General features: G+C 45.9%; 41 protein-coding genes and 1 pseudogene. 18 read left to right on the forward strand and 24 right to left on the reverse strand.

Annotation, left to right across the window (positions count from 1 at the left end):
- The first annotated feature begins 75 nt into the window (after window positions 1–75).
- Window positions 76–2,127 (forward strand): family 20 glycosylhydrolase, encoded by a 2,052-nt coding sequence (locus DXA74_RS12555; RefSeq protein ID WP_118528144.1) that lies wholly within the window; start codon window positions 76–78, stop codon window positions 2,125–2,127.
- A gap of 76 nt (window positions 2,128–2,203) precedes the next feature.
- Complete coding sequence (locus tag DXA74_RS12560) at window positions 2,204–2,716, forward strand: GNAT family N-acetyltransferase (RefSeq protein ID WP_118528146.1); 513 nt, start codon at window positions 2,204–2,206, stop codon at window positions 2,714–2,716.
- A gap of 198 nt (window positions 2,717–2,914) precedes the next feature.
- Here the strand turns inward: DXA74_RS12560 and DXA74_RS12565 are convergent, their stop codons facing one another.
- The 5 genes and pseudogenes from DXA74_RS12565 to DXA74_RS12585 form a co-directional block, all read right to left on the reverse strand.
- Window positions 2,915–5,719: a hypothetical protein gene (locus DXA74_RS12565; RefSeq protein WP_118528148.1), complete on the reverse strand. Its 2,805-nt coding sequence runs from the start codon at window positions 5,717–5,719 to the stop codon at window positions 2,915–2,917.
- Between the two features lie 204 nt (window positions 5,720–5,923).
- Window positions 5,924–7,629 (reverse strand): annotated as a pseudogene (locus DXA74_RS12570) (IS1182 family transposase).
- A 165-nt stretch (window positions 7,630–7,794) separates the two neighbouring features.
- A complete protein-coding gene (locus DXA74_RS12575; protein WP_118528150.1) occupies window positions 7,795–8,196 on the reverse strand; it encodes a pyridoxamine 5'-phosphate oxidase family protein in 402 nt (133 codons plus the stop codon).
- A gap of 16 nt (window positions 8,197–8,212) precedes the next feature.
- Complete coding sequence (gene nhaC / locus DXA74_RS12580) at window positions 8,213–9,667, reverse strand: Na+/H+ antiporter NhaC (protein WP_199666172.1); 1,455 nt, start codon at window positions 9,665–9,667, stop codon at window positions 8,213–8,215.
- Window positions 9,668–9,843: 176 nt separating this feature from the next.
- Window positions 9,844–10,260, reverse strand: a complete 417-nt coding sequence (locus DXA74_RS12585; RefSeq protein ID WP_158576071.1) for a DUF2007 domain-containing protein — start codon at window positions 10,258–10,260, stop codon at window positions 9,844–9,846.
- A 266-nt stretch (window positions 10,261–10,526) separates the two neighbouring features.
- Here DXA74_RS12585 and DXA74_RS12590 point away from each other — a divergent pair, with 266 nt between their 5' ends.
- The 8 genes from DXA74_RS12590 to DXA74_RS12625 all read left to right on the forward strand — a co-directional run bounded on the left by DXA74_RS12590 (window position 10,527) and on the right by DXA74_RS12625 (window position 17,564).
- Complete coding sequence (locus DXA74_RS12590) at window positions 10,527–11,003, forward strand: arginine repressor (RefSeq protein WP_118528154.1); 477 nt, start codon at window positions 10,527–10,529, stop codon at window positions 11,001–11,003.
- Window positions 11,004–11,007: 4 nt separating this feature from the next.
- Entirely contained in the window at window positions 11,008–11,667 is a 660-nt protein-coding gene (locus tag DXA74_RS12595) for a GNAT family N-acetyltransferase (protein ID WP_118528156.1), read from the forward strand.
- 41 nt (window positions 11,668–11,708) lie between these two features.
- Window positions 11,709–12,914, forward strand: a complete 1,206-nt coding sequence (locus DXA74_RS12600) for an argininosuccinate synthase (protein ID WP_118528158.1) — start codon at window positions 11,709–11,711, stop codon at window positions 12,912–12,914.
- 102 nt (window positions 12,915–13,016) lie between these two features.
- Window positions 13,017–13,232: a PspC domain-containing protein gene (locus DXA74_RS12605; protein ID WP_118528160.1), complete on the forward strand. Its 216-nt coding sequence runs from the start codon at window positions 13,017–13,019 to the stop codon at window positions 13,230–13,232.
- Window positions 13,229–14,203, forward strand: a complete 975-nt coding sequence (gene argC / locus DXA74_RS12610) for an N-acetyl-gamma-glutamyl-phosphate reductase (RefSeq protein WP_118528162.1) — start codon at window positions 13,229–13,231, stop codon at window positions 14,201–14,203. The genes DXA74_RS12605 and argC overlap by 4 nt, the downstream gene beginning before the upstream one ends.
- A gap of 98 nt (window positions 14,204–14,301) precedes the next feature.
- Window positions 14,302–15,441 (forward strand): aspartate aminotransferase family protein, encoded by a 1,140-nt coding sequence (locus DXA74_RS12615; protein WP_118528164.1) that lies wholly within the window; start codon window positions 14,302–14,304, stop codon window positions 15,439–15,441.
- A gap of 88 nt (window positions 15,442–15,529) precedes the next feature.
- Window positions 15,530–16,573, forward strand: coding sequence for a pyrroline-5-carboxylate reductase (locus tag DXA74_RS12620; RefSeq protein ID WP_233550539.1), 1,044 nt, complete (start codon window positions 15,530–15,532; stop codon window positions 16,571–16,573).
- A 28-nt stretch (window positions 16,574–16,601) separates the two neighbouring features.
- Window positions 16,602–17,564: an acetylornithine carbamoyltransferase gene (locus tag DXA74_RS12625; RefSeq protein WP_118528166.1), complete on the forward strand. Its 963-nt coding sequence runs from the start codon at window positions 16,602–16,604 to the stop codon at window positions 17,562–17,564.
- A 382-nt stretch (window positions 17,565–17,946) separates the two neighbouring features.
- Here the strand turns inward: DXA74_RS12625 and DXA74_RS12630 are convergent, their stop codons facing one another.
- From DXA74_RS12630 to rpmH, 7 genes are all read right to left on the reverse strand, one after another.
- Window positions 17,947–18,342, reverse strand: coding sequence for a rhodanese-like domain-containing protein (locus DXA74_RS12630; RefSeq protein ID WP_118528168.1), 396 nt, complete (start codon window positions 18,340–18,342; stop codon window positions 17,947–17,949).
- A gap of 146 nt (window positions 18,343–18,488) precedes the next feature.
- Window positions 18,489–19,133 (reverse strand): NigD-like C-terminal domain-containing protein, encoded by a 645-nt coding sequence (locus tag DXA74_RS12635; RefSeq protein ID WP_158576072.1) that lies wholly within the window; start codon window positions 19,131–19,133, stop codon window positions 18,489–18,491.
- Complete coding sequence (locus tag DXA74_RS12640) at window positions 19,130–20,293, reverse strand: 1-acyl-sn-glycerol-3-phosphate acyltransferase (protein WP_118528172.1); 1,164 nt, start codon at window positions 20,291–20,293, stop codon at window positions 19,130–19,132. Before DXA74_RS12640 ends, DXA74_RS12635 begins: the two co-directional genes overlap by 4 nt.
- Window positions 20,294–20,339: 46 nt before the next feature.
- On the reverse strand, window positions 20,340–21,350 hold the full coding sequence (locus tag DXA74_RS12645) for a D-alanine--D-alanine ligase (RefSeq protein ID WP_118528174.1): 1,011 nt from the start codon (window positions 21,348–21,350) through the stop codon (window positions 20,340–20,342).
- A gap of 19 nt (window positions 21,351–21,369) precedes the next feature.
- The gene (locus tag DXA74_RS12650; RefSeq protein WP_118528176.1) at window positions 21,370–22,428 is read right to left on the reverse strand and encodes an RluA family pseudouridine synthase; all 1,059 of its coding nucleotides are present in this window, start codon (window positions 22,426–22,428) and stop codon (window positions 21,370–21,372) included.
- Window positions 22,429–22,465: 37 nt separating this feature from the next.
- Window positions 22,466–23,128, reverse strand: a complete 663-nt coding sequence (locus DXA74_RS12655; RefSeq protein ID WP_118528178.1) for a PASTA domain-containing protein — start codon at window positions 23,126–23,128, stop codon at window positions 22,466–22,468.
- A 101-nt stretch (window positions 23,129–23,229) separates the two neighbouring features.
- Window positions 23,230–23,385: a 50S ribosomal protein L34 gene (gene rpmH, locus DXA74_RS12660; RefSeq protein WP_118528180.1), complete on the reverse strand. Its 156-nt coding sequence runs from the start codon at window positions 23,383–23,385 to the stop codon at window positions 23,230–23,232.
- Between the two features lie 194 nt (window positions 23,386–23,579).
- Here rpmH and efp point away from each other — a divergent pair, with 194 nt between their 5' ends.
- From efp to DXA74_RS12685, 5 genes are all read left to right on the forward strand, one after another.
- Window positions 23,580–24,143: an elongation factor P gene (gene efp, locus DXA74_RS12665; protein WP_118528182.1), complete on the forward strand. Its 564-nt coding sequence runs from the start codon at window positions 23,580–23,582 to the stop codon at window positions 24,141–24,143.
- Window positions 24,144–24,254: 111 nt separating this feature from the next.
- Window positions 24,255–25,295, forward strand: a complete 1,041-nt coding sequence (locus DXA74_RS12670) for a glycosyltransferase (protein WP_118528184.1) — start codon at window positions 24,255–24,257, stop codon at window positions 25,293–25,295.
- 9 nt (window positions 25,296–25,304) lie between these two features.
- Window positions 25,305–26,045, forward strand: a complete 741-nt coding sequence (radC, locus tag DXA74_RS12675) for a DNA repair protein RadC (protein WP_118528186.1) — start codon at window positions 25,305–25,307, stop codon at window positions 26,043–26,045.
- A 21-nt stretch (window positions 26,046–26,066) separates the two neighbouring features.
- Complete coding sequence (locus DXA74_RS12680; protein WP_118528188.1) at window positions 26,067–26,396, forward strand: metal-sulfur cluster assembly factor; 330 nt, start codon at window positions 26,067–26,069, stop codon at window positions 26,394–26,396.
- Window positions 26,396–27,163 carry a UDP-2,3-diacylglucosamine diphosphatase gene (locus DXA74_RS12685; RefSeq protein WP_118528190.1) on the forward strand — a complete coding sequence of 256 codons (768 nt, stop codon included), beginning with the start codon at window positions 26,396–26,398 and terminating at the stop codon, window positions 27,161–27,163. Before DXA74_RS12680 ends, DXA74_RS12685 begins: the two co-directional genes overlap by 1 nt.
- A gap of 507 nt (window positions 27,164–27,670) precedes the next feature.
- On the opposite strand, the gene DXA74_RS16610 is transcribed toward DXA74_RS12685, so the two are convergent.
- From DXA74_RS16610 to DXA74_RS12720, 8 genes are all read right to left on the reverse strand, one after another.
- Window positions 27,671–28,336, reverse strand: a complete 666-nt coding sequence (locus tag DXA74_RS16610) for a transposase (RefSeq protein WP_233550540.1) — start codon at window positions 28,334–28,336, stop codon at window positions 27,671–27,673.
- A gap of 15 nt (window positions 28,337–28,351) precedes the next feature.
- Window positions 28,352–28,522 carry a DUF4372 domain-containing protein gene (locus DXA74_RS16615; protein ID WP_233550541.1) on the reverse strand — a complete coding sequence of 57 codons (171 nt, stop codon included), beginning with the start codon at window positions 28,520–28,522 and terminating at the stop codon, window positions 28,352–28,354.
- 235 nt (window positions 28,523–28,757) lie between these two features.
- Window positions 28,758–30,977, reverse strand: coding sequence for a hypothetical protein (locus DXA74_RS12695; protein ID WP_118528192.1), 2,220 nt, complete (start codon window positions 30,975–30,977; stop codon window positions 28,758–28,760).
- 135 nt (window positions 30,978–31,112) lie between these two features.
- Window positions 31,113–31,403: a winged helix-turn-helix transcriptional regulator gene (locus DXA74_RS16875; RefSeq protein WP_370448510.1), complete on the reverse strand. Its 291-nt coding sequence runs from the start codon at window positions 31,401–31,403 to the stop codon at window positions 31,113–31,115.
- Between the two features lie 131 nt (window positions 31,404–31,534).
- Window positions 31,535–33,073, reverse strand: a complete 1,539-nt coding sequence (locus tag DXA74_RS12705; RefSeq protein ID WP_118528194.1) for an Eco57I restriction-modification methylase domain-containing protein — start codon at window positions 33,071–33,073, stop codon at window positions 31,535–31,537.
- A gap of 29 nt (window positions 33,074–33,102) precedes the next feature.
- Window positions 33,103–35,487, reverse strand: a complete 2,385-nt coding sequence (locus DXA74_RS12710; protein ID WP_118528196.1) for a DEAD/DEAH box helicase — start codon at window positions 35,485–35,487, stop codon at window positions 33,103–33,105.
- Between the two features lies 1 nt (window position 35,488).
- Window positions 35,489–36,493, reverse strand: coding sequence for a restriction endonuclease subunit M (locus tag DXA74_RS12715; protein WP_118528198.1), 1,005 nt, complete (start codon window positions 36,491–36,493; stop codon window positions 35,489–35,491).
- 58 nt (window positions 36,494–36,551) lie between these two features.
- Window positions 36,552–36,776: a helix-turn-helix transcriptional regulator gene (locus tag DXA74_RS12720; protein WP_027291200.1), complete on the reverse strand. Its 225-nt coding sequence runs from the start codon at window positions 36,774–36,776 to the stop codon at window positions 36,552–36,554.
- Window positions 36,777–37,020: 244 nt separating this feature from the next.
- Here DXA74_RS12720 and DXA74_RS12725 point away from each other — a divergent pair, with 244 nt between their 5' ends.
- Window positions 37,021–38,772, forward strand: a complete 1,752-nt coding sequence (locus DXA74_RS12725) for an SGNH/GDSL hydrolase family protein (protein ID WP_118528214.1) — start codon at window positions 37,021–37,023, stop codon at window positions 38,770–38,772.
- Window positions 38,773–38,832: 60 nt separating this feature from the next.
- Here DXA74_RS12725 and DXA74_RS12730 read toward each other — a convergent pair whose 3' ends face one another.
- Window positions 38,833–40,029 (reverse strand): acetate kinase, encoded by a 1,197-nt coding sequence (locus DXA74_RS12730; protein ID WP_118528200.1) that lies wholly within the window; start codon window positions 40,027–40,029, stop codon window positions 38,833–38,835.
- Between the two features lie 32 nt (window positions 40,030–40,061).
- On the reverse strand, window positions 40,062–41,075 hold the full coding sequence (gene pta, locus DXA74_RS12735) for a phosphate acetyltransferase (protein ID WP_118528202.1): 1,014 nt from the start codon (window positions 41,073–41,075) through the stop codon (window positions 40,062–40,064).
- A gap of 162 nt (window positions 41,076–41,237) precedes the next feature.
- On the opposite strand from pta, the gene DXA74_RS12740 reads away from it, so the two are divergent.
- The gene (locus DXA74_RS12740) at window positions 41,238–43,187 is read left to right on the forward strand and encodes a GNAT family N-acetyltransferase (protein WP_118528204.1); all 1,950 of its coding nucleotides are present in this window, start codon (window positions 41,238–41,240) and stop codon (window positions 43,185–43,187) included.
- A gap of 18 nt (window positions 43,188–43,205) precedes the next feature.
- On the opposite strand, the gene cdaA is transcribed toward DXA74_RS12740, so the two are convergent.
- Window positions 43,206–43,979, reverse strand: a complete 774-nt coding sequence (gene cdaA, locus DXA74_RS12745; RefSeq protein WP_118528206.1) for a diadenylate cyclase CdaA — start codon at window positions 43,977–43,979, stop codon at window positions 43,206–43,208.
- Window positions 43,958–44,821 (reverse strand): dihydropteroate synthase, encoded by an 864-nt coding sequence (gene folP, locus DXA74_RS12750; protein ID WP_118528216.1) that lies wholly within the window; start codon window positions 44,819–44,821, stop codon window positions 43,958–43,960. The genes cdaA and folP overlap by 22 nt, the downstream gene beginning before the upstream one ends.
- Window positions 44,822–44,973: 152 nt before the next feature.
- Between folP and murF the strand changes: the two genes are divergently transcribed.
- The gene (murF, locus tag DXA74_RS12755; RefSeq protein WP_118528208.1) at window positions 44,974–46,269 is read left to right on the forward strand and encodes a UDP-N-acetylmuramoyl-tripeptide--D-alanyl-D-alanine ligase; all 1,296 of its coding nucleotides are present in this window, start codon (window positions 44,974–44,976) and stop codon (window positions 46,267–46,269) included.
- The last annotated feature ends 439 nt before the right edge of the window (window positions 46,270–46,708 follow it).

A 46,708-nucleotide genomic window follows, 5' to 3' on the forward strand; every position in this document is an offset into this window, starting at 1 on the left:
GGGTTAAGTATGCGCTAAATTAATTCCGCCAACGGGTTTATGAAATATTCCGGTTAACATTAAAACATCAATAATATGAAAAAAATATTCTTGCTTCTTGCTTGGTGCCTGTGTTCTTTTTCTATTCAGGCCAGGACTTTAGAGTTCCAGATCATTCCCCAGTCGCAACATATAGAAATGCACAAAGGCAGGGGGATAAACTATGATGAAATCCGTTTTATACTCAATAAATCACAAACTCAATATCCCGTTTTAGGTTCCTTTCTGGATGCCTTGCCACGAACGGAAAAACCGGGCAAGGGTGTCTTTCTTCATATCCATACGGAAAATGTGCCCGACTCTCCCGAAGGATATGTTTTAACCGTACAGAGAGACGGAATACATATTTCGTCCAAAAGTTCAGCAGGACTTTTTTATGGATGCCAGACTTTGGAACAGCTGATGGAAGACAGCAGGGATTTTCAGACTCCGATACCATATATGAAAATAACCGATTATCCGGCCGTTTCCTATCGGGCTGTTCATTTGGACACCAAGCATCATTTAGACAGAATGGAATATTATTATCGGATGATGGATAAACTGTCCAGATACAAGATCAACGCAGTGATCTGGGAGCTCGAAGACAAGTTCCGATACTCCAGCCATCCCGAGTTGGCCGCATCAAATGCGATCAGCAAACAGGAAATGCAGGCTCTGTGTCGTTACGCCAAGGAACGGAATATCGAAATCTCTCCTCTGGTTCAAGGTTTGGGGCATGCAAGCTATATTCTGAAGCATCACCGGGACTTGCGCGAGAATCCGAAAAGCGACTGGGAACTCTGTCCTTCAAATCCCAAAACCTATGAATTATTGTTCGATTTATATGGAGAAGCCATTAAAGCCATGCCCTATGGAAAATATCTGCATATAGGTGGAGATGAAATTACAGCAATAGGCATTGATGAGCGGTGTCGTGCTACCGGAAAATCGGCGTTTGAACTGCAGATGGATTGGCTCGACAAGGTTTGTCAGTATGCCCGCGAGAACGGACGTATTCCTATCTTCTGGGACGACATGCCCTTGAAATATGCGGGCTTGTGGACTACGATTTTAAGTGATAAAACCGAAGAAGAATTGGACAAGGTCTGGAATACCGAGAAACTGGATCGTGCTATAGATCTGTTTCCGAAGAACTGTATCTATATGAGATGGAACTATGGCGATCCCACTAAACCGGCTCACAAAAGGCTGTTAAACTGGTATCAGGAGAAAGGACTTCCGGTAATGGCGGCCACTGCGGCCAGTTCCGGCGACTCCCCATTTATGCCCCGTGAGCATACCAAAAGCGGTTATATTAAAAGCTTCTGTCAGCTTACCACTGAAAACAAGCTTCAGGGCGTTCTTGCTACAGCCTGGGATGACGGTTCGCCCCATTTGGAAACAGTCTGGCGGGGATTGATTGCACTGGGTGAATTTTCATGGAATCCTGACGGGCGCGAGATATCAGACTTTATTGAGGCGCATGGACAAAGAGAGTTCGGCTTTGAGGCAGGAAAGGGGAAAATGAATTTCTTGCAGGAGCTGGAAAAATCCTTTTTCTTTTTTGACGGGGCTCTCGTCAAGTCAGGCAGAAGAAATCCGGCCTGGGGCGTTACAGCTTTCACGCTGATTGATCTGCCTGATAAGAATCATCGTGGTTTGTGGAGTGAAAAATACAGCGACAAGATCAAGCGTGCCCAGGAAGAGGACATACGCTATGAGGAGATAAAGAAAGGACTGGCGGAAGCAAAGGCAGAAGCCTTGCGCAACCGTTATACCTTGAATGTCTATGAGCAAAACAATAATCTGCAAAACTTTCCGGTTAAACTGTTATTGGCATTGTATCATTACGACCAGGCGAAAGACGATCAGCAGCTCAAGCAGGCTGCCATGCAACTGAAAGATATCTGCCATAGTCTTCCTCATTTGCAAAAGTCTTTGGAAGAGGTCTACTCAGAAACCCGGTTTATGGAGCAACCTGAGGGGTATGTGGAAGATATGAATCATCACAACCATTTGTCTGTCAAATCCCTGAATAGCGACTGGATTTTCCTTTATGAATTGCCTATGGTAACCAAAATATTGAATTGGCTCGATGCTGATTAATTTTTTATATCATCGTGTTTTTCATGAATATTTCTAATGATGTATCTTTGTTGCATAGCGTAGTTTAATTCAGATTATGAGAATAAGCAAAATTGATACGGATAAGAAAAGATGTCAGGAACTTCCGTTGCTTGGGGTATACCCGAATGTGGTACACAGAGATAAGAGAACATATATTCTTATTTTATCATTGACCGAGGTATGGGAAAGGTCTGTGAGAGCAAGCCATGATTTTCTTGCGGAAGAGGATATTCAGAAGCTGATTCCGGCAGTACGTGAGGCTTTGGAAATGATCGCTAATCTTGTAGTATTATATCACGGTGATGATCCTGTCGGATTTATCGGAATGGAAGACCGTAAGGTAGAAATGTTGTTTCTTGCCCCCGAATATTGGGGATATGGTTTTGGAGCGCTTCTTATAGATATGGCAATCAAGGATTATGGATGCGTGTTTGTGGATGTAAATGAGCAGAATCCTAAGGCCAGACATTTCTATATGCACATGGGGTTCCGGGAATACGAAAGAACAGAAACTGACGATCAGGGAAATCCTTTTCCGATAATCAGGATGAGGCTGGCGGATATATAGGTCGAAATGTTTGCAATGCTCTGAAATATCAAGAATGGAAACAAACGGATGATAATAGGCTTTGAAAGTAAGTTCGCAAAGAACAGAGAAAAGAGATAAACCAGTACTGACCATAAGCAGAAAAGGGGAGCGCCCACTTGTTGGGCGCTCCCCTTTCCATTTTTGGATATAAGAATGTTTTGGGCTATTTCGTTTTTCCTATTTTTTTCCTGGATTCTTGTTGAAATGATAAACGAGATGCGCCATGAAATAATGCGGAAGCGAACGATACCATGTTTCGATGCGTCCCTGGGCATTTACCTGATATTGTGTAGACGAGAGTTGATGCAGAACATCAAATGCTTCAATGCGGGCCACCAGTTTCCCTTTCAGGAAAGGCTGGGAGATGGAAGCATTCAGCACAAAGTCATCCGTATTCAGTTCCGCACTGCCATAGCCACGGCGGGAATACATGTTTCCGTCGGCAGAAATTGTCGTTTTCAGCTTCGGAATCGTGTAACGGGCAGACAACCCATACTTGAAGTCCGTGACATTCAGGGTCTCGAAATCGCGCATCTTGCCCTCGCTGTGCCGCCAGGTTATGTCGCCTGTGGCACGGATGTTAAACGCGCCCTTGTCATATTGCACATATACACCTTCATACAAAGTCAGGGTGTTGACCGCATTCACATGACTTTCGGTCTCGCCGGCGAGCAGGGTGTGATCAAGACTGTGGAAGAATAAGCCGTTAGAGCTACTCTCCATGCTCCAATGTCTGTCTTTATCAAGAGTATGAAAGACTTTTGCCATTGCCGAGGCCCGATAAGAGCCTTTTATATTCTCCGGCCGATACGTATAAACACCCGAGGTAGGATTGAAACTTACGGACTGGGAGATACTGTTCAGATCATAGGAGAATTGGGCGTACGTAAAGAGTGAGTATCCGGAAGTACTTCTGTCTTGGTGTCCTATTTCAAAATAAGCCATGGAGTTATAGGACTTCAAGTCCGGATTTCCGAGACGGACCACAAGAGGGGTGGCATCATCCCGAAAACCAATCTGGTTCAGCAGCGGTGAGTTGTATTCTCTGTAGCCAAAAACTAAATGCACAGGACGATTCACGTGCTTCTTTACATAGAAATGCATTTTCATGGATCCGTCCAGGAGCATGGAATTACGTGTTGCCACCGTATCAAGCATTCCACGCTGATAGCACAACCGCTCATGTTCGGACGACAATTTCAGGTCAAACTCCAGAAGTTCACGTGTCCAATCATAATCTTTACTGGAGAGAATTTGCTTACGGTCAAAATGAAGCGTAACGTCTCCTTTGAAATTTTGCAATTCGCTGTCGTAAGAGTTCGAACGGTCGGTTATGGCTTGAAGCATGTCCAGCTGGGATGGAAGCAAAAGCGTGTCCGGATGATACAACCAGTCTTTCGTTTTGTTCCGGCTGTATGATGGATCTACTGTTATATTCATGTAATATCTGTTTCTCTTCAAACCATAGAAAATGGGGGTATGCACAGTCAAATTGCGGTTCGAGTAATCATTGCTGTTGTACGACTTGCTATTGGAAGGCTTGACCAGATCGTTTATATGGAAACGTTGGGCCTGTTGGTTCTCATCGGACGCATGGTCTAACTCCGTTATGAATACGAAATATTGATTCCAATTCCCGAGATTCTTCAAATAGGGTTGTGTGCGTGCGTAGAAATGAGTCTTCCATGATTTGCCGTCATTGAAGCCGTCATTACGTTGACGTACGATGAGTGTGTCGGCATATTGCTCAGACAGCATGGAAGAGTTACCGCTGTATGATCTGTGGTTTATTGCCAGGTCTGTGGTGAGCATGAAGCGTTCGGGCTTGATGTATGTGAATTTATTGCCTAAACTCAACCGATTCTCCTTGTTCAACGAATTCTGGCGGGTTGTCTGCAATGGATTGTCTGGAAGGAACAACTCGTTGCGTTGGGCCATTTCCACCTCGTTGCGGCTGGACGTGAAATCCACGTTCAGGTTTTCCTTTACATTCTTGTCGGTTGACTGATAATCTATTTCGCCCTTAACGCTATGGGTTGTCAATAAGGAGTTCGGCATGGATTGGGGAGTCCACTGATCCGAGCTGCCTATGTGGCGGCTCTCATTCACGTTGTTTGAGTTGGCCGCCAGGGTGTAACGGGTATTTTTAGTAAAACTGAGCAGGAACGCACGTCCCAACCAACGTTCTTCCGTACCTCCGGCAGCCTCTACATTGGCTATATATCCTCTTTGGTACTCAGGCTTCAGATTCACGTCCATAACGAACTTTTTCTTTTCAATCTGCTCATTAAAGGCACGGTTTAAGTCTGTGTCCTGCTCATATACCTTTATGTCCTTTACCGTATAGTAAGGTAGGTTTTCCAGCAGAACCTTTGAGTTGCCGCGCATAAACGAGCGCGAACCGAGTTGCAATTCGTCTATCTTGCGGCCGTTTACGAAGATTTCGCCGTTGTTGTTCATCGTCACACCCGGCATCTGGCGTATGAGGTCATCCAGCATCGAACCGTCGGGCAGCTTGAATGCTGTGGCATCATAGACGATGGTATCGCCTTTATAGTACATCTTCACTTTGGTTGCTGTCACTGTTACTCCATCCAAGCTCATTTGCTTGATCTTGCGCAATTCGAGCGGATCGTCAAGCTTTATGGCACTTTTGTCGTTTTCGTAAATAGACAATAACTGGTATGCGTCTTCATAGCCGGCAAGCCTGGCCCGAAGCAGGTATTTGCAGGTCTTGCGCTCCGGCCGGAATACAAACTCCGCCGCCTGAAGAGTCCCGTCACTTCGGTGGCTTTTTGAAATAGGAATGGAATCTATAACTACAGTGCTATCTGCGGCAAGAAGTACCGACACCTTTGCTTCCGGCAACGGGTATTTCAGGAAGGCGTCCTGTACACATCCTAAAATGAAACTTTGTGAGAACGCATTCAAGGCGAAAACAAGTGTCAAAAGTGATGTGATGATTCTTTTGAGTTTTCTCATGGCATTTATTTTTTATATTGTATTTAATCTGTCTATACTCTGAAAGACAAAAACCATGCCAAAATGTTATTTAATTAAATATCAGTAGTTTAGTGAAAAAATGTAGTGTCCGGAAATGGACACACTGTCCATTTCCGGACACAAAAGTGGACATAATTTTTTATGTTTATATAAGGATATCGAGGGTGTGTCAAAATACCCTCTTTATAACAGAAGATCGCTATATAGCCGAACTTTCTTATGAAGTGGCCATATAGCGATCTTCATTTGTTTATGGCCTAAAAAGGCAATAGAATTGAGTTTGAGTCGTAAAACCCATTCAAAAAAGCGTTTTATTAGTGCCTGTAAGTTGTTATAGTCTCCATTCAGAAGTGTTTTGCATAATTTTTTGATGTTAAATGCGATTGCGAAGAAGGAAAAGTCCATAGTAATCTTGTCCTTTCCAAAATGACGGAAACGACGGTATGCCATATTGTTTTTGATTTGTCCGAAGACTGCCTCCGGCTCAATACATCGTCTGCCCCGATGCCTGATTCCTTCTTCTGAGGTCAATAAGCCTGCGGCTTTCTTTTTATAGGCATTCAGTCTGTGGTTTACTTCTATAACACGATTTCCCTTAGCCTTAAAGCATTGCCCGCGTAGAGGACATCCGGAACAGTTCCTTGCCCGGTAACGGGCGGACTCCGTAATATATCCGCTATCGGTTTTTCCATGCCTTGTTCCTATCCGTTCCATATGCTGCCCCATGGGACAACATAGAAATCCTTTTCTTTATTATAAAACATTCCCTCGGCACTAAAGGGATTGGGAGTATAATGCATCCTATGCTCTATATGGAAACGGTTGTATTTGACGTAAGCTTCCATATCATGTTCTTCCATGTAACGATAGTTCTCTTCAGATCCATAACCTGAATCGGCTATAATTGTAGAGGCAAAATGACCGTATCTCTCCTTGAAGGATGCCAGAAAGGAAGGCATGGTCAACGTATCTGTGGGATTAGGATAAAAAGCAAAGTCCGTGATGAACTGGTTTTCCGTGGAAGTCTGTAGATTATATCCGGGTTTGGTCTGTCCGTTTCTCATCGCATCTTCTTTCATGTGCATAAAGGTGGCGTCCTTGTCGGTCTTGGAATAAGAATTGCGCTTACCTAAGGTTAAAAGCTTTCTGTTGTATTCTTCAAGCTTATCCTTATGTTTCTCCAGCTCCTTTATCTGCTTTTTCTTCTCTCTAAGGACCGCTTTGCTTTCCTTGCCGGCAGGTTCAGGAACAGAGGCAAGTGACCTGTTCAGCATTTCTGATAGAGCAGACAACATTTCCGGGGTAATATCCGCCTCATTTTCCGGAAGAAGACTTTCACCGGCAATGTTCTCGTCTATCTGCTCAAGCAGTGCAGATATCTTTTTCAGCAGCTTTTCACGGTTTTTCTCTGTTGTTTTTCTCCAGACAAACGTATACTTGTTTGCCTTGGATTCTATTTTGCTACCGTCAATATACTCTACGTCAAGACTGATCAGACCATACTCACAAAGCATAAGAACCACTTGAGTAAAGATGTTGGTGATTTCATCTTTCAGACGGTTACGGAAACGGTTGATAGTAATGAAGTCGGGTTTGGAGGAACCTGCAAGCCATATGAAGTGGATGTCACGACGAAGAAGCCTCTCTATCTTACGACAGGAGTAGATGTTGTTCATATAGGCATAAAGAATGACCTTAAGCATCATCTTGGGATGATACGGAGAACGACCCTTTTCTCTATAAAGGTTTTTCACATGGGTAAGATCGAGATGCTCTACTATATGATTCAGAATACGCACAGGATCATTTTCTGCAATATCTTCATCTATTCGTTGCGGAAAAAGAACCGTCTGGTTTTGTATGTAAGAAATATAATGTAATTTTGACATGTAATTTTGACTTTTCCTAAAGTTACGAAAACTTTAGGTAACAACAAAGGCCCGAGCTTGTGAAAGTACGGGCCCTTTTTCATTAAATAAAGAAAGTGCATCAAAATGCATATTAACATACATTTTGACACACCCTCGATTTTTATTGATTCAAAAGGTAATTCCCTATATTAACGAGTAGCTCTCAAAGGTAATCGGTGAGGTTCCTAAGTCATAATAATCTATTTTCTCGGCCACTATGCTGAAGTAGGCGATTGTGCGATAGGTATTGTGAAAACGGTGCAACACCGGGTTGTTGCGATAGATTTCCTGTGCTACGTCGTCTGCTACCTGAAGACTGGCTTCACCAGCCACCCGAACAGAAATATTTCCATCCATGACTAAAAACTCCACATGCCTGTTCTGCTGTAGCTGACTGTAGATTTCCTTTTTCGGGTTGGTTGCGAAATAAAACACCGTGCCTTCCTGTTTCATGATCTGAAAAACACGGATTTTCGGACTGTCGTTTTCCACTGTGGCCAAGGCCACAGTCGTGTGTTCTTTTAAGAATGCAAGTGCTTTTTCCATATATTATTTTTTAGTTTTAAGCGGTTTCTGTTGAGGCTGAGGGCTTCACGCAGCGCTTGATTTTATAACCCAATGCGGCCAGCAGCAGCGTCATCAGCGGACTCAGATAGTTGAAGAAACAGAAGGGGAAATAAACGAAGGTAGACACGCCCAATACCATAGACTGCGTCATACCGCACGTGCTCCACGGAATCAGAGCCGAAGTCACAGTCACCGAGTCTTCAATGGTGCGGCTCAGCAGACGGCTTTCATAGCCCCGCTGTTTATAAATGTCGCGGAACATGTTTCCCGTCAGGATGATGCCCAGATACTGGTCGGCACAGACTACCGTAGAGAAAAAGCCCACTCCGGCTGTCGAAGCCACGATAGAGAAGGTTTTCTGGGTGAAGGACACAAAGATATGCATGATGCTGCGCAGCATGCCGGAGGCCTTCATCGAAGCGCCGAAGGTCATGGCACAGAGAATCAGCCAGATGGTTCCCATCATGCCCGACATGCCTCGTGTGGCTACCAGGCTGTTCAGTTCCGGCACTCCGGTGTCCAGACTGGTACTTCCGTAGAGCAGAATCATCACGCCCCGGAAGCGGTTCATCAGCGAGCCGGCATCCCCTCCGGCAATCTCGTCTACCAGATTGATCTGTACAAAGATGGCTGTGATGCAGGCCATCAGGGTGGCCAGAAAAAGAATGATGATGGCCGGCAGACGACGGATAATCATCAGCAGGGTTACCACCGGCACCAGCAGCAGCCACGGGGTGATGCGGAACACCTGGCTCAGTCCTCTGGAGAAATCCCCGATCTGATTGCTCAGTTCTCCGCCGTGGTTCATACCCATAAAGACAAAGATGATGATGGTCAGAATGAAGGCGGGCACCGTGGTGTAGAGCATATAACGGATGTGCTCAAACAAGGGCGTGTTGGTTGTAGAGGCTGCCAGCACGGTGGTATCGCTCAAGGGCGACATCTTGTCGCCGAAATAAGCTCCGGAGATAATGGCTCCGGCAATCCAGCCTTCGTGAAAGCCTTGAGCCTTGCCGATACCCAGCAGGGCGATTCCGATGGTGGCTACAGTGGTCCACGAGCTTCCGGTCATGACCGATACGATGGCGCAAATCACACAGGTGGACACCAGGAACCATTGCGGACTGATGATCTGCATGCCGTAGTAGATCATGGTGGGCACCACGCCGCTGATCATCCAGGAGCCGGCCACGGCGCCGATGAGCAGAAGAATCAGAATGGCCTGTCCCAAATCTCCGATATGCCGGTTGATCTCATATTCAAAATCGCTCCATTTCATGGTCTTGAACAGCAGACCGAGGGTGATGCAGGAGGCTGAGGCTACCAGAAGAGCAATCTGGCTGGCTCCGGACAGAGAGTCGCTGCCGAATGCCAGCACTACGCTGACCAGCATCACCATTAAAATGACTAGGGGAATGAGGGAAAGCCACAAGGGCGGGTTTTTCTTGATTTCTTGCATATAATTACGTTTTTTGTTTGTGTCAGCAGTATTCCCTGAAAACAGCATGGAGACAGGGACAAAAAATCATCTCAATGATTTTTGAAAACCATTGAGATGAATCTTATCATTCATTGGGATGATTTTCTCAGACTGTCGGCCCGAGATTTTTGAGGAACGGAAATCCTTTATTTTTTCCGGTCGTTTTTTCGGTAAAGGAACTCCCGGTGGCAGTTTTCACACAGATATGTTCCTTCGGGCAGTTCACGCAGCAACTGATATTTCAACTGCTGCATGAAAACTTGTACTTTTCTCCACAGCCGGTTGCGGGCGGCCGATGAAATGCGTACCTGTTCCGAACCGCAGTGCGGGCAGACTATCTTCCGGTCAAACTCTTCCGGATACAGGTCGCGTAACACCTCCAGAGCTCCGTGGACATCCTTTTGGTCAACTTGCAGTTCGATATAGCCCACATTGTAGGGGCGGAACTCATTCTTGACACACGACTCGATGCCCGCATTTTGCAGCTGGTTATGCGCCATGTATATCTTTCCCAAATCCTGACTCTGGAAGATCGTGGTCATCTGAAACTCTTTCTGCTTCATATCCGTGCTGGTTTTTTCGCAAATATAATGGATTTCTCCGATAGGTTGCAAGTGTGCTTTCGGATGTTTTGCAGCCTCACAACTTGGATTTTTATGGATTGTCTGCATAAATATGCATATCTGTAGTATTATTGTATAATTATAATATATTGTTTTATAGTATATTATCTGATAATTTGAATTTTCGCGAAAAGAAATAATGCATAAAAATACCGCAATTCGGAATAAATATGTAATTTTGCAAATGAAAAAGAAATGGTTTTAAGATGAAAAATAAGAACAGTCGTCTGGAGGTCATCAAGATGATTCTTTCCAGTCAGGAAATTTCCAGCCAGGAGGCGCTTCTGATCGAATTGGATAAGGCCGGCTTTAAGCTGACGCAGGCCACACTGTCGCGCGACCTGAAGCAGCTGAAGGTGGTGAAGGCCACGACGGCATCCGGTGACTATGCCTACATGCTGCCGGGCAACCAGACCTACCGACGGGTGTCTGACGCGCATCTGACCATGACGGAGAGCAACCGGGTGGGCCTTTTGTCCGTGAAGTTTTCGGGCAATATTCTGGTGATGCACACCCTGCCCGGACATGCCAGTCACATAGCTTATGATATAGATAACGCCAAAATAGATGAATTTATAGGAACAATAGCCGGCGACGACACCATTTTTCTGGTAATGGCAGAGCACGTGGAGCGCAAGGCAGCGCTGAAACGCCTGGCCGAGGTTGTTCCCAATATCAAGTAAAGAAATGGAAAAGGACGAATACAATGATGGTATTAGAGTAGTGGTTGCGGATGCAAGCCACGAAAAGTATGTGGACACGATTTTGACAACGATTACCGATGCTGCCAAGAAGAGAGGCTCGGGTATCGCTTCGCGTACTCATGAATATCTGGCTACCAAGATGAAGGAGCGCAAGGCTGTCATCGCACTGGCCGGAGAGGGCGAGAACGAGGAGTTTGCCGGTTTCTGCTATATCGAAAGTTGGGGAAACAAGCAGTATGTGGCCAACTCCGGACTGATTGTTGTGGAGAAATTCCGTCGTCATCATTTGGCGACGAGAATCAAGCGTACGGCCTTTACCTTGTCACGTCTGCGCTGGCCGCATGCCAAGTTGTTCGGACTGACCAGCCAGCGTGCTGTGATGAAAATCAACACCGAACTGGGATATGTGCCGGTAACCTTCGCCGAGCTGACCGACGATGACGCTTACTGGAAGGGATGCGGTACTCCGGAAGAGCCTTGCTGCGTGAACTGTGATATTTTGGCCCGCACCGGACGTAAATATTGTGTATGCACAGCCATGCTGTATGATCCGGCCGATCATCCGAACGAGGTGCTGCCGGTAGAACTGCCTGAGGATGTGGTCAAGATGGCTCGTGAGGCAGCCGAGCACGACATGAGATAAAAACGATTTAACTGCAAAGAACAAAAAAACGAACTAAGAATATGGCAAAGAAAGTAGTAGTAGCATTTAGCGGTGGTCTGGATACTTCATACACCGTGATGTATCTGGCTAAGGAAAAGGGATATGAAGTATATGCAGCCTGTGCCAACACAGGCGGATTCAGCGCCGAGCAGCTCAAGGCAAACGAGGAGAATGCCTATAAACTGGGTGCCAAGGAGTACGTTACACTCGACGTAACCAAGGAATATTATGAGAAGAGCTTGCGCTATATGATTTACGGAAATGTGTTGCGCAACAACTGTTATCCTATTTCCGTTTCTTCGGAGCGTATCTTCCAGGCTATTGCCATCGCCCGTTATGCCAAGGAAATCGGTGCGGAGGCTATTGCACACGGTTCAACCGGTGCCGGCAACGACCAGATCCGTTTTGATATGACTTTCATGGTGATGGCTCCGGACATGGAAATCATCACACTCACCCGCGACAACAACCTGAGCCGTCAGGAAGAAGTGGATTATCTGAACAGTCATGGCTACTTTGCTGACTTTACCAAACTGAAATATTCTTATAATGTAGGTATCTGGGGTACTTCAATCTGTGGCGGTGAGCTGCTCGACAGCAATCAGGGACTGCCGGAAAGCGCTTTCCTGAAACATCCTACCAAAGAGGGAACCGAACTGCTGAAGATCGGATTCAAGAAGGGTGAGATCTGCAGCGTAAACGGTGTGGAGTATGACGATAAGGTGAAGGCCATCCAGAAGATTGAGGAAATCGGTGCGGCATATGCCATCGGCCGTGACTGCCACGTGGGTGATACGATTATCGGTATCAAGGGACGTGTAGGCTTCGAGGCTGCTGCTCCAATGCTGATTATCGGCGCACACCGCTTCCTGGAGAAATACACGCTGAGCAAATGGCAGCAGTACTGGAAAGAGCAGGTGGCCAACTGGTATGGCATGTTCCTGCACGAGAGCCAGTATCTGGAGCCGGTGATGCCGGATATCGAGGCTATGCTGACCAGCTCACAGCGTAACGTAAACGGTGTGGTTACTCTGGAACTGCGTCCTTACGGATTCAGCACCGTGGGTGTGGACTCTGCCGACGATCTGGTGAAGAACAAGTTCGGAGAGTATGGCGAGACTCAGAAGGGATGGACTGCCGATGATGCCAAGGGCTTCATCAAGGTGACTTCTACTCCGCTGCGTCTGTACTACGCAAACCACAAGGACGAGGAACGTATTAAATAAAAAACATAGCAAGGTTCTGGGAACAGAAGCGATGTCGGGTGTTCATCCGGTTTCTGGCCGGATGGACTGACAGAACAAATAAACGAAAAAAGGAACAGAGAAATGGAACAGGAAAGACGGAAAATGGAACGGCCCCGCAAAGAACGCATGCTGGCTGGCGTGTGTGCCGCCATTGCGAATTATTTTGGCTGGGATCCCACACTGGTGCGTATCGTATATGCTTTGCTCACGGTGTTTACGGCTTTTTCGGGGATTATCATTTATTTTATCCTGCTTCTGATTATTCCTGAGGAACCGAACAGATTTTTTGGAAGATGATAAAAGTAGGAATTATCGGAGGCGCCGGCTATACGGCCGGCGAACTCTGTCGCATATTATTGAACCATCCGCAGGCGGAGATCGCGTTTATCAACAGCTCGAGCAACGCCGGAAACAAGATTACGGATGTGCATGAGGGACTTTATGGCGAAACGGATCTGGTTTTTACCGACCAGTTGCCACTCGATGAGGTGGATGTGATTTTCTTCTGCTTCGGTCACGGCAAGAGCGAGGAGTTCCTGAAGGAACACGCCATCCCGGCTCACGTGAAAATCATTGACCTGGCTCAGGACTTCCGTCTGGCAGCTCCGGGCAATGACTATGTTTACGGTCTGCCGGAACTGAACAAGGAGGCGATACAGAGCGCACAGCATGTGGCCAATCCGGGCTGCTTTGCCACTTGTATTCAGCTGGGACTGCTGCCGTTGGCGGCTAACGGCTGGCTCAAGGGCGATATCGCTGTGAATGCCATCACCGGAAGCACCGGTGCAGGAGTGAAACCGGGCGCTACCACACACTTCAGCTGGCGTAACAACAACATGAGCATCTACAAGGCTTTCAATCATCAGCATGTGCCTGAAATCCGTCAGTCGCTCAAACAGTTGCAGCCGGATTTCGACGGAGCAGTGGACTTTATCCCTTATCGCGGTGACTTTGCACGCGGCATCTTTGCTACTCTGGTGGTACGCATGCAGGAGGGCATGACGGCTGAGGCGGTTGTTGAGGCTTATCGCAACTACTATAAGGATGCGGCCTTTACCCATTATGTAGAGAAGGGCATCGACATGAAGCAGGTGGTCAATACTAACAAGGCGTTGGTACATGTAGACTGTTTCGGCGACAAACTGTTGATTACTTCTACCATAGACAATCTGCTCAAGGGAGCCAGTGGACAGGCTGTGCAGAATATGAATCTGATGTTCGGACTGGAAGAAACTGCCGGACTGAAACTCAAACCTTCAGCCTTCTAAGAACCTCTCCCGTCATCATCGGAGATTTCTCCCGACATCATTGGGGACTTTGCTCTTCGTCGTCGGGGATTATCTTCCCTTTTAAAAAAGAAAGAATCATGAAATTATTTGATGTATATCCTTTATTTGATGTCAATATCGTAAAGGGATCAGGCTGTCATGTGTGGGACGACAAGGGTCAGGAATATCTGGACCTGTATGGCGGTCACGCCGTGATCAGCATCGGCCATGCGCATCCTCACTATGTGGAGGCTGTAAGCAAGCAGGTGGCCACATTGGGATTTTACAGCAATTCAGTAATTAACAAGTTGCAGGTGGAACTGGCTGAGCGCTTGGGTAAAGCCAGCGGTTATGAAGATTATCAGTTGTTTCTGATCAATTCGGGAGCCGAGGCCAACGAAAACGCACTGAAACTGGCCAGCTTCTACAACGGACGTACCCGTGTGCTTTCTTTCGAGAAAGCGTTCCACGGACGTACTTCATTGGCTGTAGAGGTAACCAATAATCCGAAGATCATTGCTCCGATCAACGATAACGGTCATGTCACTTACCTGCCGTTGAACGACTTGGAGGCTTTCCGTCGTGAGTTGGCTAAGGGTGATGTCTGTGCCGTGATTATCGAGTGTATTCAGGGAGTTGGCGGTATCCGTATGGTGACTCCGGAATTTATGCAGGGGCTGCGTGCCGCCTGTGATGAATACGATACCGTGCTCATCTGTGATGAAATCCAGTGTGGTTATGGCCGTAGCGGTAAGTTCTTCGCACATCAGCATCTGGGCGTGCGTCCGGACATGATTACTGTGGCAAAAGGTATTGCCAACGGTCTGCCGATGGGCGGCGTGCTGATTTCTCCGAAATTCAAACCGGTTTACGGTCAGTTGGGTACCACCTTCGGCGGAAATCATCTGGCTTGTGCTGCGGCTTTGGCAGTGCTCGATGTTATCGAACAGGAAAATCTGGTAGAGAATGCGGCCCGTGTGGGTGAATTCCTGATTCAGGGAATCAAGGCGCTCAACCTGCCTCATGTGGTAGATGTTCGTGGTGAAGGTCTGATGATCGGAATCGAACTGGACGTTCCTTATAAAGAACTGAGAAATCATTTGTTGTTTGAGGAGCATTGCTTCACCGGTTGCAGCGGCACGAATGTGCTTCGTCTGCTTCCTCCTTTGTCACTCACTCAGGAGCAGGCAGCAGACTTCCTGCAGCGCTTGCAGCGTGCGGCTCAGGCTACAAACTAACGGATTTGCAAGATATGGATATAGAGCCAGAAAACGGATTGTGGATGCGTTTCTGGCTCTATTCGTTTTTAGAAAAGAATTAAAAGGAATGAGAATAGCAATTATCGGAGCCGGAAATATGGGTGGAGCCATCGCCCGCGGACTGGCACAGAGCGGTTTGTCTGCTGTGGCTGCATCTGTTTCATCATCTGTGCCATCTGCCGGAACATCGGCTGTACCGACACCTTCGGCTGAGCCAGCAGGCGTTGCATCACCTGTGCCTGCATCTTCGTCCGCTTCATCGACTGTTGCGGCATCTGCTTCCGAGTTATCGTCAGGATTATCATCTGCCGTTGCGTCGCCTGCATCCGCAGCATCGTTTGCACCATCTGCCGTTGGCAGTCAGGGCTCTGCGGGTAATCCGGTCGCTCTTTATGAGCTTGTGGTGGCCAATCCTTCGCGGCAAAAGTTGGAGGCCTTGCAGGCGGAATATCCTTCGGTGCAGATTACGCAAAGTAATGTCGAGGCGGTGCGTGGCGCAGATTTGGTATTGCTGGCTGTAAAACCCTGGAAGATGGAAGAGGTTGCCAGCGAGCTGAAACCGGTTTTGGATTATCGCACCCAAATGGTGGCTTCTGTGGCCGGAGGAGTAGGGCTGGCCGATTTGTCTGCTCTGTATCGTCACAAAAACATGCTGCCGCCTCTGTTTTATGTAATGCCCAATACGGCTGTTGCCGTGCGCCAGAGTATGACTTTTGTGGCAGCGCAGGGAGCTTCCGAGGAACAAACGGCTGCTGTGGTGAATTTGTTCCGTCTTTTGGGTGAGGCCATGTTGGTGGAAGAGCGTCTGATGGATGGCGGCATGGCTTTGGCTTCCTGTGGCATTGCCTTTGCCATGCGCTATATCCGTGCGGCTATGGAAGGCGGGGTGGAACTGGGATTCTATCCCAACGAGGCAAAGCAGATAGTGATGCAAACGCTTCGTGGAGCCGTGGAGCTGTTGCAAAGCACCGGAAACCATCCGGAGGCGGAAATCGACCGGGTGACCACTCCGGGAGGAATTACCATAAGGGGACTGAACGAGATGGAGCATGCCGGCTTTACCGACAGTGTGATTCGCGGATTGCGGGCTGCACGTCCCTTGAAGAAATAAGATTGACAGACTAAAAAGATAAGACACAATGAGAGTATTTCAGAATGTATCAGATCTGGGAGATCTGAATTTGGCCTTGAAGGAGGCTTTTGAGATTAAGAAAGACCGTTTCCAGTTTCAGCATCTGGGAAAGAACAAGACTGCGTTGCTGATTTTCTTCAACAACAGTCTGCGCACCCGTTTGAGTACCCAGAAGGCTGCCATGAATTTGGGCATGAATGTGATTGTACTGGATGTGAATCAGGGAGCGTGGAAATTGGAAACCGAACGTGGCGTGATTATGGACAGCGATAAGAGCGAACATCTGTTGGAAGCCATTCCGGTGATGGGCTCTTATTGTGATATCATCGGAGTGCGTTCGTTTGCTACTTTCGAGAGCCGTAAGGACGACTACGAAGAGAAGATTCTGAATCAGTTCATCAAATATTCCGGCAAACCGGTATTCTTTATGGAGAGTGCTACGGTGCATCCTTTGCAGAGCTTTGCCGATTTGATTACTATCGAAGAGTATAAGAAAACCGCTCGTCCAAAGGTGGTGTTGTCTTGGGCGCCGCATCCAAAGGCGTTGCCGCAGGCCGTTCCTAACAGTTTTGCACAGTGGATGAACGCGGCAGATGTGGATTTTGTCATTACACATCCTGAAGGATATGAGCTGGATCCGATGTTCGTAGGCGATGCAAAGGTAGAATACGACCAGATGAAGGCTTTTGAAGGAGCTGACTTTATCTATGCCAAGAACTGGAGTTGTCCGGGAGTAACGCGTCCGGAAGATTATGGCAAGGTGTTGTCTAAGGATATGAGTTGGACTGTAGATGAGGCTCACATGGCGGTAACCAATAATGCCTACTTCATGCACTGTTTGCCGGTACGTCGTAATATGATTGTTACCGACGATGTAATTGAAAGCCCTCAGTCATTGGTTATTCCCGAAGCTGCCAATCGCGAAATCTCAGCGACAGTAGTGTTGAAGCGTATGCTTGAATCTCTGTAACAGAGTGTTCAAAGAATCAAGGATCTTCGGTCTGGACTTTAAAAAGAATCAGCGACAGATTTAAAATAAGTTCTCTGAAAAGTTCGGAGAATAACGATAGAATAAAAAACAGTCGTATCAGGCTTTGTTCGGAGCCATGATACGACTGTTTTTTTGTTTCTAGGGGTATGAGACTTTAAATCGTAGATACTCTTTGCTGTTTTAGATTTTGAATATTCCACTTTTTGTTTTTGAAGATTGGGATATTTTAATTCTAGCCTGATCTTCTTTGAAAGGGAATTCCGCTATGCGTGCTTGTTTCCTTTCTTTAATAGGACCCTTGGCACGTTATTGTCTGAAAGCATTTTTTTCCTTGATGTATCTTTTCCCTTTGTGCTTTCTTTTACTCTGTGGCAAAACGGTTGTCCTGCCATTCCATAAAGCCGCCTTTCAGGTTATATATGGTTTTAAAGCCTTTTTCTTTTAATTGGTTTGCCGCTTTAAGGCTGCGCATACCGCTGCGACAGTAAACGGCTACCGGAATGTCCTTTTTCAATTTCTCTTCGGCCAGACGGTCGAAGTCTGCACTTTTTACATCTATCAAAAGAGCACCGGGAATATGTCCGGCCTGAAATTCCTCAGGAGTACGTACATCGACTAGCTGAATGGAAGCCTTGTCCTCTATCAGCTGACTGAATTCGGGTGCCTTGACGGTGCGGATGGCTGTATCGGTGCTGTGACATCCGGTGCAGCCCAGCAGACCACCGAAAAGAATGCCCAATAGGTTTCTGTGTTTCATTGTTCGGTTTGTTTTTAGACGGATTATTGATTGTTTTCTTTCCTCATACACGTATTTTGATGTATGCCTGTTCCCTCTTGCCAAGTTGCGCTTTTGAAGTTCTGCCCCATGACATTATGAAAGTTCCGGGAGCGCGTCGGTATGTTTTAGTAGACGAATTTCCAAGAATTCTTTCCTGCAAAAGTATTTATTTGCAGACAAATGCTGTCGCCCGGTTCAATAACGGCTTTCAGACTGTTTTTGGGCAGACTGGCATAAACCTTTTCGCTATAGGAAAGCGGATCATTGTTCTGGTTGTGATAAAGAGTGAGGTAAGCGATGCGCTTTTGTTGTGCGGTGATGCGGATGGAGTCCATTCGATATCCCCAATGCTGGGTGCCGCTTTGAGTCTTTACCGAGAGATGCAGATTAATGAAATCCCCTCCATCCCAAAGGCTGACTACCTGAAGCGGATCCGTGCCCGGATAGCTTTGTTGGGTGGAATCCTGCAAAACAACGACTCTTTCCAGACCGTAAATGCGTACCGTAGTACTGTCATTCCCGGAAAAAGCATAAGTACAGGCAGCCCGATACTCGGTATGCGGATGATAGCCCCGAAGCGGTGACGCCAGATAGTAGGTGGGTTTCCGGTCGGGACGCATCTGGCAGATGTTTCCATCTGCGTCGGCATACAATTCGGCAAATTCGGTTATGAGCGAGGGATATGTTGTCTGTTCGTCTGTCTGGCTACAAGAGTAACTCAGGCAAACGAACAGACAGCATAATAATCGGATTGAAAATTGACGTATCAATGTGATTCCTGTTGTGCTTGTTCTTGATTGAATACCGGATTGGCATACATGGTCAGGATGCGTTCGCGCAGGAATTCCGGATCCGGACGCTTGAGAGTTACTTTCTCCAACTGCTTGTTGAGATAGTCCTCAAAGGTCTTGACGTCGGCTTCTGTGTAATGCTCCTGGTGTTCTGTAGTGCCTTTCAGCAGATCCGCTGCGATATAATTGTTCGGATAAAGACGGTAGGAGAGGAAAATCTCCTGGTCAATCTTATGGGCCACCGTCTTGAACAGTTCGCCTTTAGGCATATTCGGATCGAGTGTGTCCAGCCAGTTGTCCAGACAATTTCCGGTCTTAAAGAAAATATGTCCTTTATAACCGAAGATTCCGGTCTGCATGTTCAGCAGGTCGTCCTGCGGTGATTTCTTGAATCCGGCAAAGTCGCGCTTCTGCTGGAACTCCTGTGCCTTGAGATAATCGCAAGGGTCGTATTCATAAGAAAGCGCCGTTGGAGTAAGATGCATTTCCTTCAGGCGTTCGATGAGGCTGCCTTCTCCCCCCATGGCAATCATTTTGAGCACAGAGTCCTGAGTGCGGTCGTTTGAGTCTTTGGCACGTCCTTCGCGCTGCGCAATCCAGATATTTTCTTTCTTCTGAGTGATGGCGTAGTGCATATATCGGCTCAGGCGTTTGCTGGATTCCAGCATCTGTTTGATATTGACACTGCGCTGCACGATGAACGACTTGTTGGCCCGCACCAGTTTGCGGATCCAGGGCTTGATGAGCAGGTTATCACCAATGGCGATCTCCACTGTGGTTGGAAAACCGTTATCGAGCAGAGCGATGGACAGGAAGGCCGAGTCGAGCACGATATCCCTGTGATTGGTGATGAATGTATGCGGAGCAGTCTTGTCGGATATGCTGGAGCATTCCAAGGTAAGTCCCTTGCCACGGGTGGTAGCCAACTGCTCCAGGAGCGGATAAAAGAACGTCTTTTGCAGTTCCAGACTTGTGTGACACTTGGACAGCATGGCGCAAATCACATCCAAAGGCTGGTCCGGCAAAACCTGTTGTATGATTTTCTGGAATTCCGGATCGGCCACCAGTTCGGAGAACACCTGCGGCAGTTCTTCCGCGTCGTAAGGTCTGATTTCGTCAAATTCTTCTGGTGTACGCATAATTTTTTGTCTTTTGTGAGTGATTCAATGGTTATAGACTGGCAGATCAGCAGGCGAGCTGATCTTCGATAATGTCGCTAAGCACATCTTTGATATCCAATCCGGCGGCACGAACCTGCTGCGGGATGAAGCTGGTGGCGGTCATTCCCGGAGTCGTATTCACCTCAAGCATGTTGATCTGTTCGCATTCGTTACCGTTCTCGTCCAGATTCCGGGTGATGATATAATCTATGCGGACAATACCCCTGCAACCCAGAATATCATAAATGGTAGAAGTGAGCAGACGCACTTTCTCGGCAGTGCTTTCCGGAATGCGGGCAGGAGTGATTTCCTGAACCTGGCCGTTGTATTTGGCGTCATAGTCAAAGAATTCATTGCTGGTTACCACTTCCGTAATCGGGAACACCACCTCCTTGCTGCTTGTTTTGTAACAGCCGCAGGTGATCTCGGTACCCTTCATGAACGATTCGATCATCACCTCATCACTTTCGTTGATGGCTTTGCGGATTGCTTCCTGGAGCTGGCCGATTTCCTTCACCTTGGTCACGCCAAAGCTGGAGCCGCCGGCATTAGGCTTTACGAAGCACGGCAGGCCGATGCGGTCGATGATTTCCTGATCGGTCACCAGATGCTCGAATCCCTTTCGTACAACCATGCTTTCGCTGACGTGTACGCCGAATCCTTTCAGATACTGGTTCAGGGTAAATTTATTGAAAGTCATGGCTTCCACGAGCAGGCTGCTGGTAGAATAGGGCAGGTGGATCAGTTCGAAGTAACCTTGTAATATGCCGTTTTCGCCCGGAGTGCCATGAATGGTGATATAGGCAAAATCCGGACGGATCTTGTTATTGTCCTCGATGAATGAGAAATCGTTTTTGTCTACCGGGGCGGTGCTGCCGTTGTTCAGGCGGGCCTTCCACTCCAGACCTTTCATTTCGATGATGTAAACATTGAATTTCTCTTTGTCCAAGAAAGAGTAAATACCTTCTGCACTGCGCAGAGATACATCGTGTTCGGAAGAGTCACCTCCGGCAACGATTGCAATTGTTTTTTTCATTTTTATCTTCGTTAATATCCTAAAGTTCTCTGTTAGCGGTATAGTTTCTCCATTTCTCCAGCAACTGTTTCATGTCGTCCGGCAGCTCGGAGGTAAAGAACATCTCCTTGCCGGTGGTAGGATGGACAAATCCCAACGTCAGCGCGTGGAGTGCCTGGCGCGGACAGATTTCAAAGCAATTGTGAATGAAATGCTTGTATTTGGCGAACTGAGTGCCTCGCAGAATCTCATTGCCGCCGTAGCGCTCGTCGTTGAAAAGCGTATGTCCCAGGTGCTTCATATGGGCGCGTATCTGATGCGTGCGTCCGGTTTCGAGTACACATTCCACCAGGGTTACGTAGCCAAAACGTTCCAATACCTTATAGTGAGTCACGGCATGCTTTCCGATGCCGGAGTCGGGTGGGAAGACGGCCATCTGCATGCGGTCTTTCGGATTGCGGGCTATGTTGCCCTCGATGCGTCCGCTGTCTTCGTCAAAATTGCCCCACACCAGTGCATTATAAGTGCGCTTGGTGGTTTTATTGTAAAACTGGTTTCCCAGATGAGTCTTTGCATCGGGTGTCTTGGCGATAACCAGCAGACCCGAGGTATCTTTGTCGATGCGGTGCACCAGTCCCACGGTCGGATCATTCGGGTCGTAATTCGGATCATCCTTCAGATGCCAGGCGATGGCATTGACCAGTGTGCCCGTGTAGTTGCCGCATCCCGGGTGTACGACCAGTCCCGGCTGCTTGTTGACCACCATCAGGGCATCGTCCTCATAGACAATCTCAATCGGAATGTCTTCCGGAATAATCTCGTTTTCATATTTGGGATGATCCAGCAGGATGGTGATGACGTCGCCCGGTTTTACCTTATAGCTGCTTTTGACGGGCACGTCGTTCACACGGATATATTCCTGTTCGGCAGCTTTCTGTATTCTGTTGCGCGATGTGTTGAACAGGTGCTCCATGAGGAACTTGTCAATGCGCATCGCTTTCTGTCCTTTGTCCACAGTGAGGCGGTGGTGCTCATAAAGAGTGTCTTCAGCATCCAATTCCGAATCGTTTTCTATTTCCGGATATTCAAAATCTTCCATGTACGTTTTTGTTGAGGTACTCTTTCGTTAATGTGCATCAAAATTCAAAGCCGGCAGGATCACTGCTTTCGGCGTCAGACGAAACCGGCATGTCTGTGTAGATTCCCAGAGAGTCGATAATGTCCAGACTGTCGGAGTAGTCTTCCATGTTGCCGCTTCCCACCTGCAGGATAATGCGTGAGTCAACAGGCAGACGGTCGCCGGCATAGACCATGCGGCCGTTATACTTCACTCCGTAGACCCAATCCTTTTCGCCTTCAATCAGCTCATGCGGTCCGATCTTGAATCCCAGGGAACGAAGGCGGGCTTCCGCCTCGCGCACCGAACTGTTGTCCGCAATGTCCGGCATAGGAATTGTGGGTGTGCTGGTCGTATTGATGATCAGATAAATGGCATGCCCCGACTTGACTTTGGACCCCGGTGCCGGCATCTGTTCCAGAACAGCGCCCGGAGGGCTGTTGCGGTTGTAGCTGGAGTCGGCAATGACGGCATCCAGTCCGGCCTGGTTCAGGGTATAGCGTGCATCACTCACTCCCTGTGCCTTGACATCCGGCACCTGAATAATCTCTCCGTGGTGCGTATAATGTTCCAGGCCTTTCCATACTCCGATGGCCAGAGCGCCCAGCAGGGCGGCCATGCCCAGCAGATTGGCCCAGATGATGGGAGCCGTGATCTTCTTGAAGAATTCTTTTATTGTCATAAGAATGCACTTTGATTGATTTTTCAAAGATAGTAATTAAAAACAAAAAAGAAGTAAAGTCGCCTTTACTTCTTTTTGTTCTTTCTTAAAACAGTGGTTGATTATTTGCCATGTTTTTCGTCTGATACTGTTAACTTCTTGCGACCCTTTGCACGGCGAGAAGCTAATACTTTACGACCGTTGGCAGTTGTCATTCTCTGACGGAAACCATGCTTGTTCTTTCTCTTTCTGTTGTGAGGTTGGAATGTTCTTTTCATTGTAATATGCTTTTTTTGTTATAATTCATCCTACGTAACGGGGTGCAAAAATAGAGACTTTTTTTTAATAAAGCAAGAGATAACTCATTTTTACACAAAAGTTTTGTGTTTTTTTCTAGAAATCAATTAACTTTGTGGCGACTTTTATAGGAATTAAGATTCAAATCTAGTATAAATATAGAAAAAAAGACCTTATGATTAATTCACAAGACATTAAAATTGGAACTTGTATCCGTTTGGATGGCAAATTGTATTTCTGCATCGAGTTTTTGCATGTTAAGCCAGGAAAGGGTAACACCTTCATGCGTACCAAGCTGAAAGATGTAGTAGACGGCTACGTACTGGAGCGTCGCTTCAATATCGGTGAGAAGCTGGAAGATGTACGTGTAGAGCGTCGTCCTTACCAGTACCTGTACAAGGAGGGTGATGACTATATCTTCATGAATCAGGAGACTTTCGAGCAGATTCCTATCGCTCACGACCTGATCAACGGTGTAGACTTCATGAAGGAAAGCGAAATCGTAGAAGTTGTTACTGATGCTTCTTCAGATACAGTTCTGTTTGCAGACGTGCCTACTAAGGTTGTTTTGAAGGTTACTTACACTGAGCCGGGCCTGAAGGGTGATACTGCAACCAACGCTACCAAGCCTGCTACTGTAGAGACCGGAGCTGAAGTACGTGTTCCTTTGTTCATCAACGAAGGTGAGACTATCGAGGTAGACACTCGTGACGGTTCTTATCTGGGACGCGTAAAATAATTCGCTTACTTAATTTCAACATTTATAAAAATGAATAATAAGTGGCTTTTGCCATTTGTTATTCATTTTTTTTGCTACCTTTGTCTGATACGTGATATTAATGACTGATCTATGAAGTATTCTTTGATAATTCCTGTTTATAACCGGCCTGATGAAGTGGACGAACTGTTGGACAGTCTCTGCCGACAGACGCATAAGGACTTTGAGGTGCTGGTGGTAGAGGATGGTTCGCAAAACAAGTGCGAACAGGTGGTACAACAGTATGCTTCCAGCTTGAATGTTCGTTATTTTTACAAGGAAAACTCCGGTCCCGGACAGACACGCAACTATGGTGCGGAGCGGAGCCAGGGAGAGTTCCTCCTGATATTGGATTCTGACTGTGTGCTTCCGCCGGAATATATTCAGGCCATTGATGAAGAGCTGCTTCGTCAGGATGCAGACGCTTTCGGAGGTCCGGACCGTGCACACGAATCTTTCACCCCCATACAGAAGGCGATTAATTACGCCATGACCTCTTTCTTCACAACCGGTGGTATCCGGGGTGGAAAAAAGAAGATGGACAAGTTCTATCCGCGCAGCTTCAATATGGGAGTGCGTGCTGAGGCTTACCGGGCTTTGGGCGGATTTTCCAAGATGCGCTTCGGAGAGGATATTGATTTCAGCATCCGGATTTTCAAGCAAGGCTATGCGTGCCGTCTGTTTCCCGAGGCATGGGTCTGGCACAAGCGCCGCACGGACTTGAAGAAATTCTTCAAGCAAGTGCATAATTCGGGCATCGCGCGCATCAATTTATATAAGAAATATCCCGAATCCCTGAAGCTGGTACACCTTTTGCCGGCCGTATTTACGGCAGGAGTGGGCCTGTTGCTTCTGTTGCTGGTTGTGGGACTGGTTTTGCTGGCCGTGCCGTCGTGTGTCGCAGTGGCACCCTGGCTGATAGGCATTGCCTGTGCGCCGTTGCTTTGCTTTGCCCTGCTGATATTCCTCGATGCTTCCGTGCAGAACAAAAGTCTGTATATCGGTTTGTTGGCCGTAGGAGCATCCTTTATCCAGCTTACCGGTTACGGCAGCGGTTTTCTGAGAGCCTGGTGGCAGCGTTGTGTGCGCGGCAAGGACTCGTTCAGTGCGTTTGAAAAGACCTTTTATAAATAAGCGGCAATCATGGAGCAGGGCAGACTGAATATCAAGCAATGGGCCGAGGAAGACCGTCCACGGGAGAAACTCGTGGCCAAGGGAGTGGAAGCACTTTCGAATGCAGAGTTGCTGGCCATCCTGATCGGCTCGGGAAATACCGAAGAGTCGGCTGTGGAGCTGATGCGCCGTCTGCTTGCCGATTGTGGAAACAGTCTGAATGCTCTGGGAAAGATGTCGCTCGACGAACTGACCGGGACGGTGTCTCAGAGTGAGGAAGGCCGGGTGCGTCCGGTGCGCCGCTATAAAGGGCTGGGTGTGGCCAAGGCCGTTACGATCATGGCTGCCTGTGAACTGGGCAAACGGCGCATGCAGGAAGAAGTAGCCGAGCGGAAGCAGATACGCAGCAGTGAGGATCTGTACCGCTATTATCTGCCTCTGATGCAGGATTTGCAGCATGAAGAATGCCATGTGCTGCTTTTGAACCAGGCATGCCGGATTCTGGAAAATGTGCTGGTGAGCAAAGGAGGGCTTACGGAAACGGCGGTGGATATCCGTCTGATTCTGCGCATGGCCCTGTTGCGTCAGGCCACGGTGATAGCCCTCTGTCATAATCATCCTTCGGGCAATGCACGCCCTAGCGGTGAAGACAACCGCCTGACCGACCGTCTGGCGAAAGCCTGCAAGATGATGAACATTCATTTTCTGGATCACGTCATTGTGACCGATGGAAAATATTACAGTTATAGAGACGAAGGAACGATAATATAAAATACGATAGAAAGATTATATATGGAAGAAAAGCAGACACCGACAAAGTTGGAATTGGAAGAAAGAATCATCGAAGTTTTGAAAACGGTTTACGACCCGGAAATACCGGTCAATATTTACGATCTGGGTCTGATTTACAAGATAGATCTTTCGGATGATTTTGATCTGGTGGTAGACATGACCCTGACGGCTCCGAACTGTCCGGCTGCAGATTTTATCATGGAAGATGTGCGCATGAAGCTCGAAGGCATCGAACATATAAAGTCAGCCACAGTGAATCTGGTGTTCGAGCCGGAGTGGGATAAGGATATGATGACCGAAGAGGCAAAAATGGAACTAGGATTTTTATAATGAAGAATATCTATTTTCTTTCAGACGCTCATCTGGGGAGCCGTGCCATCCCTCATGGGCGAACCCAAGAGCGCAGGCTGGTCCGCTTTCTGGACAGCATCAAGCACAAGGCCATAGCCGTTTACCTGCTGGGAGACATTTTTGACTTCTGGTATGAGTATAAGATGGTTGTGCCGAAGGGCTATACCCGTCTTTTGGGAAAGATCAGTGAGCTGACCGACTTAGGCGTGGAGGTTCACTTCTTCATTGGCAACCACGACATCTGGTGCGGCGATTATCTGCAGCAGGAGTGTGGGGTAATTCTGCATAAGGAACCGGCCACCGTGGAGTGGGGCGACAAGGTGTTTATGCTGGCTCATGGCGACGGTCTGGGCGATCCGTCAAAGAAATTCAAGATGTTGCGCAGTATTTTCCACAATAAATTGTGTCAACGCCTCTTCTCTGCCCTGCATCCGCGTTGGGGTATGGAGTTTGGTCTCTCGTGGGCCAAAAACAGCCGCATGAAGCATGAGCGCGAGGGAGGAGAACCGCCTTATATGGGCGAGGATAAGGAATATCTGGTGGTGTATGCCAAGGAATATCTGAAGACACACGCCGATATCAACTACTTTATCTTTGGCCATCGTCACATTGAGCTCGATCTGATGCTGAACCGGAACAGCCGGGTGTTGATTCTGGGCGACTGGATCAGTCAGTTCACCTATGCCGTGTTCGACGGCGAGCACCTTTTCCTGGAGAATTACATCGAAGGAGAAACAGAGCCTTGATAAGAGAAGGCTTTTTAAAACAGCAAGGGGCTGTAGCGATATTTCCCGCTACAGCCCCTTGCTTGTTTGTTCGTTGAAAAAAATGATGCTGATAAAATGGAAAAAACATCAGCATCATTTTACAAATTCATCTCAATGAAATTTTTGAATGGTTTCTGCGGATGGGGAAAATAATTGGTTAATCACTATTGTCTACTAAAAACGGACAAGGTTAAAAATTAAATAAATTCGGTCCACTTGAATCATATCGGTCTTTGACATTTTTGAATTTCAATTTGTTGAACAAGTCACTGAGATGTGTTTTGTTAGTCAGAGAGATTCCGAAAATTTGGAGACTTCATAGAAACTGCGTCCTAATTTCATATCGTGTTGGACTATTGTAACTAAACAGTAAGTAATTATCGCGCAATATATTTGTATGCGTACAGCGTTTTCCGATGCTCCCCAAAAATTCTTAACTATTCATTTGAGGAATAGTTCAACACTCCATCTGTTTCGATAAAGCGATTACATTAACTCCGCAGATGCGCCAAGATTATTCGTCAGGAATATGTATCGTGTACCGTCTTCTGGATCCTCAACGATGAGTTTTCTAAGTTCTTCGGGGTAATCCTTAGAACTTTTATAAACCATAAAGCTTCCGATTACATCCGAAACTACATCTTTCGGCAATCTTCGTTTCCCGGTTTTAGGTTTGATTCGTAAATTTGTTTTGGCTTGTACAACAAAGAAAGTACCTATGCGATTTATTATATTAAGGTTGCTGAAATCGTTATATCCTCGGTCGAAGATGTAATGTGTTCTAGATTCGTATGGAATCTCAGGCATAGCCTTTGAATCGTGAATATTGGCAGGTGTAATATGTACAAAAGTAGATACTTCTGTTTCAATATCGTAGAGCGTATACAACTTTATTCCGTCTTTATGTTTGCGAAATTTAGCCCATTCAAACACTGACAGGCATAGATCAATCGTTGTAGAGCCAAATACATAAACATGACCGTCAAATTCGAATATTTTATTGATTCTATTCTTGCAGGTCTCGGCAATCATGAATGTTGCATACTCTTCGAAGATGCGGTAGTTACGTTGCTTATTAGTCTTACTAAGATTGTCCCACACTACAGACTTCCCGATTCTGAGATGGTAAAGTTTTCCGGTATGAACTTCCATAGTTGCAACTAAATTTCAGACGCTTTCTCGATTGGATAGCTGACCGAACATCATCGTAAGTAGTTGATTCCAATAGGTATAGCTCTTGATATACTTGTCGTATTTATACTCCTTTATGAGATAGTTGAAGTGATTGCGGTCAAGAATTCGGATTAATTGAGCAAAAGCGAACTTGTCTTTATGCATAATAGTCTGATTGATACCGCAAAAGTAATTTCAAATTCGTTGACTCCCAAAATATCTATAGCAAATTGAATTTCAAATATTTCAAAGGACTTTCCTAATTTTTTAGTGGACACTAATGTGTAAATATATAAAATGAAAATACGGGATTCATGTCATTCTGAATCCCGTATTTCCATTTACACAAAATATTTTATACTGTCAACAAACTTACAGTGTAACTGGGAATTACACGTTATTACACCAATTGTGTCTTGCTATCTTGATATAGTTTTTTCAATCGCCATACTGACATGTCAATAAGCGGTTCAAACATAAAGCTGTTTATGTGAATGTTTTCAGGTGTAATCATATTGACCTCTTTTAACAGCAGATGGATATCGTGGGATGGAGAACAAAGTTTGCTGAATTTCTTTGTAAGTTCAAAAGTTTGGTTTGAGGCAATGCCGTTGTAGAATGCACTGAAATCACCACTTTCCATCACCTCCTTTAATTTGGCAATCATGTAATCTTCCGCTTTTAACCTAGCGGCAGCCGAAAGGACTATCTTATTCTCAATGTTGATTTCATCTAAAGTCATCTGTGGTTGGCAAAGGGTTTCTGCCGTATTATAAATATATTCCTTGATGTTTATATCTGTTTGTACGGTTGGCATATTCTGCATATCAACATTTCTCGTTATTATTTGCTTAATGTCATTCACGGTCAAATTTGCCGTCTCGTTTTTAACATGAAGACAGGATGTCAAATTAAAATAATCGCTCTTTGGCTGACCTGTAGTAATGTCTTTTGTGTATTCAATCAAGTTGCGAGCAAGCGGAATCATGGAGATAAAGAACTCTGGTCTATCCGCCTTGCCCTTTATGTATTTGAACGGATCTTTCAAATACTCGGCAGGATGGAATTTGATTTCTTCATTAGTATCCTTGTAGGCCATGTAGATACTATTTCTCTTTATCCCTAACCGAGAGGCTATGGTGCGATAAAAATCAAAATTGTGTGTCAGTATGATTAGCTTAAAACGATTGTCTCCTTTTAAGTCGCAGAGATATTCCACCATTGCGTATTTGTTCTTGTAGTCATAAGAATCGGAGATATCGTCAAACACAAGCAGATGCTCTTGCCCACCGTCTTTTTTCATCTTTTCGATAGCGAAGAGCAGTTGTAGTGTATAGAACGCACGCAGTTCTCCTTTACTTAGTACGACTTCTTCCAGCACCTTCGACTCAACCTCTTTTTGTCCGGCTGGAGTACGATATTCAAACGACAAGGCAGCAGCCTCCTCGTTGAGCAAGAGATCGGTCTGGTTTTTGATTTTTACTGTGAAAGGGACAGAAAATCTACGATTGAAGATGCTTATAGTTTCTTCCCATGCAGTTCTTTGCTCTGCTGCCTGCTGAAGCACGGAGTTCAATATGGGCTTAGAGTCTTGGTAAGCCGTGAGCAGGTCTTTGGCCTTGTCGATGAATTTGGCAAAATACCCCTTCCACACTTCTCTGTGGAAGTTATCGTAGTCGAGCAGTTTTTCCACCAAATCTGGATGAGTCTCAATTATTCGTTTTAATTGGCGTACGACCTCGTTGGCACTAGCCTTTTTATCAATCTTTTCGAAAGCCTTTTTGACTGACTTGTCGTTTAATATGGTAGACAGTTCATCATTTATCAAAGTAGTAAGTGAATCAATGGAATCGATAGTTGTCTTGCCATCCCCCAATACAATCTTATGACTCACCTCGAAAAATGCATTGTCTGATACGGATTTGGACAACTCTGTGGCTTGATAAGTTCCGAATGTCTTACCGTTGCTTTGCTTAAACAGTTTAGATGATTGTAATATAGCTTGGTACTTTTCTGAATAGTCTTTCAAAGCTTCCTTATTGTCTTCAATGAACTTTTTGACCTTGCCTTCTTTGTCAAAAATGTCGTTATACTTGAATGCATAGCAGGGATTGTTCCCATCAACATCTCCCATCACATACTCAAACTTTTCATAAAAAAGGCTTGGCTTTCCATCACAGAATGTTCGGATAAACTCCAAAACGATATCCGAGCTTATTGCAAAGTTGCTGATATCTTTGAACAATGCCTTCTGCTTTTCCGACAGGCTCTTCAGAATATTGTCATATTGCTGCTTTAATACACTGTCTGCAAGAAACGATGTGATGTTTTTCGGTGTTTCGGAATCAGGTTCTTCACAATTGGAAACATATAGCGAAGCTGGCAATACAACATTGTCCTGTTCGTCCTTAATTTCTATAATTCCGTCTATGTCAGCTACTACATCTTTCACCTTGTCGACCTTTCCTTGTCCATACAGTTGTATAGTTTTTGCAAATGATGTCTTCATCAGACCGTTGGGAGCATATATAAGAGCCACATTCTCACCAGCAAAATTTAGCTTTTGTGAGAGTTTTACAATGCCAAAACAATGTTCTAAATTTATGTTTAATATATTCATAGAATGTAAAAATAATTAATCGCCGTTGTATTCGAAGATAAAGCATACACATATTCTATTAAAGAATTCCATATAATCTTCATCGATTATCTTCCATTTTCCGATTTTGTGTCCTCCAACACGAGCAATCTTTTTCTATTCTTGAAGACGTTTTAAATGTTTCTGAACTTGACGCCTTGATACGCCCATGCTCTCAGACATTTGTACTGCGTTGACTTGAGGATTTTGGGATATTAGTTTATAAATCTGAGGATTCGCTTGTACGAACTCTTGTATAAAAGGTGTGTCATCAGGAGTAATTTCTTCAATGACTTCATTCTCGAAATTCAAAATCCACAGTATCACATGAATTTCCGATGCATTTGACTGAAATTCAGGAATATGATAATTGGGTAGTTTCTCAAACCATTGGCAAGGTGGAAACACTTTTGAACTAGCTTTTAGGCCGTCTGACCTCAAGCACCTGTTTCTTGTTGTAAGCTGTCGCTTCGTTAATATCTAAATCTATTGTATTCGACATTTATTTGTTAATTTTAAATTAGAATTATAGCATACTCTTATTCTATGGGTTTAATCTTGGATTCAATAAAGTCGATTTCTTCGGTTGTTAAACCATATTTTGCATAGAGCTCTGCATCTGTCCAAGATCTTGAAAAATCTTGTATTGGAACAAATGAATAAACTTTTTGCATCGCATTTTGAGTTATTTTAACAATAGAAACTAACAGATGGAACAATTTTGTTTGCATATAAGAAACAACATGTTCTGCAGTTTGCCTGCTATCATATGGACCTATGACTAGGTATGTCTCTGTGCAACAAGAGCCTGGTTCTACAATAAATGGTGTAATCCAATCTACTTTACAGTCTCCAATGCCCCAAGCTTTAGGTATTAATATTTTATAGGTATCTATCCACGCTACATTTTTCCTAACGGTTTCTCGTTTAATATAACCAATTCCATATTTACGCCATCCATTATAATAAAAATTAATACTTCCATCAAATGGGGTTAGTGCAAAATTTGGTTTCACTCGCTTATAACTATTATTTTCCCTAATATCATAACCAAATGGATCATTTGCGCTAATTATATCTGAAAAACTACGCTCATTGAAACTTTGTATTTTCCGTAAAATATCAATAACTTTACTATCTCTTATAAATATCTCTGAATTTTGCTCACGCATTGGACGCTCTACTGCACTAATATCATTTCCATTATGCGTTACTATGTTGCATAAACCCTCTTCATCATTATTTCTTAAGAAATAGCTCACACCGCCTTTAATTTCAACTCCGGGGAAACATTCTGAAGCGTTCGGATAGTCGTGCAAAATTCTAATATGTTTATCATTAAGCATTTTATTCCTGAATTCCTCCAATCCTCGGCCTCCAGTAAACCAACGTGAGGGAGTAATGATGCAAGTATACTTGGGAGATAAAGTAAGCGCAGCATCAACAAAATAGTTATAAATAGCAGGTGCACTTGATCCCATTCCTCCTCCATCGTTTCTTTGATATGGAGGATTACCAACGATGACATCAAATTTCATATCTGTTAATTGTTTTATTATCTCATTATTATTTTCGTCAATCAAGTCATACGACGTAAAATCGGCATAGATGTTTTCAACCGGTATTCCGAGTAGCGAGTAAACCTTGCGCGTAAATTCGTAGGCTAAGGTAGAGGTCGTAATTGCATATAATCTCTGTTTGACCTTCTCGCCAAATCTTCGATACAACGCAACGGAAAACTCGCCCTCTTTGGAGGCTATATCGAGGAATTTAGCATCAGCTTTTTCGCTTAACTCATCAAAAGGCAGGATAGCTACCATCTCGTCAGCGACTTTCGCAGGGGTAACTATCTCTGAATCGGACAAACGTCCGAACCTTCGCATGGCAATCTCTACCCGCTCCATGGGGCGAAGTGCGGCGTCTCGGATTAGATCATTAGTATTCTCGATTTTATAGTCGAGATCATGCAAAATAAACGGATTGCTCTTCTCCTGGATTACCTCCAGAACCTTTCTGTCCAGGCCGAGGTGGTTGGCGATTCGCCGGTTATCCGACGTCTGTGGAATTGCAGCAATCATCTCCTCCAACGATTTGACAGTTGAATCCGTCAGGAAGGCAAAGAAAAGAATACGCGCATAATAGGCGGCACAAGCCGTTTGTCGAGTTTGTCGTCTTCCACTGCCGGGTTCGGCCGATCGGGGTGTTGATTGGGTTGATCTGTCGGTTCAGCATCTCTGTTCCCAGTTCCTTCCGGTGTATCGGGTGTGTCAGGCGTATCAATATCATCACCATTACCCTCTGTCGGTTTTATCTGGAGACCATTTTTTGCATCGATGGGAGCAATCTCCCGCAGAACATTGAGTAGCTCAGTGTCTTCCAATAGAATACTGTCGGTTGGAATTTCCGATGCCTCGTCCAATACGCTGCGGTTTCTGGAATATTCGCGAACCGCATCCGTAATATTGGTCGGAGTCGCTTCCTGCAACTTATGTTTGTTCAGTACGATGATAGGAGAGATTGTCAACTCTTTTGCGATACGTTCTCTCAAGCCTGCATTACCCTGAACCTCTGTATTGACATTGTAGAACTGCGATTTCAACTCCTGCAACCGGAACAGGCGATTCGGATCGAAGTCTACCAATAATGTCTGCGGCTTCATGTTGTACTTGATGGTTCGGCCGTTTTCATCCTTGAAGGTGGTAACGTATTGATTCTGCAGACGGAATATTGCCTGATCGTATTCCTGCGGAGATGACGTTCCCTTGAGGTAAAGCATCGTGTCCCATTGCGGCACGGTTGTTCCTGTCAGCATCCGGTTAACGGTCAATGTCAGTGTCTTGCGGCCATTCTCTTCACAAGTCTTTATCTTCCCTTTGACAATATCCGTAGTCGCGTATCTGCGCTCTTCGTCAAAGCCGGCTATGTTGATAACCTCGTAATTGCATAGATTTTTGAATCGGTCTTTTTCTCGTTGAATCAATGCCGCCATGGCATCGCAGGAGGCACGGAAAGGCAACACGACAACAATATGGCGGCACATCTTACCATCCTTTATTTTGTCGTAATCGAGAAAGCCGAGCAGATTCTCATCCTCTTTCGTACCGTCGATTACCTCCAGCAAATCCAGAATCTCGGGTTCGTGTAAAAATTGCCGATGGCTGCCGTTTCTTTTAGTTGTCATCGACTGAGGTCGGAACAACTCGGAAAATGCGTAGGTAATGCCATTTTTACGTAATTCCTCCATCTTTTTTACGGAAGAGGCATTCGGATTGAACGCAAAGCGAATCATCTGTGGAAATCCATAATAAGGATTGTCCCATTCGTTGCAGTCATCCTCTTTGAGATGTTCGTCGTCCCACTGCTTCTGAGCGTCGATAATGTCCGTAAACTGAACAAAGGCAATGATGTCTTCTTTTTTGAATTCATCGCTCATCAAAATACGGTATGGCGTACCGGAAAGATGTATGCGAATCTTTGTATCCAATGCTTTTACAGCTTCGTCCACCTGCTCGAGCGTTTCAAAGCCGTCAATATTTTGCAGCTCTTTCTCAATCTGTGATTTGCTGAGATTATATTGTTGCAAGACCTTTCCGTAGGAAGCGCCACGAGCTCCGAAATGGGTTTCATCAACGATCAGCAAATCAATCTGATGTTCAAAAACCTCTTTGTGCTTTGCCTTGATTCCTTCCCCTTGCAGATCTTGTAATGTCAAGAATAGTGCGACCTTATCTCCGGCAGCGAGAGTATCGGCAACAATAGTTTCATTACTATTTAATGACGCACTGTCCAGAAACTTGTAGCCAGCAAAGTAAACGTGGCTCTCAACAGTCTTTTTCCATTCTTGTTTTACGTCTGCCTTAGCTGAAACGACGACCACAATTTTCGCGTCCATCTCTTTGGCACAGCACATAGCCGTGAAAGACTTACCGAATCGCATTACTGCATACAGCAACAGATTGGTGCGACCGGCAGCTATAGCATTTTTGAAGTTTTCAATAACCTGCTGCTGATTGGCTCGTGGAGGATAGCTATCCGTTCGTTCGTAGGTAAGTGTTTGAGGTAAGCGGTCAGGAGAATAGAACTGATATTTGCCGTTTTTCTCTCGTGCGCTTTGATATATGTCCGATATAGCCTCTTCCAGATCAGCGGTTGTAGCCCCTTCGAAGAACTCCTTTGAATAGTAAGGCAGATGCCCAAACGTATCCGGCAGCAACCGTCTTCTGCCTTTTTCCTGTTCCAGAAAAGTATGGACAGCAAAATCACGAAAAATAGTCTCATTGTTTATCTGTGCCGAATGTTCGTACTGCTGTATCAGATTTGGGAAAATCTTTCTCCATTCGTCCAGACGGACACGCACTCCTCGGGCCGTGTCACCGACCTTCAGATAGTTTGGAACCGTTTCGGTAGAGAAGGCATATATATGTGGCTCAACCCGCCCTACAATCAGGCCATCGAGAAGAGCAGTGTTTATTTTTAGATTTGCGTCTGCCATACTATTTTTCTTTTTTTAACAATGAAATAAAAGTCAGTGTTTTATTGCTGTTCCAATCCATAATCTTGCAATAGGTGCCATTATGTTTGTGAATATTGCCTTTCTGACAACCTTTACACTCTTGAATCGTTACTTTCGAATCAAACAGGTCCTGGACTGTTTGTTGTACACTATGGCAGCTTCCCGGAATTACTCCTTTCAAACCGTCCATCTGCCAAATATTCCATGAGATGATGGAAGCAATATTTTGCAACGATTTGAGTTGTGGCTTTTTGCCAAACTTTGCTTTGTAATAGTCTATGAAAGTATACAAAAGAGATTCCCGAGCAAGAAAAAGATTATCTCCCTGCCATTCGTAACCATAAACACTCATAAAGGCCGACTGGGCAGCTTTTAGCCATTCGCTTGACGTCTGCGTATTTTCCCCGACGATGCGAAGTTTTCTATCAAGTAATCCTATCCTTCTTTCTATCGGGATAGGTTCTCCAGTTACGGAATCATATCGGCTCACCAGATAGGGAGCCTCTCCACAGGTAATTTCAAGGCGATTCTCATTGATGTAATCATGCCAAGTTTTACCTTCAGGAAATATGATTTTCTTATCTGAAGGGATCCACGAATGTGAACCGTCAGGATTATCCACCTCTATATTAAATACATTTTCCCGTCCAAACCAAGTATTGTCAATCAAGTTATTTTGCTTGTTACAGATCCATGACGGTGTGAAAACTTCTGCCATTTCACGACTACGTTGCTGTTGCATTTCACGGCTTTTGACAGCCCGAGGCTTGATTACCTCTCCATTTTTGCCAGTAATAGCCTCTAAAGTTATTTGATCGCTATACTGATAGCCAACACCCAAATCGGCATAATTGTTTGTCGCCCAAAAAATATTAACTTGACTATTTTCTGAACTTAAAGTGCGATCTATGAGCAACATTGATAGCAGATTGGGGGATTGTTCAAAAATTTCATTTTCGCATATGTCTATCTGTAACAGATTCATATATTATGTATTTTTAACATCTTAATTACCGTTTCAGCGCACCTCTTAACTAAAGTAATTATTCTATATCATAATTAAAATCAGCCTCAATAAGATCTTTAATATCTACTTTAAGTAGTTGGGCAATCTCAACAAATTGGGCCATTGATGGCTGTACCTTATTAGTTTTCCATCGTGAAACAGTCATATCTGTGACACCCATTTGTTCTGCCAACCAGCGATTAGTTATTTCTTTTTCAGCCAAAATTACACGCAACCGATTTGAGCATTCTATTTTCGCCATATTGTTTCATGTTATGTTAACAGTACAAAGTTACACATAAAATGATAATCATCAAAGCAATCTGATAATAATATCATTATATGAGATTTAATAATTGATAAACATTAGTATTTATCTGTTTTCTCTGATTACTTGAAACAGATGTGTGGAAAGTATCTGCCAAATAAAAAATCTATAACTTTGCTTTCGGCTATTATAAGCCTCCATTTAATACAGTTGATGAAATAACACAAAAAAAATGATTATGAATACAGCTTTAAAGTTTGCAGTATTGCCTGTTCTTTTCTTCGGGCAGTCACTTGGTATGGTAGCCCAGACCGACTGGTATAATCCTATGGTTGATTCATTGTTGCCCATTCACGGAAGAGCCTGGAACACGGAAACTGGAAAATACTATCAGCGTCTGCCGCAGCGGGCCAAAGAATTAGTCCGTAAACCAGTGTGGAATCTGTCGTTGCAGACCGCAGGACTCTATGTGAAGTTTTATACCAATGCTCCGAATATTCAGGTGAAATATCAGGTTACAGGGGGATACTCGCTGCCCCACATGCCGGCAACAGGAGTGAGTGGAGTGGATCTTTATACGATGGATTGCAACGGCAAACAGTATTGGTGTGCTGCCAACTATCAGTTTGGCGATACGGTCCGTTATACGTATAACAATCTGACTTATCACAATACGCACGACAAGGGCAATGAGTTTACTCTGTATTTGCCGCTTTACAACGGAGTAAAGTCCTTGCAGATAGGTGTGCCCGAGGGAAGTCGTTTTGACTTTGTACGTCCGTCGGTCGAAAAGCCTGTTGTGGTATACGGAACTTCCATTGCGCAAGGTGCATGTGCTTCGCGTCCCGGCATGGCCTGGACCAATATCTTACAGCGTAAGCTGGATATGCCTGTCGTTAATCTGGGCTTTTCGGGGAACGGGCAGTTGGATGAGGAGTTTTTCCGCCTTCTGGCCGAAGTGGATGCGGCAATGTATGTGATAGACTGTATGCCTAATATGACGGGCGACCGTGTGGCACTTATCCGTCCGCGTCTGGAAAACGGTCTCCGTATCTTGCGCAGCAAGAGCAAGGCACCTGTTCTTCTGGTAGAACATGATGGATATATGGGCTTTTATGCTTCGGATAAGAGAGGAGAGGACTTTCGTCAGACCAATGAGCAGTTGCGTGCCGTGTACGATTCGATGAAGGATGAGGTCGGGAATCTGCATTATCTTACGTTTGACGAACTGGCACTGTCTATGGACAGTCAGGTAGACGGTGTGCATGCCACTGACTTGGGGATGCAGCAGTATGCCGATGCTTACTATAAGAAGATTGCCGGTATCCTTTTTCCGGAACAGAACCGATTATCATTTGTTCCGAGCAGACAGCACCGCGATTCTTTCACATATCAGTGGGCGAAGCGGCACGATGAAATTCTGGAATATAATGCAACGGCCCAGCCCGAAATCGTGATGTTGGGAAATTCTATCACTCATTTCTGGGGAGGACTGCCTTATGAGAAACGGCGGGTGGCCGATGATGTATGGCAAAAACTGTTCAAAGGCAAGTCGGTTGTGAATCTGGGTTACGGATGGGACCGGATTGAGAATATACAGTGGCGGGTGCTGCATGGAGAGCTGGACGGTTTTCGGGCGCAGAAGATATTTATGATGTTGGGTACCAATAATCTGGATATGAATACGGACGAACAGATCATTCAGGGGATTAAGGAAACTGTCGCACTGATTGCCCGAAAACAGCCGCAGGCCAAGCTGTATGTGGTTAAGATTCTGCCGCGCAGAAACTATGAACAACGGTTGGTTACTCTGAATGCCGGACTTGAGCAGGCTTTTGTGGGCAATGCTTCTGTTCAAGTGCTCGACCTGTCGGAGACGCTTACGGGTAAAGACGGGAAAATAAACGAGAAACTGTTCTCGGACGGTCTTCATCCCAATCATGAAGGGTATAAACGGATTGCGAATGAATTGAAGCCTTATGTGAAGTAACAACGAGGGGATGCCAAAACTGGCATCCCCTCGCTATATATTCAGGTTCTTATCTGAAAATTACTTCTTCAGCAGCTCCATAGTGTCGGTAGCGATCATCAACTCCTCGTCAGTTGGGATTACGCAAACGGTAACCTTACTGTTCTCGGTAGAGATGATAGCCTCTTTGCTGCGTACCTTGTTCTTCTCCATGTCGAGTTCTACACCCAGGAAGCCCAGAGTCTTGCAGACACCTGCACGTGCAGTAGCCTGGTTCTCACCAACACCACCAGTGAACAGGATTACGTCTACACCGCCCATAGCAGCTGCATAGGCACCGATATACTTGGTGATGCGGTAGAAGTACATGTTTTCGGTACGGATAGCCAGATCCTCGCCATTAGCTACAGCGTCTTCCAGCTCACGCATATCGCTTGAACGCTTGAACATACCCAGCACACCGCTCTTCTTGTTCAACAGGTCAGAAGTCTGGTCTGGAGTCAGGCCTTCCTTCTTCATGATATACAATACGGCACCGGCGTCGATGTCACCGCTACGGGTACCCATCATCAGTCCTTCCAGCGGAGTCATACCCATACTGGTATCGATGCACTTACCGTCCTTGATAGCAGCGATAGAACCACCGTTACCGATGTGGCAAGTGATGATCTTAGAACCTTCAACCGGAATGTTCAGGTATTCGCAAACGCGCTTAGATACATAGCGGTGAGAAGTTCCGTGGAAACCGTAACGACGTACACCATATTTCTCATACAGTTCGTAAGGAACCGGGTACAGGTATGCGTGCTCCGGCATAGTCTGGTGGAATGCAGTATCGAATACGGCAATCTGAGGAACCTGTGGCATCAGCTTTTGTACAGCATAGATACCCTTCAGGTTGGCCGGGTTGTGAAGCGGACCCAGGTCGCAGCACTCTTCGATGGCGTTGATAACGTCCTGATTGATGACTACAGACTCGCTGAACTTGCTTCCTCCGTGGAGTACGCGGTGGCCTACTGCCTCGATTTCGCTCAGGTCTTTTACAACACCGAACTCAGCATCTGTCAGTACGTCGAAGATCATCTGAACACCGCTGGTGTGCTCCTGAATAGATCTTTCGATGATTTTCTTTTCGCCGTTAGGCAAAGTCAGTTTCAGGAATGAATCAGGCAAACCGATTTTCTCGATACCGCCCTGTGCCAAAACTTCCTTTGAAGGCATCTCAAACAGTTTGTACTTGATAGATGAGCTGCCGCAGTTTAAAACCAATATCTTCATATCAATATATAAATAAGGTGGGGGAATTCTTTTTATTTCTGCTCTTTTGCTGCAATTGCCTGATTAGCGGTGATGGCTACCATGGTGTAAACATCCTCGATAGAGCAACCGCGTGACAGGTCGTTCACCGGACGGGCGATACCCTGAAGGATCGGGCCGATAGCTTCGGCATTACCCAGACGCTGAACCAGCTTGTAAGAAATGTTACCTACTTCCAGATTTGGAACAACCAATACGTTGGCATGTCCGGCAATCAGAGAACCCGGAGCCTTGCTGCTTCCTACTGATGGAACCAGAGCTGCGTCGGCCTGCAATTCACCGTCGATGCTCAGACCCGGAGCCAGTTCGCGGGCGATGCGGGTAGCTTCTACCACCTTGTCTACAACTTCATGCTTGGCAGAACCCTTGGTAGAGAAACTCAACATGGCCACTTTCGGATCGATACCTGCTACTGCTTTTGCAGTCTCGGCAGTACAAACGGCAATCTGTGCCAGCTGGTTGGCATCCGGAACCGGAGTTACAGCTACGTCACCCATTACCAATACACCGTTCTTTCCGTAGTTAGGAGCCTTGGTCAGAAGAAGCATGGCACCAGATACACAAGTCACACCCGGAGCAGTCTTGATGATCTGCAAAGCAGGACGCAATACATCACCGGTAGTGTTGCGGGCACCGGCCAACTGACCGTCTGCATCGCCGGCTTTAATCATCAGGCAGCCGAAATACAACGGATCGAGTACTTTCTTGCGTGCCTCTTCGATGGTCATACCTTTCTTCTTGCGGAGTTCGCAAAGCAGTTCGGCATATTCTTCCTTCTTTTCTGAAGTTTCCGGATCGATGATGGTTGCCTTGTGGATGTTACCCAATCCCCATTTCTTGGCAGCCTCTTCGATTTCGGCTACATTACCCAGGATAATCAGTTCAGCTACCTCGTCGGTCAGAATCTGGTTGGCAGCTTTCAATGTACGTTCTTCTGTTCCTTCCGGAAGCACGATGCGCTGTTTGTTTGCCTGTGCACGTGCTACAATTTCTTTGATCAAGTCCATATCTGTTGTTTTAGAATACTTTCTATTTGTAATATCAACTTTGCAAAAATACGCATTTTTCGGTAAAGTAGCCTAACAAAAAGAATTTTATTTTTTGAGAATCTTCTAGATTTGATAAAATCTTCCTATTTTCGTTTTCCTAATTCATAAACAAGCTGATTCATGGCACTTTCTTTTCACACTCTTTCATTGGATGATCGCGATTTGATCCTCAAATATACCCGAAATGCAGATCTGCAGAATTGCGATCTGGCTTTTGCCAATCTCTATGCCTGGCAGTTCCTTTATCAGACCGAGGTAACCGAATGGAACGGTTTTCTGCTGTTCCGTTTTTATGCCGACGGGCATCTGGCTTATCTGATGCCCTTGGGACAGGGAAACTGGCGCGAGGTGATTGAACTGATGCATCAGGATGCCTGCTTGTTGGGCCATCCGCTGCTGATTCTGGGGGTGACGGAAGAGATGAAGCATTATATTCAGGGAATCTGTTCCAGCAAGTTTGTCATCAATCCGAATCGGGAGTATGCCGATTATATCTATCTGCGCGAGAATCTGGCTACTTTGGCCGGCAAGAAATTACAGCCCAAGAGAAACCATACGAACAAATTCCGCCGCCTTTATCCCGATTATGAGTATCGTCCGCTTACGCGCGAACTGATTCCATTATGCTTGCAACTGGATGAAGAATGGGCGGCGCTGAAAACCGTTCCGGGCGAACAGCGTGCCGTAGAATCTGAAAAGAAAGCCATCCGTCGGGCTCTGGAGCATTTCGAGGAGCTAGGGATTATTGGAGGTACACTTTTTGTGGATGGCAAACTGGTGGCTTTCACTTACGGCGCTCCGATCAATGATTCTACTTTTGATGTTTGTGTAGAGAAGGCGGATACCACTTATGAGGGGGCTTACGCCATGATCAATCAGGAATTTGTGAATCATTTGCCGGAACAGTATCGTTATATCAATCGGGAAGAGGATCTGGGCATCGAGGGCTTGCGTAAGGCGAAACTGTCGTATATGCCCCATCAGGTGCTGATGAAATACAGCATGTGGTCGTCCTGCTCGTTGCAGGGGAAATGTGCCTGTGAGATGCGGAGTGATGACGAACTTCATGTGGAGTGGCAGACGCGTGCGCTCTGGAAACTCTGTTTTGGGGATAGTGATTCGTTTTTGGATTTGTTCTTTTCCAAGAAATACAAGCCTCAGAACAATAGCTTTATCCGTAAGGACGGCAAGGTGGTCAGCGCCTTGCAACGCTTGCCGTATCGCATGAATTATGCGGGGCTGGATGTGGCGGTGGCTTATGTGGCCGGTGCTTCCACTTTGCCGGAGCAGCGCGGCCGCGGGCTGATGACACAGTTGCTGGCCGAAGCGCATGAGCGCATGTATCAGGAGGGTAAGGTGTTTTCTCTGTTGATTCCGGCCAATGAGGGACTAGTGGACTTTTATGCCCGTTCGGGGTATGCTTGTTGTTCCGGAGTGGAGGACACTGAGGACAGGCATTCTGTATCTTCGTTGTCTGTGTCTTGCGAAGATCCTGTGCAGATTTCAGATGAACTTCGTGAAGAGATGGCGGATTTTATGGAGCAGGCTTATCGGCGCATGCCGGCAGCGGTGCTTCATGATGCGGACGACTTGCAGGTGATTTTGCAGGATCTTTCGGATAGCGGCGGCCGGGTATGGATGGCACGAGGCGAAAGCAACAACCGGCTTTGTGGGGTATTGTTGGTCCTGCCGCAGGATAAGGGTTGGCTGGTTAAGGAATGCCTGGCCACGGACAGGACTGTAGCTGCCCGAATGAAAGAAACGGCACAAAAAGAACTCTGCCCGGAAAAGGAACTGGCCGAGGAAACATACTGCACCCAGATTAAGGTGATTCGTGTGTCTGACGCCTTGAAACTTTATGCGCGAGTGCATCCGGAGGCTGATTTTACTCTGGAAGTAACGGAGGACAGCCTGTCGGGAAATGCCGCTCCTGCGACTTATCTGATTCGCGGCGGTCAATGTACCCGGCTGGAAACGTGTGGACCGGCAGACTGTCGTTATACCGTAGAAGAGTTGCCACGGTTGCTTTTCGCACAGGGCGGTCCGTATATGCGGCTGATGCTGAACTGATATCCGGAGTGGGGCAGATCACTCCACTTTGTATTCGGTGAGGATACGTTCCAGTTCCTCGGCAGTGAGGCGCAGCTGGAAGTTTCCTTTGAAGGCGATGGAGATACCGCCGGTCTCTTCGGATACGATGATGGACAGGGCATCTGTCTCCTGGGAAATTCCCATGGCTGCACGATGGCGCAGTCCCAGTTCCTTGGGGATATTCATGCTGTGGGATACCGGGAGGATGCAGCCGGCTGCCTTGATCCGTTTGTGGCTGATGACCATGGCACCGTCGTGCAAGGGGCTGTTCTTGAAGAAGATGTTCTCGATGAGGCGCTGGTTGATCTGGGCGTCAATCATTTCGCCCGAACGGATCACATCGTTCAGCGGCAATTCCCGTTCCAGCACGATCAGGGCACCGACTTTTTGCTTGCTCATACTCATGCAGGCCATGACTATCGGCATGATGTCTTCGTTGTTGGTGCTTTTTATCTTATGCTTGCCCTTGATAAAGTGCAGAATGTTGCGCACTCGTTTATGGGCACCGATGGTGTAGAAGAATTTCCGGATATCCTCCTGAAAAAGAATAATCAGTGCCAGAGCACCTACGCTGACCAGCTTGTCGAGGATAGAGCCCAACAGCTTCATTTCCAATATCTGGGAAATGAAAATCCAGAATACCAGAAATACCAGAACACCGAAAAACACATTCAGTGAGCGTGACTCCTTCATGACTTTATAGGCATAATAAAGGATGAGGGCCACCAGAAAGATATCAATAAGATCTTTTATTCCGAAATTGAAGAACATTGGTTGTACTCTTTAATCAGTTTGATGACTTCGGTACACGCTTTTACATCGTGTACGCGTAATATATGGGCGCCTTTCAGCAGGGCCAGGGTATGCAGCACTGTGGTGCCGTTGAGTGCCTGTTGCGGGTCGGTTTCCAGCACCTTGTAAATCATGGATTTGCGCGAAACGCCTACCAGAATGGGGCATTCCAGAATGTGCAGGTCGTCCAGGTGGTGCAGCAGTTCGTAGTTGTGCTGTATGGTTTTTCCGAATCCGAAACCGGGGTCGATAATGATGTCTTTTACTCCGGCTGCTTGCAGAAAAGCTTTCTTCTTGCTGAAATACTCCAGAATCTCCTGCATGAGGTGCTCATAGTGAGGAGCCTGTTGCATGTTTTGTGGAGTGCCCTGCATGTGCATCATGATATATGGCACTTTGAGCCGGCTTATGGTGTCGAACATCTGGTCGTCCATCTCTCCTCCGGATATGTCATTGATCAAGGCTGCTCCATATTCTTCTACGCAGATCCGTGCAATCTCCGCGCGGAAGGTATCGACGGATACAGGCATCTGTGGGGCTACTTTATGAATGAGGGACAATCCTTTTCTCAGGCGTTCCATTTCTTCTTCTTGCGGGATATGGCTGGCATCGGAGCGTGAAGAATATGCTCCGATATCGATGATGTCGCCCCCCTCACGGACAATCTCCTCAATACGTGAGCAGATTTCCTGTTCGCTTTGCTTTCTGCTTGAGGAATAAAACGAATCGGGAGTGACATTGAGAATTCCCATGACGCGCGGAGTGGACAGGTCCATAATCCGGCCGTTCAGGTTGATTGTAGGCTTTATCGTTGGATTCATTTCTGTATAAACTGTCTGATAAAAAGATTTGATGTCGCAAAAGTACATAGAAATATTTTCTTTTCTGCTTCTGCAGAGGGGGTTTTTTGTGGATAATCTTTTTTTCTCGTGTAAGTTGCACTATCTTTGCGGGGTTAAAAATTAAGCACAAAATGGAAGTAGCTGCACTTTATGAAATTTTTAAGCAACATCCGAATATAACAACGGATAGTCGGAACTGCCCGGAAGGTTCTGTATTCTGGGCTTTGAAAGGGGAATCTTTTAATGGAAATGACTTCGCGGCCAAGGCCCTTGCGGCCGGATGTGCCTATGCAGTGGTGGATGAACCCGGAGCTGCCGATCTGTCCGACGAGCGCTATTTGCTGGTTGACGATAGCCTGAAGGCTTTGCAGGAACTGGCAAACTATCACCGCCGGCAGTTTCATATTCCGGTGTTGCAGATTACCGGAACCAATGGTAAAACCACAACCAAGGAACTGATTGCGGCTGTACTGGAACGGAAATATCAGGTGTTGTTCACCCAGGGAAATCTGAATAATCACATCGGTGTGCCGCGCACCTTGCTGCGTTTGAACGCTTCGCATGAAATTGCCGTGATTGAAACCGGAGCCAATCATCCGGGGGAGATCAAATTCCTGACGGATATCGTGGAACCGGATTATGGCTTGATTACGAATGTGGGAATGGCTCATTTGGCCGGTTTCGGCTCTTTTGAAGGAGTGAAGCGTACTAAGGGCGAATTATATGACTACTTGCGGAATACCGGAAAACCAGCGTTTGTTCATTGTCCGGATGAAAACTTGCAGGAGATGGCTGCCGGTTTGAAGCAGATTCCGTATGCTACGGAGCAGGCACCGGAGAATGTGCCTCAAGGCGAACTGGTGGGATGTGATCCGTTCCTGACTTTCCGTTGGAAATATCAGGGCAATGAGTTTGTCGTGCGTACCCATCTGGTAGGTAGCTATAACCTGGCCAATATGATGGCGGCCGTAGCCGTGGGATTGCATTTCGGGGTGGATTCTCAGGATATCTGTGCTGCTCTGGCAGAGTATATTCCGTCGAATAACCGTTCACAAATGCAGGATACGGCAGAAAATCATCTGGTGGTGGATGCTTATAATGCCAACCCGACCAGCATGAAAGCGGTTATTGAAAACTTCCGTCTGATGCAGAATGAGCCGAAATTGCTGATTCTGGGTGAGATGAAGGAATTGGGTGAGGCCAGTGTCGCCGAACATCAGAAAGTGGTGGATCAGTTGGTCAGCGCCGGTTTTGATAAAGTTTGGCTTGTAGGCGGTGAGTTTGAAAAGACAGAGAACCATTTCCGTCAGTTCCATCATGTAGATGAGGTGGTCGAGGAGTTGAAACAGAACAAGCCAAAAGGCTATTATATATTAATAAAAGGAAGTAACGGTACGAAACTGTTTACTTTGCCGGAATATTTGTAGACTTCAAGGGGGGGAGCTGAAGTGCGCTCCAACAATTGGATATTAAATGAACTTCTTTAATAGGGATGAGCTCGGTATGGTGCCGGGCTCATTTCTTTTTTTAATAGCTTTGGATGTATGCATTGAAAACGCTATCGGGATTTTTTGAAGGAGAGAATCTGCTTTTTACTCGAAAATCCTCAGGTGAGGATAAAAATAGAGAAAAACTTTTTGAAAGCGGGATAGGGTGTTTTTGCTCTTTTGTATGGGCTTTGGGGTTTCAAGGAGAACGTTTTTGTGACTGTTCTGTGATTTTTTGAAAAAAATATTCTTTTTTTTTTCTGCTCTTTGCTTAATTGTTAAAAGTATGTTTTACAGCATGTTATTTGGTAGATTCGGTATGTTTTTCTATCTTTGCAAAGATTTCCCCTTGAAAAATTCTTTGGAAAATATTTGGTGG

It is taken from the genome of Bacteroides sp. OF04-15BH, assembly GCF_003477995.1.
Taxonomy (GTDB): domain Bacteria; phylum Bacteroidota; class Bacteroidia; order Bacteroidales; family Bacteroidaceae; genus Paraprevotella.

Excerpts from the sequence above, each read along its gene's own strand:
- DXA74_RS16615 (WP_233550541.1), bottom strand. The coding sequence starts at position 28,522 with ATGCATAAAGACAAGTTCGCTTTTGCTCAATTAATCCGAATTCTTGAC.
- efp (WP_118528182.1), top strand. The coding sequence starts at position 23,580 with ATGATTAATTCACAAGACATTAAAATTGGAACTTGTATCCGTTTGGAT.
- DXA74_RS12620 (WP_233550539.1), top strand. The coding sequence starts at position 15,530 with ATGAGAATAGCAATTATCGGAGCCGGAAATATGGGTGGAGCCATCGCC.
- DXA74_RS16610 (WP_233550540.1), bottom strand. The coding sequence starts at position 28,336 with ATGGAAGTTCATACCGGAAAACTTTACCATCTCAGAATCGGGAAGTCT.
- DXA74_RS12555 (WP_118528144.1), top strand. The coding sequence starts at position 76 with ATGAAAAAAATATTCTTGCTTCTTGCTTGGTGCCTGTGTTCTTTTTCT.
- DXA74_RS12645 (WP_118528174.1), bottom strand. The coding sequence starts at position 21,350 with ATGAAAAAAACAATTGCAATCGTTGCCGGAGGTGACTCTTCCGAACAC.
- DXA74_RS12730 (WP_118528200.1), bottom strand. The coding sequence starts at position 40,029 with ATGAAGATATTGGTTTTAAACTGCGGCAGCTCATCTATCAAGTACAAA.
- DXA74_RS12710 (WP_118528196.1), bottom strand. The coding sequence starts at position 35,487 with ATGGCAGACGCAAATCTAAAAATAAACACTGCTCTTCTCGATGGCCTG.
- DXA74_RS12565 (WP_118528148.1), bottom strand. The coding sequence starts at position 5,719 with ATGAGAAAACTCAAAAGAATCATCACATCACTTTTGACACTTGTTTTC.
- DXA74_RS12590 (WP_118528154.1), top strand. The coding sequence starts at position 10,527 with ATGAAAAATAAGAACAGTCGTCTGGAGGTCATCAAGATGATTCTTTCC.
- DXA74_RS12650 (WP_118528176.1), bottom strand. The coding sequence starts at position 22,428 with ATGGAAGATTTTGAATATCCGGAAATAGAAAACGATTCGGAATTGGAT.
- DXA74_RS12560 (WP_118528146.1), top strand. The coding sequence starts at position 2,204 with ATGAGAATAAGCAAAATTGATACGGATAAGAAAAGATGTCAGGAACTT.
- folP (WP_118528216.1), bottom strand. The coding sequence starts at position 44,821 with ATGAATCCAACGATAAAGCCTACAATCAACCTGAACGGCCGGATTATG.
- DXA74_RS12695 (WP_118528192.1), bottom strand. The coding sequence starts at position 30,977 with ATGAATATATTAAACATAAATTTAGAACATTGTTTTGGCATTGTAAAA.
- DXA74_RS12595 (WP_118528156.1), top strand. The coding sequence starts at position 11,008 with ATGGAAAAGGACGAATACAATGATGGTATTAGAGTAGTGGTTGCGGAT.
- DXA74_RS12725 (WP_118528214.1), top strand. The coding sequence starts at position 37,021 with ATGAATACAGCTTTAAAGTTTGCAGTATTGCCTGTTCTTTTCTTCGGG.
- DXA74_RS12740 (WP_118528204.1), top strand. The coding sequence starts at position 41,238 with ATGGCACTTTCTTTTCACACTCTTTCATTGGATGATCGCGATTTGATC.
- DXA74_RS12615 (WP_118528164.1), top strand. The coding sequence starts at position 14,302 with ATGAAATTATTTGATGTATATCCTTTATTTGATGTCAATATCGTAAAG.
- DXA74_RS12600 (WP_118528158.1), top strand. The coding sequence starts at position 11,709 with ATGGCAAAGAAAGTAGTAGTAGCATTTAGCGGTGGTCTGGATACTTCA.
- DXA74_RS12685 (WP_118528190.1), top strand. The coding sequence starts at position 26,396 with ATGAAGAATATCTATTTTCTTTCAGACGCTCATCTGGGGAGCCGTGCC.
- DXA74_RS12630 (WP_118528168.1), bottom strand. The coding sequence starts at position 18,342 with ATGAAACACAGAAACCTATTGGGCATTCTTTTCGGTGGTCTGCTGGGC.
- murF (WP_118528208.1), top strand. The coding sequence starts at position 44,974 with ATGGAAGTAGCTGCACTTTATGAAATTTTTAAGCAACATCCGAATATA.
- radC (WP_118528186.1), top strand. The coding sequence starts at position 25,305 with ATGGAGCAGGGCAGACTGAATATCAAGCAATGGGCCGAGGAAGACCGT.
- argC (WP_118528162.1), top strand. The coding sequence starts at position 13,229 with ATGATAAAAGTAGGAATTATCGGAGGCGCCGGCTATACGGCCGGCGAA.
- DXA74_RS12640 (WP_118528172.1), bottom strand. The coding sequence starts at position 20,293 with ATGCGTACACCAGAAGAATTTGACGAAATCAGACCTTACGACGCGGAA.
- DXA74_RS12625 (WP_118528166.1), top strand. The coding sequence starts at position 16,602 with ATGAGAGTATTTCAGAATGTATCAGATCTGGGAGATCTGAATTTGGCC.
- rpmH (WP_118528180.1), bottom strand. The coding sequence starts at position 23,385 with ATGAAAAGAACATTCCAACCTCACAACAGAAAGAGAAAGAACAAGCAT.
- DXA74_RS12720 (WP_027291200.1), bottom strand. The coding sequence starts at position 36,776 with ATGGCGAAAATAGAATGCTCAAATCGGTTGCGTGTAATTTTGGCTGAA.
- DXA74_RS12670 (WP_118528184.1), top strand. The coding sequence starts at position 24,255 with ATGAAGTATTCTTTGATAATTCCTGTTTATAACCGGCCTGATGAAGTG.
- DXA74_RS12585 (WP_158576071.1), bottom strand. The coding sequence starts at position 10,260 with ATGAAGCAGAAAGAGTTTCAGATGACCACGATCTTCCAGAGTCAGGAT.
- cdaA (WP_118528206.1), bottom strand. The coding sequence starts at position 43,979 with ATGTTCTTCAATTTCGGAATAAAAGATCTTATTGATATCTTTCTGGTG.
- DXA74_RS12705 (WP_118528194.1), bottom strand. The coding sequence starts at position 33,073 with ATGATTGCTGCAATTCCACAGACGTCGGATAACCGGCGAATCGCCAAC.
- DXA74_RS12575 (WP_118528150.1), bottom strand. The coding sequence starts at position 8,196 with ATGGAAAAAGCACTTGCATTCTTAAAAGAACACACGACTGTGGCCTTG.
- DXA74_RS12655 (WP_118528178.1), bottom strand. The coding sequence starts at position 23,128 with ATGACAATAAAAGAATTCTTCAAGAAGATCACGGCTCCCATCATCTGG.
- DXA74_RS12715 (WP_118528198.1), bottom strand. The coding sequence starts at position 36,493 with ATGAATCTGTTACAGATAGACATATGCGAAAATGAAATTTTTGAACAA.
- DXA74_RS12680 (WP_118528188.1), top strand. The coding sequence starts at position 26,067 with ATGGAAGAAAAGCAGACACCGACAAAGTTGGAATTGGAAGAAAGAATC.
- DXA74_RS12605 (WP_118528160.1), top strand. The coding sequence starts at position 13,017 with ATGGAACAGGAAAGACGGAAAATGGAACGGCCCCGCAAAGAACGCATG.
- pta (WP_118528202.1), bottom strand. The coding sequence starts at position 41,075 with ATGGACTTGATCAAAGAAATTGTAGCACGTGCACAGGCAAACAAACAG.